General features: G+C 68.7%; 43 protein-coding genes and 2 pseudogenes. 15 read left to right on the forward strand and 30 right to left on the reverse strand.

The features are described from left to right. Positions 1 to 30: 30 nt before the first annotated feature. Positions 31 to 1,185, reverse strand: coding sequence for a glycerate kinase (locus ACFV6H_RS26095; protein ID WP_385546441.1), 1,155 nt, complete (start codon positions 1,183 to 1,185; stop codon positions 31 to 33). A gap of 166 nt (positions 1,186 to 1,351) precedes the next feature. Between ACFV6H_RS26095 and ACFV6H_RS26100 the strand changes: the two genes are divergently transcribed. Both ACFV6H_RS26100 and ACFV6H_RS26105 read left to right on the forward strand, forming a co-directional pair. Then, the gene (locus ACFV6H_RS26100; RefSeq protein WP_384786460.1) at positions 1,352 to 1,846 is read left to right on the forward strand and encodes an NUDIX domain-containing protein; all 495 of its coding nucleotides are present in this window, start codon (positions 1,352 to 1,354) and stop codon (positions 1,844 to 1,846) included. A 109-nt stretch (positions 1,847 to 1,955) separates the two neighbouring features. Further along, positions 1,956 to 2,678: an NAD-dependent deacetylase gene (locus tag ACFV6H_RS26105; RefSeq protein ID WP_385546445.1), complete on the forward strand. Its 723-nt coding sequence runs from the start codon at positions 1,956 to 1,958 to the stop codon at positions 2,676 to 2,678. A 34-nt stretch (positions 2,679 to 2,712) separates the two neighbouring features. Here the strand turns inward: ACFV6H_RS26105 and ACFV6H_RS26110 are convergent, their stop codons facing one another. Both ACFV6H_RS26110 and ACFV6H_RS26115 read right to left on the reverse strand, forming a co-directional pair. Continuing rightward, entirely contained in the window at positions 2,713 to 3,231 is a 519-nt protein-coding gene (locus ACFV6H_RS26110; RefSeq protein WP_384786466.1) for a methylated-DNA--[protein]-cysteine S-methyltransferase, read from the reverse strand. Between the two features lie 64 nt (positions 3,232 to 3,295). Further along, the gene (locus tag ACFV6H_RS26115; protein WP_385546448.1) at positions 3,296 to 4,819 is read right to left on the reverse strand and encodes an AlkA N-terminal domain-containing protein; all 1,524 of its coding nucleotides are present in this window, start codon (positions 4,817 to 4,819) and stop codon (positions 3,296 to 3,298) included. A gap of 225 nt (positions 4,820 to 5,044) precedes the next feature. Here ACFV6H_RS26115 and ACFV6H_RS26120 point away from each other — a divergent pair, with 225 nt between their 5' ends. The 7 genes and pseudogenes from ACFV6H_RS26120 to ACFV6H_RS26150 all read left to right on the forward strand — a co-directional run bounded on the left by ACFV6H_RS26120 (position 5,045) and on the right by ACFV6H_RS26150 (position 13,499). Then, a complete protein-coding gene (locus tag ACFV6H_RS26120; RefSeq protein WP_385546451.1) occupies positions 5,045 to 5,818 on the forward strand; it encodes an SDR family oxidoreductase in 774 nt (257 codons plus the stop codon). A 78-nt stretch (positions 5,819 to 5,896) separates the two neighbouring features. Next, positions 5,897 to 6,784 (forward strand): annotated as a pseudogene (locus ACFV6H_RS26125) (SDR family NAD(P)-dependent oxidoreductase); the annotation flags it as partial. 42 nt (positions 6,785 to 6,826) lie between these two features. Further along, on the forward strand, positions 6,827 to 7,564 hold the full coding sequence (locus tag ACFV6H_RS26130; RefSeq protein WP_385546715.1) for a TetR/AcrR family transcriptional regulator: 738 nt from the start codon (positions 6,827 to 6,829) through the stop codon (positions 7,562 to 7,564). A gap of 87 nt (positions 7,565 to 7,651) precedes the next feature. Then, a pseudogene (locus tag ACFV6H_RS26135) lies at positions 7,652 to 9,424 on the forward strand (NAD-dependent malic enzyme); the annotation flags it as partial. Beyond that, complete coding sequence (gene fumC, locus ACFV6H_RS26140; RefSeq protein WP_384981565.1) at positions 9,421 to 10,863, forward strand: class II fumarate hydratase; 1,443 nt, start codon at positions 9,421 to 9,423, stop codon at positions 10,861 to 10,863. The pseudogene ACFV6H_RS26135 and the gene fumC, both read left to right, overlap by 4 nt. 168 nt (positions 10,864 to 11,031) lie before the next feature. Beyond that, positions 11,032 to 12,483, forward strand: coding sequence for a cytochrome ubiquinol oxidase subunit I (locus ACFV6H_RS26145; protein ID WP_385546456.1), 1,452 nt, complete (start codon positions 11,032 to 11,034; stop codon positions 12,481 to 12,483). Further along, a complete protein-coding gene (locus ACFV6H_RS26150) occupies positions 12,480 to 13,499 on the forward strand; it encodes a cytochrome d ubiquinol oxidase subunit II (RefSeq protein ID WP_385546459.1) in 1,020 nt (339 codons plus the stop codon). The genes ACFV6H_RS26145 and ACFV6H_RS26150 overlap by 4 nt, the downstream gene beginning before the upstream one ends. A gap of 11 nt (positions 13,500 to 13,510) precedes the next feature. On the opposite strand, the gene ACFV6H_RS26155 is transcribed toward ACFV6H_RS26150, so the two are convergent. The 3 genes from ACFV6H_RS26155 to ACFV6H_RS26165 form a co-directional block, all read right to left on the reverse strand. After that, positions 13,511 to 14,629, reverse strand: coding sequence for a beta-propeller fold lactonase family protein (locus ACFV6H_RS26155; protein ID WP_385546462.1), 1,119 nt, complete (start codon positions 14,627 to 14,629; stop codon positions 13,511 to 13,513). Positions 14,630 to 14,672: 43 nt separating this feature from the next. After that, entirely contained in the window at positions 14,673 to 16,016 is a 1,344-nt protein-coding gene (locus ACFV6H_RS26160) for a Dyp-type peroxidase (protein WP_385546465.1), read from the reverse strand. A gap of 130 nt (positions 16,017 to 16,146) precedes the next feature. Continuing rightward, entirely contained in the window at positions 16,147 to 16,761 is a 615-nt protein-coding gene (locus ACFV6H_RS26165; protein WP_384981554.1) for a TetR/AcrR family transcriptional regulator, read from the reverse strand. A gap of 155 nt (positions 16,762 to 16,916) precedes the next feature. Between ACFV6H_RS26165 and ACFV6H_RS26170 the strand changes: the two genes are divergently transcribed. Continuing rightward, the gene (locus ACFV6H_RS26170; protein ID WP_385546468.1) at positions 16,917 to 17,747 is read left to right on the forward strand and encodes an SDR family oxidoreductase; all 831 of its coding nucleotides are present in this window, start codon (positions 16,917 to 16,919) and stop codon (positions 17,745 to 17,747) included. A gap of 103 nt (positions 17,748 to 17,850) precedes the next feature. Here ACFV6H_RS26170 and ACFV6H_RS26175 read toward each other — a convergent pair whose 3' ends face one another. Both ACFV6H_RS26175 and ACFV6H_RS26180 read right to left on the reverse strand, forming a co-directional pair. Beyond that, positions 17,851 to 18,366 carry an O-acetyl-ADP-ribose deacetylase gene (locus tag ACFV6H_RS26175; RefSeq protein ID WP_384981548.1) on the reverse strand — a complete coding sequence of 172 codons (516 nt, stop codon included), beginning with the start codon at positions 18,364 to 18,366 and terminating at the stop codon, positions 17,851 to 17,853. A 118-nt stretch (positions 18,367 to 18,484) separates the two neighbouring features. Continuing rightward, complete coding sequence (locus ACFV6H_RS26180; protein ID WP_385546471.1) at positions 18,485 to 19,900, reverse strand: phytoene desaturase family protein; 1,416 nt, start codon at positions 19,898 to 19,900, stop codon at positions 18,485 to 18,487. 85 nt (positions 19,901 to 19,985) lie between these two features. On the opposite strand from ACFV6H_RS26180, the gene ACFV6H_RS26185 reads away from it, so the two are divergent. Further along, a complete protein-coding gene (locus ACFV6H_RS26185) occupies positions 19,986 to 20,900 on the forward strand; it encodes a nucleotidyltransferase domain-containing protein (RefSeq protein ID WP_385546474.1) in 915 nt (304 codons plus the stop codon). A gap of 122 nt (positions 20,901 to 21,022) precedes the next feature. On the opposite strand, the gene ACFV6H_RS26190 is transcribed toward ACFV6H_RS26185, so the two are convergent. The 7 genes from ACFV6H_RS26190 to ACFV6H_RS26220 form a co-directional block, all read right to left on the reverse strand. Beyond that, positions 21,023 to 21,925 carry an inositol monophosphatase family protein gene (locus ACFV6H_RS26190; protein WP_385546477.1) on the reverse strand — a complete coding sequence of 301 codons (903 nt, stop codon included), beginning with the start codon at positions 21,923 to 21,925 and terminating at the stop codon, positions 21,023 to 21,025. Positions 21,926 to 22,176: 251 nt separating this feature from the next. After that, entirely contained in the window at positions 22,177 to 24,048 is a 1,872-nt protein-coding gene (locus tag ACFV6H_RS26195; RefSeq protein WP_385546480.1) for a gamma-glutamyltransferase family protein, read from the reverse strand. Between the two features lie 849 nt (positions 24,049 to 24,897). Then, positions 24,898 to 25,383: a hypothetical protein gene (locus ACFV6H_RS26200; RefSeq protein ID WP_385546483.1), complete on the reverse strand. Its 486-nt coding sequence runs from the start codon at positions 25,381 to 25,383 to the stop codon at positions 24,898 to 24,900. 48 nt (positions 25,384 to 25,431) lie between these two features. Then, the gene (locus ACFV6H_RS26205) at positions 25,432 to 31,932 is read right to left on the reverse strand and encodes an RHS repeat-associated core domain-containing protein (RefSeq protein WP_385546718.1); all 6,501 of its coding nucleotides are present in this window, start codon (positions 31,930 to 31,932) and stop codon (positions 25,432 to 25,434) included. A 194-nt stretch (positions 31,933 to 32,126) separates the two neighbouring features. After that, positions 32,127 to 35,678 (reverse strand): LamG-like jellyroll fold domain-containing protein, encoded by a 3,552-nt coding sequence (locus ACFV6H_RS26210; RefSeq protein ID WP_385546486.1) that lies wholly within the window; start codon positions 35,676 to 35,678, stop codon positions 32,127 to 32,129. Between the two features lie 439 nt (positions 35,679 to 36,117). Continuing rightward, positions 36,118 to 37,308, reverse strand: a complete 1,191-nt coding sequence (locus ACFV6H_RS26215; protein ID WP_385546489.1) for an MFS transporter — start codon at positions 37,306 to 37,308, stop codon at positions 36,118 to 36,120. Positions 37,309 to 37,537: 229 nt separating this feature from the next. Continuing rightward, positions 37,538 to 38,485: a helix-turn-helix domain-containing protein gene (locus tag ACFV6H_RS26220; protein ID WP_385546492.1), complete on the reverse strand. Its 948-nt coding sequence runs from the start codon at positions 38,483 to 38,485 to the stop codon at positions 37,538 to 37,540. A gap of 148 nt (positions 38,486 to 38,633) precedes the next feature. Here ACFV6H_RS26220 and ACFV6H_RS26225 point away from each other — a divergent pair, with 148 nt between their 5' ends. Together ACFV6H_RS26225 and ACFV6H_RS26230 are read left to right on the forward strand one after the other, a co-directional pair. Beyond that, entirely contained in the window at positions 38,634 to 39,689 is a 1,056-nt protein-coding gene (locus tag ACFV6H_RS26225; RefSeq protein ID WP_385546494.1) for a biotin/lipoate A/B protein ligase family protein, read from the forward strand. Beyond that, complete coding sequence (locus ACFV6H_RS26230; protein ID WP_385546497.1) at positions 39,668 to 39,994, forward strand: hypothetical protein; 327 nt, start codon at positions 39,668 to 39,670, stop codon at positions 39,992 to 39,994. Before ACFV6H_RS26225 ends, ACFV6H_RS26230 begins: the two co-directional genes overlap by 22 nt. Here ACFV6H_RS26230 and ACFV6H_RS26235 read toward each other — a convergent pair. The 8 genes from ACFV6H_RS26235 to ACFV6H_RS26270 form a co-directional block, all read right to left on the reverse strand. Further along, positions 39,910 to 41,457 carry an NCS1 family nucleobase:cation symporter-1 gene (locus ACFV6H_RS26235; RefSeq protein ID WP_385546500.1) on the reverse strand — a complete coding sequence of 516 codons (1,548 nt, stop codon included), beginning with the start codon at positions 41,455 to 41,457 and terminating at the stop codon, positions 39,910 to 39,912. The genes ACFV6H_RS26230 and ACFV6H_RS26235 overlap by 85 nt on opposite strands. A gap of 222 nt (positions 41,458 to 41,679) precedes the next feature. Further along, a complete protein-coding gene (locus tag ACFV6H_RS26240) occupies positions 41,680 to 42,681 on the reverse strand; it encodes a TIGR03842 family LLM class F420-dependent oxidoreductase (protein WP_385546503.1) in 1,002 nt (333 codons plus the stop codon). A gap of 79 nt (positions 42,682 to 42,760) precedes the next feature. Further along, the gene (gene hydA / locus ACFV6H_RS26245) at positions 42,761 to 44,167 is read right to left on the reverse strand and encodes a dihydropyrimidinase (RefSeq protein WP_385546506.1); all 1,407 of its coding nucleotides are present in this window, start codon (positions 44,165 to 44,167) and stop codon (positions 42,761 to 42,763) included. A gap of 123 nt (positions 44,168 to 44,290) precedes the next feature. Then, positions 44,291 to 45,586 (reverse strand): aspartate aminotransferase family protein, encoded by a 1,296-nt coding sequence (locus ACFV6H_RS26250; RefSeq protein ID WP_385546509.1) that lies wholly within the window; start codon positions 45,584 to 45,586, stop codon positions 44,291 to 44,293. Further along, entirely contained in the window at positions 45,583 to 46,425 is an 843-nt protein-coding gene (locus ACFV6H_RS26255) for a nitrilase-related carbon-nitrogen hydrolase (protein ID WP_093591504.1), read from the reverse strand. The genes ACFV6H_RS26250 and ACFV6H_RS26255 overlap by 4 nt, the downstream gene beginning before the upstream one ends. Positions 46,426 to 46,611: 186 nt before the next feature. Next, complete coding sequence (locus ACFV6H_RS26260; protein WP_385546512.1) at positions 46,612 to 48,117, reverse strand: hypothetical protein; 1,506 nt, start codon at positions 48,115 to 48,117, stop codon at positions 46,612 to 46,614. 182 nt (positions 48,118 to 48,299) lie between these two features. Next, on the reverse strand, positions 48,300 to 48,677 hold the full coding sequence (locus ACFV6H_RS26265; RefSeq protein WP_385546721.1) for a PPOX class F420-dependent oxidoreductase: 378 nt from the start codon (positions 48,675 to 48,677) through the stop codon (positions 48,300 to 48,302). 142 nt (positions 48,678 to 48,819) lie between these two features. Further along, complete coding sequence (locus tag ACFV6H_RS26270; RefSeq protein WP_093604633.1) at positions 48,820 to 49,071, reverse strand: helix-turn-helix domain-containing protein; 252 nt, start codon at positions 49,069 to 49,071, stop codon at positions 48,820 to 48,822. Positions 49,072 to 49,135: 64 nt separating this feature from the next. Between ACFV6H_RS26270 and map the strand changes: the two genes are divergently transcribed. Next, entirely contained in the window at positions 49,136 to 49,903 is a 768-nt protein-coding gene (gene map, locus ACFV6H_RS26275) for a type I methionyl aminopeptidase (protein ID WP_385546516.1), read from the forward strand. Positions 49,904 to 50,060: 157 nt separating this feature from the next. Here the strand turns inward: map and ggt are convergent, their stop codons facing one another. Next, positions 50,061 to 51,875 (reverse strand): gamma-glutamyltransferase, encoded by a 1,815-nt coding sequence (ggt, locus tag ACFV6H_RS26280; RefSeq protein WP_385546519.1) that lies wholly within the window; start codon positions 51,873 to 51,875, stop codon positions 50,061 to 50,063. Positions 51,876 to 51,980: 105 nt separating this feature from the next. Here ggt and ACFV6H_RS26285 point away from each other — a divergent pair, with 105 nt between their 5' ends. Next, positions 51,981 to 52,703 carry a hypothetical protein gene (locus tag ACFV6H_RS26285; protein ID WP_385546522.1) on the forward strand — a complete coding sequence of 241 codons (723 nt, stop codon included), beginning with the start codon at positions 51,981 to 51,983 and terminating at the stop codon, positions 52,701 to 52,703. A gap of 144 nt (positions 52,704 to 52,847) precedes the next feature. On the opposite strand, the gene ACFV6H_RS26290 is transcribed toward ACFV6H_RS26285, so the two are convergent. From ACFV6H_RS26290 to ACFV6H_RS26315, 6 genes are all read right to left on the reverse strand, one after another. Continuing rightward, complete coding sequence (locus ACFV6H_RS26290; protein WP_385546724.1) at positions 52,848 to 53,705, reverse strand: amino acid ABC transporter permease; 858 nt, start codon at positions 53,703 to 53,705, stop codon at positions 52,848 to 52,850. Between the two features lie 95 nt (positions 53,706 to 53,800). Continuing rightward, positions 53,801 to 54,445 carry an amino acid ABC transporter permease gene (locus ACFV6H_RS26295; RefSeq protein WP_385546525.1) on the reverse strand — a complete coding sequence of 215 codons (645 nt, stop codon included), beginning with the start codon at positions 54,443 to 54,445 and terminating at the stop codon, positions 53,801 to 53,803. 10 nt (positions 54,446 to 54,455) lie between these two features. Continuing rightward, positions 54,456 to 55,385, reverse strand: coding sequence for a glutamate ABC transporter substrate-binding protein (locus tag ACFV6H_RS26300; protein ID WP_385546727.1), 930 nt, complete (start codon positions 55,383 to 55,385; stop codon positions 54,456 to 54,458). 139 nt (positions 55,386 to 55,524) lie between these two features. Further along, positions 55,525 to 55,965: a DUF6278 family protein gene (locus ACFV6H_RS26305; protein WP_093596081.1), complete on the reverse strand. Its 441-nt coding sequence runs from the start codon at positions 55,963 to 55,965 to the stop codon at positions 55,525 to 55,527. A gap of 58 nt (positions 55,966 to 56,023) precedes the next feature. After that, the gene (locus tag ACFV6H_RS26310) at positions 56,024 to 56,803 is read right to left on the reverse strand and encodes an exodeoxyribonuclease III (RefSeq protein WP_384786557.1); all 780 of its coding nucleotides are present in this window, start codon (positions 56,801 to 56,803) and stop codon (positions 56,024 to 56,026) included. A gap of 109 nt (positions 56,804 to 56,912) precedes the next feature. Continuing rightward, positions 56,913 to 57,545 (reverse strand): MBL fold metallo-hydrolase, encoded by a 633-nt coding sequence (locus ACFV6H_RS26315; protein WP_385546529.1) that lies wholly within the window; start codon positions 57,543 to 57,545, stop codon positions 56,913 to 56,915. Positions 57,546 to 57,671: the final 126 nt, after the last annotated feature.

Below are 57,671 nucleotides of genomic sequence, written 5' to 3' on the forward strand. Positions count from 1 at the left end.
TGCTCCGGTGCTGTCTCCCTCCTCCTCGGGTCAGACCAGGAAGTCCCGCGCGATATTCGCCGCCAGGCGTTCCAGCAGCGGGCCCGCCTCCGCCATACAGACCGCGGGATCCGGCTCAAGTTCGGTCAGGGCGTACGCGCGCCGGATGCCCGCGCGGCCCAGGGCCTCCGGCGGGAGGGCCAGCCGGCCGCAGACCGCGATGACCTCGATGTTCCGCGCGCGGGCCGCCGCCGCGACACCCACCGGGGCCTTGCCGTGGAGTGTCTGTTCGTCCAGCGAGCCCTCACCGGTGATGACCAGCGTCGCCCGGGACAGGGCGGAGGCGAAGCCCAGCACATCGAGCATCACCTCGATACCGGGACGGAAGCTCGCGCCGAGGCCGACCAGCGCGCCGTAGCCGATACCGCCCGCCGCGCCCGCACCCGGCGAGAGCGCGAGCTCGGCGGCGCGGGAGCCGATGGCCGTCTCCAGGACGGCGGCGTAGTGGGCGAGTGCCGCGTCGAGCGTGGCCACGTCCTCCGGGCTCGCGCCCTTCTGCGGACCGTAGACGGCCGGCGCGCCCTTGGGTCCGGTCAGAGGATTGTCGACATCGCTGGCGAGGACGATCTCCGTCGCGCCGAGACGGCCGTCCAGACCGGACAGATCGGCGGTGGCGAGATCCCGCAGACCGCCGCCGCCCGGCCCGACCGGCTGCCCGTCCGCGTCCAGGAAACGCGCGCCGAGCGCGGCGAGCATTCCCGCGCCGCCGTCGGTGGTGGCGCTGCCGCCGACTCCGAAGACGATGCTCCGGGCGCCCGCGTCGAGCGCGGCGCGCAGCAGTTCACCGGATCCGTAGGTCGTCGCCGTGAGCGGTGCGAAGACTCCCGCCGGGAGATGCTGGAGGCCGGACGCCTCCGCCATCTCGATCACGGCCATGCCGTCCCGCAGGGCATAGGCGGCGGTCAGCTCCTCGCCGAGCGGCCCGGTGACCCGTACCTCGCACCGTTCGAAACCGGCCGCCACGGCCGCCGCGACCGTACCGTCGCCGCCGTCCGCGACGGGCAGGGTCTCGACCGCCACCTCGGGAGCGACCTGGTGCAGCCCGGCCGTCACCCGCTCCGCGACCTGCACCGCTGTGAGCGAGCCCTTGAACTTGTCCGCCGCGATCAGTACGCGGGCGACCTCGGTTACTGCTCCGTCCGTCACTTCGAATCCTCTGCTCTCGAACAGGCAGTCGCGCCGCCCCGACCTTATCCGCCCGCCGTCGGTCTGCCCATGCCCGCCGTCACAGGCCTTGCTCCGCACTCCGCAGGCGGACGGCGCCATTTGGCGGACGGCACCATTTGTCAGACAGGGCCCTTAGGCTTCCCGTGTGACGGATACCGATACCGAATACGCCGCGTACATCGCAGGCCTCCCCCGAGTCCTCGCCGGCGCCGCCATGTTGTTCAGGGACGGCGAGGGCCGTGTACTGATCGTCGAGCCCAACTATCGGGAGGGCTGGGCGCTCCCCGGCGGAACGGTCGAGTCCGACGACGGCGAGACGCCGCGCTCGGGCGCCCGGCGCGAGACGCTCGAAGAGATCGGGCTGGACATCGAGCCCGGACGGCTGCTGGCCGTGGACTGGGTGCCGGGCAAGGCCCGCCCGCCGATCGCGGCCTATCTCTACGACGGCGGAGTGCTGGACGAGGAGCAGCTCGCGGCGATCCGCCTCCAGGAGGAGGAGCTGCTGTCGTGGCGGCTGCTCGACCGCGAGGAGATCCCGGCGTATCTGCTGGGCTCGCTCGGACTGCGGGTGCAGGCGGCACTCGACGTGGTGGAGTCGGGCGCGGGCACGGTGGAGCTGGAGAACGGCCGCCGGCCGTAGAACGCCTCCGCCGGTCGCGGAGTTGACCGACGGTCCCGCCGACGAGGTGCGCAAGGCGGGGTGCGTAAACAGTTCGCCGCCCGCCGTCTCCGCTGCGTACGCTCGCACCATGACTCTCGTCGCGCTCCTCAGCGGCGCCGGTATCTCCACGGACTCCGGCATACCCGACTACCGCGGTCCGAACGGACTGTGGCGACGCGATCCCGGCGCCGAGAAGCTGGTCACGTACGACGTGTATATGACGGATCCGGAGATCCGGCGCCGGTCCTGGCGGATGCGGAGCGACAGTCCCACGCTGCGTGCCGAACCCAATGCCGCCCATCGCGCGGTGGCGGAGCTGAGCCGGTCGGGGACGGCGGTCCGGGTGATCACACAGAATGTCGACGGACTGCACCAGCTCGCCGGGCTGCCGGCCCGCAAGGTGCTCGAACTGCACGGCACCGCACGGGAGATCGTCTGCACCGGGTGCCGGGTCCGGTCCTCGATGAAGGAGGCGCTGGGCCGGGTCGCGGCGGGCGAGGAGGATCCGCGCTGCCTGGCGTGCGGCGGGATCCTCAAGTCGGCGACGGTGATGTTCGGCGAGCGGCTCGATCCGGAGATACTGGCGCAGGCGATGACGATCGCCAAGGTATGCCAGGTGTTCATCGCGGTCGGTACGACTCTCCAGGTACAGCCGGCCGCCTCGCTGGCGGGAATCGCCGCCGACCACGGCGCGCTGCTCATCGTGGTGAACGCGGAGCCGACGCCGTACGACGACCGCGCGGACGAGATCATCCGCGAGCCGATCGGCACGGCGCTGCCCGCGCTGCTGACGCGCTACCGCGCAGGCTGATACGCGGGCCAGGGCATCCGGCGCATCCGGCGCGTCAGAAGAGCGTGGCCGCGGCAGGCGCGTCGGCCGACGCACCCTCGAAGACCAGCAGTCGCTGCTTGCGGTCGAGCCCGCCGCCGTAGCCGGTGAGGCTGCCGGTGGAACCGATCACCCGGTGGCAGGGCACGATGATGCCGATCGGGTTCTTGCCGTTGGCCAGTCCCACCGCCCGCGAGGCGCCCGGCTTGCCGAGGTTCTCGGCCAGTTCGCCATACGAACGCGTCTCGCCGTACGGGATCTTCCGGAGCTGCTCCCAGACACTGCGCTGGAACGCGGTGCCGTCGAGCCGCAGCGGCAGATCGAACTCCGTCAGCTCTCCCTCGAAGTACGCGTCGAGCTGGCGCACCACCTCGGTGAAGGGCCGGGAATCCGGCTCGCCGAAGTTCTCCTCCGGCGGGCGATGGCGCTGCCCGACCATATAGAGGCCCTTCAGGACGTCGTCGGCCGCGACGAGTGTGAGTGGTCCGTAAGGACTGTCGATCACGGTGTGCACGGTGTGCTGCTGTCCGGTCATGAGGGAACTTCCTGGTGTGCTGGGTCGAACGTACTGAGGCGAACGTACTCAGAGGCGAACGTACTTATACGGGAAGGCGGTTGATGGCATGGTCGTCCGTCGCCCACAGATACTGCACGGCGTACGCGCGCCACGGTCGCCAGGCCGCGGCGCGCCTCGTGAGCGCGGCGGGAGTGGACGGCAGGCCGAGCCGTCCGGCGGCCCGGCGGACACCGAGATCGGTCGGCAGGAACGCGTCGGGATCACCGAGCGCGCGCATCGCGATCGCCTCGACCGTCCACGGCCCGAACCCGGGCAGGGCGGTGAGCCGCTCCCGCACCTGCTCCCAGTCGCTGTCGGTGCCGAGCCGGAGCGAGCCGTCGGCGAGCGCCGCGACAAGGCTGATCAGAGTGGTACGCCGGGTGCGCGGCAGCGCCAGCGCCTCCGGATCGAGCGCGGCCAGCGCCTCCGGAGCCGGGAAGAGATGTGTCAGCCCGCCCTCCGGATCCTCGACCGGCACGCCGTGCGCGGTGACCAGCCGGGCCGCGTGCGTCCGCGCGGCAGCGGTGGAGACCTGCTGGCCGAGCACGGCCCGTACGGCGAACTCGGCGGCGTCGACGGTACGCGGCACCCGCCGTCCCGGCGCCTTGTCGACCAGCGGCGCCAGCAGCGGATCGGCCCGCAGTTGCTCGTCCACGGCGACCGGATCGGCGTCCAGGTCGAGCATCCGGCGGCAGCTGCTGATGGCGAGTGTGAGATCGCGCGGATCGGTGAGGGAGAGCCGGCAGGCGATGTGGTCGGGGCGCGGCGAGAGGGCGACGATGCCATGTCCGTACGGCAGGGAGAGCGTGCGCCGGTAGGCGCCGTCGCGCCACTCCTCGACACCGGGAACGGCGGTCGCGACGAGGTGTCCGAAGAGGTTGTCCGGGTTGAGAGGCGTACGGAACGGCAGCCGCAGCGAGATCGCGCCGGGAGTGCCGGGCTGTTCGCGTGTGTCCCCCGCCCGTGTGTCCCTCGCCCGTGTACCGCGTGACGCGGACGATCCGCGCGAGGCGCGCGTACGCAGCTCGCTCGGCGAGAGCGCGAAGACCTCGCGGACGGTGTCGTTGAAGGCCCGGATGGAGGCGAAACCCGCCGCGAAGGCGACCTCGGCCATCGGCAGCGCGGTTGTCTCGATGAGCACACGCGCGGTCTGCGCCCGCTGTGCGCGAGCCAGCGCGAGAGGTCCCGCGCCCAGCTCGGCGAGGAGCTGCCGCTCGATCTGGCGGGCGGAGTAACCCAGCCGCCCGGCCAGACCTGGCACGCCCTCCCGGTCGACGACTCCGTCCTGGATGAGCCGCATGGCACGGGCGACGGTGTCGGCGCGCGCGTTCCACTCGGGCGAGCCGGGACTGGTATCGGGCCTGCACCGCTTGCAGGCCCGGAAACCGGCCTGCTGACAGGCGGCGGCGCTCGGATAGAACGTCATGTTCTCGGCCTTGGGCGGTACGGCCGGACAGCTCGGCCGGCAGTAGATCCGGGTGGTCAGCACCGCGGTGAAGAACCAGCCGTCGAAGCGTCCGTCCTTGGACCTGACGGCCCGTACACAGCGCTCGGTATCGGTGTACATGGGTTCAAGCATCCGCCACGGAAGAGCTCGGGGCTGGCAGGAATACGACATCAGCGTTCGCCGGCCGGGAGAGACGGAACGCCTCCCGTGGACGCCATCGTAACGTCGCTACCCATCAGAGGTAGCGTCGATACTCAAAGGGTGTTAACGTTGATCTCGTCGGATCGCGAACAGCGTTACCCGTCGAGACGTCAGAACGCCGGGCCAGAACAAGGAGCAGCAATCATGACCGAGCAGACCATTTCCTCGGACCGTGCGGACCGTACAGACCGCGCCGCGCGGGTGGCGATCGTCACCGGAGGATCCCGTGGGATCGGCCGGGAGAGCGCCGAGCGGCTGGCCGCCGACGGTTTCTCCGTGGTCGTCAACTATGCGGGCAACAGCGCAGAGGCCGAAGCGGCGGTCGCGGCCATCACCGCGGCCGGCGGACAGGCGATGGCCTTCCGTGCCGACGTGGCGGACGAGAAGGCCGTATCGGACCTCTTCGACGCCGCGGAGGCGACATACGGCGGGATCGACGTGGTCGTGCACGCGGCGGGAGTCATGACACTGGCACCGCTGGTCGAAACGGACCTGGACGCCCTGGACCGTATGCACCGCACGAACATCCGAGGGACGTTCGTGGTCGACCAGCAGGCGGCGCGCAGGCTGCGCTCCGGTGGGGCGATCATCAACTTCTCCAGCTCCGTCGTGTCACTGGCCCTTCCCGGCTACAGCGCCTACGCCGCCACCAAGGGCGCGGTCGAGGCCATGACACTGATCCTCGCCCGTGAGCTGCGCGGACGGGACATCACCGTCAATGCGGTCGCTCCCGGACCGACCGCCACCGCGCTGTTCCTGGACGGCAAGGACGAGCAGACCATCGCGAGGATGGCCGGCCAGGCACCGCTGGAGCGGCTCGGCACTCCGCAGGACATGGCCGAGGTCGTCGCCTTTCTCGCCGGTCCCGCTCGCTGGATCAACGGACAGGTCCTGCGCGCCAACGGCGGCATCGTCTGACATGCCGCCGTCTCTTCCGCCATCAACTGCCGTCCCTTCCATCACCTGCCTTCCGTCATCCAACTGAGGAGCTCTGTCATGGGTAAGACCATCCTGATCACGGGTGCCGGCTCCGGTTTCGGAGCACTGGCCGCTCGCGCCCTGGCCCAGGCCGGGCACACCGTCTACGCCGCGATGCGCAACACCACCGGCCGCAATGCCACACGTGTCGCCGAGGCCGAGTCCTACGCGGCCGAGCATCAGGTGGACCTGCGTACGGTGGAACTCGACGTGCTCTCCCAGGAGTCCGCCGACGCGGCGGTCAACACCGTTCTGGCCGAGGCCGGTTCGCTCGATGTGGTGATCCACAACGCCGGCCATATGGTGACAGGACCGACCGAGGCCTTCACTCCGGAGGAACTGGTCGCCGTCTACGACACGAATGTGCTGGGCACTCAGCGCGTCAACCGCGCCGCGCTGCCTCATCTCCGCGCCCAGCAGCACGGACTGGTCCTGTGGATCGGCTCCACGTCCACCCGAGGCGGCACTCCGCCTTATCTCGCACCGTACTTCGCCGCCAAGGCCGCGATGGACTCGCTGGCCGTCTCCTACGCCGCCGAGCTGGCCCGTTTCAATATCGAGACCTCCATCGTCGTGCCGGGCTCCTTCACCTCGGGCACCAACCACTTCGCCACCGGCGGACATCCCGCCGAGCAAACCGTCGTACCGGCGTACGAGGCGCGCTACGCCGGTCTGATGGACCAGGTCTCCCAGCGTCTGGCCGCCCTCGCGCCGGCCGACGCCGATGTGTCCCAGGTGGCCGAAGCCATCGTCAAGGTCGTGGACACGCCGCACGGCAGCCGTCCCTTCCGGGTCCATGTGGATCCCGCGAACGACGGCTCGGAGGAAGTGAGCGAGGTCGCGGACCGTATCCGTGCCGAGTTCCTCGCCCGTATAGGCCTGGACGATCTCCTCACTCCTCACTCCTCACGCCGTCGGCCAGTCGGTTCTGTGAGTACACGGGACTCCATGAGCACGCGGGACCGGATCCTGGAAGTGGCCGCCGACCTGGTGGCGCGGTCCGTGGACGGAGATGTCTCCGTACGGGCCGTGTGTGAGGCCGCGCAGGTCGGAGCCCCGGCGCTCTACCGGAACTTCGGGGACAAGGAGGGCCTGCTGTCGGCCGTCGTGGACCATGGCTTCGGCACCTACCTCGCGACGAAGAAGCACCACAGTCCGCACGCGGACCCGGTCGAGGATCTGCGCGACGGCTGGGACAGCCATGTGGACTTCGCCCTGCGGAATCCCAACCGCTACCGGCTGATGAACTCGCCCGCGATGCGTACACCACCGGGCGCGGCTCTGGAGTCCCACCGGATTCTTGAACGGGACCTGGGACGGGCGGCGGCCCGGGGCAGACTGCGCCTCACTCCCGAACTGGCCGCGCAGGTCGTCATGTCGGCCAATGTCGGTGTGGCCCTGATGCTTGTCTCCCGTCCCGCGACCTTCACCGATCCGAGCACTTCGCGCCGTGTACGGGACGCCGTGCACGCGGCGGTTCTGACACCGGAAACCTTGGAGACGCCGGAAACCTCGGAAACGACCGGCTCCGACCATGAGAACAACGGGACAGGAACACACATGTCGGTGGCCTCGGCAGCGGCCCGGTTGAACGCCCTGCTGCACCGGTCACCGGCTTCGGTGCTCAGCACCGCCGAGACGGCCCTGATGACCGACTGGCTGAACCGGCTCTCGGACACCTCCTGACATCGGCCGCCGACCCGCCGCGTCTGCGCGAGCGGAGCGCACCCGAGGGAGTGACGATGGAAGGACCGGACCTTCGAAAGGAGTGTTCCCGTGTCTCAGGCCCTGCCTCCCGTCCTGTCCGATCCGCTGACCAACCGCGGCACCGCGTTCACCGAGGAGGAACGCGAGAGACTCGATCTGGTGGGACGGCTGCCCGATGCCGTCCTGTCCCTGGACGAGCAGCTGCGGCGCGCGTACGAGCAGCTTCAGCGGCAGCCCGACGCGCTGGCCAAGAATGTGTATCTGGAGCAGCTGCACGACCGTAACGAGGTTCTGTACTACCGGGTACTGGCCGATCATCTCGCCGAGCTGCTGCCGATCGTCTACGACCCGACGGTGGGCGACGCGATCAAGCGGTACAGCCACGAGTTCCGCCGCCCGCGCGGCGTGTATCTCTCCATCGACCATCCGCAGGACATCCGGGCCGCCCTCGAACACCTGGGGCTGGGGCCCGACGATGTGGACATGCTGGTGGTCACCGACGCACAGGAGATCCTCGGTATCGGTGACTGGGGCGTCAACGGCGTACAGATCTCGGTCGGCAAGCTCGCCGTCTACACCGCGGCGGCCGGTCTGCATCCCGACCGCTGTATCCCCGTCGTACTGGACGTGGGCACCGACAACGAGACGCTTCTCAACGATCCTCTCTATCTCGGCGTACGGCGCAGCCGCACCCGTGGAAAGCCTTACGACAACTTCATCGCCGCCTATCTGGCGACGGCCGCCGATCTGTTCCCGCACGCGCTGCTGCACTTCGAGGACTTCGGTCCCGGCAACGCCCGGCGCATCCTGGAGCAGAACGCCGACCGCTACCGGATCTTCAACGACGATCTTCAGGGCACCGGCGCGATCACTCTCGCCGCTGTCGTCTCCGCTCTCAAGGTCACCGGGACGGCCTTCCGTGACCAGCGCGTGGTGGTCTTCGGGGCCGGCACCGCGGGTGTGGGAATCGCCGATCAGCTCGTGGCGGCGATGGTCCGGGACGGTCTGGAGCCGGCCGAGGCGGCACGCCGGGTGTGGCTGGTGGACAAGCAAGGGCTGCTCACCGATGACATGAACGATCTGCGGGACTACCAGCGCGACTACGCCCGCCCGGCCGCCGAGGTGCGCGGCTGGTCCGACCAGGGCGGAATCGACCGGGCCGGTACCGGCCGTACCGGCCGTATCGATCTGCTGACCACCGTGCGCCAGGCGCGGCCCACCATTCTGATCGGCACCTCCACCTCGCCGGGAACCTTCACCAAGGAGGTGGTGACCGCGATGGCCCGGCATGTCGAGCGGCCGATCATCTTTCCGCTCTCCAATCCCACCGAGCGGATCGAGGCCATGCCCTCCGCCATCCTCGCCTGGAGCGACAGCAAAGCGCTGACCGCCGCGGGCATCCCGGTCGAACCTGTCGAGCTGAACGGTGTCCGGCATGTCATCGGCCAGGCGAACAACGCCCTGCTCTACCCGGGACTGGGCCTGGGCACCATCGTCTCCCGGGCCCGCCGGGTCACCTCCGGCATGCTGCTGGCCGCGGCCGAGGCGGTCGCGGGCCAGGCGCGGGTCGGCGCTCCCGGCGCGTCCCTGCTGCCGCCGGTGTCGGATCTGCGCGCGTCCTCCGCCACCGTGGCCGTCGCCGTCGCGCGCGCCGCGATCGCGGAGGGCGTCGCCGAGAACGCTCCGGAGGATCTGGTGCAGGCCGTCCAGGACGCGATGTGGCAGCCGCGGTACGGGCCCATTCCCGATCTTCCAGGCCATTCCGACGGCCCCGGTCATTCCCATGGCCCCGGCCCTTCCCACGATCCCGGCCCTTCCCACGAAGGGAGCGCGCGATGAGCGAGGCCCCGCCGGTGGTACGGGATCTGCCGATCGGCATCGACGCCGAGGGCACCCGTACCGAGCGTGACTCACTGGGTACGGTCGAGGTGCCCGCCGACCGGTACTGGGGCGCGCAGACCCAGCGCTCGCTGATCCACTTCTCGATCGGCGACGACCGGATGCCCAAGGCCGTTTATCACGCCTACGGCCGTGTCAAGAAGGCCGCCGCCCTGGTCAACGGCCGCGACGGCCGGCTGCCGCGCTGGCAGAGCGAGCTGATCGCCAAGGTCGCCGACGAGGTGATCTCCGGTGCTCTCGACGCGCACTTCCCGCTCTATGTCTGGCAGACCGGCTCCGGCACACAGAGCAATATGAATGTCAACGAGGTGATCAGCAACCGCGCCATCCAGCTCGTCGGCGGCACCCTCGGCTCACGTACGCCGATCCATCCCAATGACCATGTCAACATGGGCCAGTCCTCCAACGACACCTTTCCCACCGCGATGCATCTGGCCACCGTGCGGGCCCTGCACCACGACGTACTGCCCTCCCTGGCCGCGCTCACGCAGGCCATCGAGAACAAGGCCGTCCTGTGGCGTGATGTCGTCAAGGTCGGCCGTACGCATCTCCAGGACGCGGTCCCGCTCACCGTCGGCCAGGAGTGGTCCGGTTACGCCGCGCAGCTCGCCGACGCCCATGAGCGTGTCCGCGCCACTCTGCCCGCGCTGTACGAGCTGGCGATCGGCGGGACGGCGGTCGGCACCGGCCTCAACGCACCCGAGAACTTCGGCACCGCGGTCGCCGCCGAACTGGCCCGCCAGACCGGTCATCCCTTCACGGTGGCCGCCAACCATTTCGCGGCTCAGGGCGGGCTGGACGCGATGGCCGCCGCCTCGGCGGGACTGCGCGCCGTCGCCGTACCGCTGATGAAGATCGCCAACGATCTGCGCTGGCTGGCCTCCGGTCCACGCTGCGGACTCGGTGAACTCGCCCTGCCCGCCAACGAGCCCGGCAGCTCGATCATGCCCGGCAAGATCAACCCGACCCAGTGCGAGGCCATGGTCATGGTCTGTATCCAGGTCCTCGGCGAGGACGGTGCCGTCGCGTTCGCCGCCAGTCAGGGCAACTTCGAGCTCAACGCCATGCGTCCGGTGATCATCAGCGATGTGCTCCACTGCGCCCGGATCCTCGCCGACGCGAGCGAGAAACTGCGGGTCTACTGCGTAGAAGGCGCCGAGCTGCACCGCGACCGTATCGACGAGGACGTCTCGCGCTCGCTGATGCTCGTCACCGCCCTCTCGCCCGAGATCGGCTACGACCGGGCCAGCGAGATCGCCCACCGGGCCGCCGAGGAGGGCAGCACCCTGCGCGAGACCGCGCTCGCCACCGGCTATCTCAGCGCGGAGGAGTACGACCGGATCATCGATCCTCGTGCGATGGCCGGACTCTCCAACTGAGCTCCCTGAACTCCCTACGCTCCTGAACTCCGGGACTGAGCTCCGGGACTCAGTTCCGGGACCTGACTTCGAGACTCAGCTTTGATCCCGGTCACCTGAACGGGTGTCACTCGCCGTGGGTCCGTGTCGCCGTACCAGCGCACCGACCGGCGCGTGGACGATGCAGGAATGCCATCCTCCACTTACGCCGCCGGGATTCTGCTGCGTGCCGCCGCTTCGGCCGGTGACCCGCCACAGCTTCTGCCCGCCCGGGAGCAGATGGCCTTCACTCTCGGCTTCCACATCATCCTGGTGCCGTTCGGAGTGGCGCTCACCGCCCTGATGCTCATCGCCAACTACCGCGGTCTGCGGTACGGAGACGAGCAGGCGCTGCTGCTCGCCCAGCGCTGGTCGAAGGTCGCCGCCGTACTGCTCGCCGTGGGAGCGATCACCGGTACGGTGCTGAGCTTCGAACTCGGCATCCTGTGGCCGGGACTGATGGGCAGATACGGCGCCGCCTTCGGTTTCCCGTTCGCGATCGAAGGCATCTTCTTCTTCCTGGAAGCGATCTTCGTCTCGATCTATATCTACGGCTGGAAGCGGCTCCCGCCCTGGACGCACTTCTGGACGGGCGTACCGGTGGTGCTGGCGAGCATGGGCGGCACCGCCTCCGTGGTGGCGGCGAACAGCTGGATGAACCAGCCGGGCGGTATCACCATGCGCGACGGCCATGTGGTGGAGGTCCGGCCGGCCGAGGTGTTCTTCAACGGCGCCTTCTGGTTCGAGACCGTACATATGCTGCTCGCCGCCTATATCGTCGCCGGTTTCACGGTGGCCGGCGTCTACGCGTTCGGCATGCTCAGAGGACGCCGCGACCACTACCACCGGACCGGCTTCCTCATCGGATTCGTCGTGGCCGCCGTCGTCCTGCCCGTACAGATCTATGTCGGTGATGTCGTCGCGCGCCAGGTCTTCCAGAGCGAGCCCGCGAAGTTCGCCGCGCTGGAACTGCTGCCCGACACCGGCACCCATGTTCCCGAGACACTGGGCGGTGTACTGATCGACGGCAAGGTGCGCTATGGCCTCAGGATTCCGGACGTGGCCTCACTGCTCGCGGGATTCAGTCCGTCCACACGGATCCGCGGACTCGACGCGATCGCGCCGGCGGTACGTCCCGACGACGCCACGGTGAGCGTCGTCCATCTCGCGTTCGACATCATGGTGGGCACGGCCACCGCTCTGCTCGCGCTGGTCGTCTGGTTCGCCTGGCTGTGGTGGCGCCGACGGCGGGTTCCGACCAACCGGTGGTTCCTGGGCTGCGCAGCCCTCAGCGGAGTCGTCGCCGTGGTGTGTCTGGAGAGCGGCTGGGTGGTCACCGAGGTGGGACGGCAGCCGTGGACCGTGGTCGGTCTGCTGCTCACCAGGGATGCCGTGGCGACGCAGGGCAATCTCTGGCCGTTCTTCTCCGCCGTACTGGCCATCTACTGCGCGGTGGGCACCGGCGCGGTGCTGATCCTGCGGTCCCTGACCCGACGATGGAGAGCCGGCGGAGGCGAGGGAGAGGACGAGGGACTGGACGTTCCCTACGGTCCCAACCGGCCGCTGACCGACGCGCACACGGAAGAAGGCCGGCAGACATGAGTGACACCGTCTCGGTCATGGGTGACACCGTCTCGGTCCTGCTGTTCATCGGCGTCATCGCCTACGCGCTCTTCGGCGGGGCCGACTTCGGCGCCGGCTTCTGGGATCTGACCGCCGGCGGAGCGGCGCGCGGCAGCAGGCCACGCCGTCTCATCGACGCGTCGATCGGCCCTGTCTGGGAGGCCAATCACATCTGGCTGATCTACTGCCTCGTCATGCTGTGGAGCGCTTTTCCCGCCGCGTTCACGGCCATCACCACGACGCTGTACATCCCGCTGGGCCTCGCCGCGCTGGGAATCGTGCTGCGAGGCGCGGGCTTCGCCTTCCGCAAGGCCTCGATGCGCACGCCCGAACAGCGCATCTACGGCGCGACGTTCGCGCTGTCCTCGGTGCTCACTCCGTACTGCTTCGGCAGTGTGGCCGGTGCCATCGCGTCCGGCCGGGTGCCCACCGCGGGCAAGGGCGACGCGCTGGGGAGCTGGAACAATCCGACATCCGTCCTCGGCGGAATTCTGGCCGTGTCGGTGTGCGCCTATCTCGCCGCGGTGTTTCTGACCGCCTCGGCACGGCAGAACCAGAGTCCGCCGCTCGAAAGGTGGTTCCGCCGCCGGGCGCTGCTCGCGGGAGTCGTCACCGGCCTGGTCGGCCTGGCCGGGATCTTCGTGCTCCAGGCCGACTCGCCGCGGCTGTTCCACCAGTTGAGCCACCGCGGACTGCCGTTGCTCATCGTCTCGGCGCTGAGCGGGCTGCTCAGTCTCTTTCTGCTCAGGCGCGAGAAGCCTCTGGCCCTGCGTATGCTGGCCGCCCTGGCCGTGGCGACGGTCGTGTGCGGCTGGGGCGTGGCTCAGTACCCGTATCTGCTGGGCACTCATCTCACCATCGCGGAGGCGGCGGCGCCGACGCCCACGCTCTGGGTGCTCACCGGTGTCGCCTGCGCCGCCGGGCTGCTTGTCGCGCCGTCGCTGGCCGTCCTCTACGTCCTCCAGAACCGAGGGAGGCTGGAGTCACGGACCTGAGGATGCGCTTGTCAGGGGCTCACGGCCACACCGTACGGGCTGTTGCCGACCGTGACCGTCGCGGTGACCTTCAGCGTCGTACGGTCGATGACCGAGAGGGTGCCCGCGCCCTGGTCCGTGACATAGACCGTGCCGGAGGTGACGGCGATATTGAACGGATCGGTTCCCGGCGGGCCCACATTGACCGTTCCCGTGACGCGACGGCTGCCGGTGTCGATCACCGAGACATTTCCGGGACCGAGAACGGCGACGTACATCTTCTTCCCGTCGGGTGCGGAGGTCACGTCGAAGACGCCTTCGCCGACCGGCACGGTGGCCGTGACCTTGCCGGTGCCGGTCGAGATGACCGAGACACGGGCCGTCACCTCGTTGGCCACATAGACCGATCCGCCGTCCGGAGTGACGGCGACGCCCACGGGCGAGCGGCCGGCCGGGAGCGTCCGGACGACCCGGTCGGTACCGGTGTCGATGACCGACACACTGTCCGAGCCCGAGTTGGCTACATAGGCGGACTTGCCGTCGTGGCTGACGGCCACGCTCACCGGTGAGACACCGACCGGGACGGTGGCGGTCACCCGGTTGGTACGGGTGTCGAGCACCGAGACATTGTTCGAACCGCCGTTGGTGACGTACAGAGATCCGCCGTCCGGGCTCAGCGCGACACCGCTCGGGTTCTTGCCGACGGCGACGGCCTTGACGATCTTGTCGGTCCGTGTGTCGAGGATCGAGACCTTGGCCGACTCGCTGTTGGCGATATAGGCGTGCTTGCCGTCCGGAGTGATGACGATGCCTTCGGGGCCGGTACCGGCCGGCACGGTGGCCACCACCTTGTGGGTGCCTGCGTCGATCACGGAGACCGTGTTGTCGAGCTGGTTGGTCACATAGACACGGCCGGCGGACCGCTGCGCGCTCGCGGAGGGCGCGGCGACCGGGTCCTGTCGCGCGGATCCGGCCGAGGTGCAGGACACCAGCAGCAGAACGATGACCACCGCGAGGACGGGCAGCAGTGGGAGCGCCGGGCGTACGGGCAGCGCCGGCCGGAGCGCCTTCCCTCGGAGCGCCTTCCTGCGGTGCCGGTCGGCCGTACCGGCACGGGCTCGGGTCTGTCCTGGGGAACGAAGGGAACGCATCGTGCCTCCTGCGCGCATCGAGGGAATCGAGGGATTCGTCCTGTCAGGACAGGAGTCCACGGGCGTAGTGGTCCTGGGTGTCGCGCACACCGGGGAGCGCGAAGAAGTAGCCGCCGCCGCGTGGGCTGATGTACGGCACCAGCGCCTCGCCCTCCAGCCGGGTCTGCATGGCGATATAGGTGTTGAGTTCACGCTGGAAGCAGCAGAACGCGTGTCCCAGGTCGAGTCCGCCGCGTACATCGGGGCTGCGGTCGTAGTCGTAGCTGCGGCGCAGAATGGCGCTGGTGGACGCGGTCTCCGGAGTCTGGGGATTGGCCAGCCGGACATGGCTGTTCAGCGGAGTGATCAGGCCCTGCGGATCGTTGGTGTAGATGGGGTCGAGCTGGTCGGAGGCGTCCGGGTCCTCTGCGTACATGGGCGCGCCGCTGACCTTGCGACGGCCGAAGATCCGCTCCTGTTCCTCAAGAGGCACCTCCTGCCACTTCTGAAGGCGGAAGTGGACGATGCGCAGCACCTGATAGGTCCCGCCCGCCGCCCAGGCCGGCTCGTCGGTGTGCGGCTGTACCCACACCTCCTGGTTGAGCTGTGCCGTATCGCTGAGGTCCGGGTTGGCGATGCCGTCCTTGAAGCCGAACCAGTCCCGGGGCACACCGACGGGCCGCGACGGATTGCGCGTACCGTTGATCCGCCAGCGCTGCTTCATCGCGCCGCTCGTGTGGAACAGGATGTCGAGCAGTGCGTACACCGTGGTGTCACGGTTCTTGGCACAGATCTGTACGAGCAGGTCGCCCTGGGACAGCGCGGGATCCAGATCGTCGTGGGCGAAGGCCTTCATGGTGACGAGCTGGACCGGCTTCTCCGGGCCCAGTCCGAAGCGGTCGTCGAAGAGGCTCGCGCCGAGGGCGACGGTGACGGTGAGCTCGCCCGGTAGGACCTTGGGGCCCAGGACGCCGGTGTCGGACGGCGGTTTGTCCGGCGGTGTCCGCGGAGGCGTGCCGCCGGCGGTGAGAAAGCGGGCCCGGGTGGTCAGCGTACGGAACAGATCGGTGAGCGCCTTCCGGTCGGACGCGGTCACGTCGAACGCGACGAAGGTCGCGTCCCGCTGCGGAAGTGTGACGATGCCGGCCTGGTGGTAGCCGTGGAAGGGAATCGCCTCGGTGTCCTCGGCGGCTCGGTCACCCGGCGCGGTGGCACGGGCCGTACCACCGCCGTCCAGCAGGCCGACGCCCGCCGCTCCGGCGAGTCCGGTGGCGACAGTGCCCTGGAGAAACGAACGCCGCGCGAAGAAGGCCGCCGGACAACCGTCGCCGTCCGAGCCGTCCGAGCTGTCCGCCCTGTCCTCGTCCTCGCCCTCGTCCTCCGGGCCGGGCGGTCTCTGCTCACTCATGCCGCGTATGCCCTCTTTCGTGACGCTCTCTGCGCCGAAAGTACCTGCACCACGCGCCACTCGCCATCGGTGGGCGGGCAAGGGCAGTTCAGCATGGCGATGGTGGTGCCGGCCGGATGATGCGGCCCTTCTACGTGATCGTCGTCGTGGCCGCCTCCGTGCCGGCGAGGAGTTGGGGCCAGAGCGTGGCGCCCATCTGTTCGGGGGTGCCGGGGCAGCCGTGGTGCAGCCAGTCGAGGACGGTGCCGAGCAGGGCGCCCGCCACGAACGCCGCCGCCGGGTCGTGAGGGATGGCCGTCGGATCGTCGGCGTGGGTGGGCGGGACGGCCTCGGCGGGTCCGCGGCTGACGTGCACGGCGATCGCGATCCGCTGCAACAGGTGGTTGATCACGCGGGCGCTGCCGTCGCGGCCGAGTACGGCGCGATAGAGGGCGGCGTGCTCGGCGACATGGGCGAACAGCATCGGCAGAGGGTTGTCCCGGGAACGGCCGTCGCGCGGGAGATCCCGTCCGGCGGCCGGGGTGGCGGCCACCAGTCCGTCGAACATGGAGGTGCACGCGGCGGCGGCCAGCTCGTGCACATCGCTGTAGTGCTCGTAGAACGTGGACCGCGTGACGCCCGCGCGTTTGGTGATGTCCGAGACCGAGAGCTGGGCCAGATCGCGCTCGGCGACGAGCTCGCGCAGGGCGGTCTCCAGGGCGCTGCGGGAGCGGCGGATGCGGGCGTCCACATGGTGCGCAGGCATGGCGAGAGCGTATCCTCTCCGACACCTGTAGGATAACGGACAGCTGTCTGATAGAGGGCGGCCTTCGACAGGGGGCGGCTGTCGGACGCGGGGCGTGTCCGACGTACGGCCTCGGCAGACGTACGTACGACTACGACCTCGGCAAGGAAGTGAACATGTCGCAGCACATCGCAGTGGTCATCGGCGTGGGCGGAATGGGACAGGCGATCGCGCGGCGCGTCGGACCGGGCGCCCGTCTGCTCCTCGCGGACTTCAACGAAGAGACTCTGGACACCGTGACCGGGCAGTTGCGCGGAGAGGGATACGAGGTCACCTCCCAGGCCGTCGACGTCTCCTCGCGCGCGTCGGTGGCGGCGCTCGCCAAGCGCGCCGCGTCCCTCGGCGAGGTCCGGTACGTGGTGCACACCGCCGGTCTCTCGCCCGTACAGGCGCCGGTGCCCGCGATCCTGGCGGTGGATCTGCTCGGTGTCGCCCTGGTGACCGAGGAGTTCGGCGAGGTCGTCGCGTCCGGCGGCGCCGGTGTCGTCATCGCCAGCATGGCCGCTCACAACTACCCGCCCTTCCCTCCGGAGCAGGCACGGGAACTGGCCACCACGCCCGCCGACCGGCTTCTCGACCTGCCGATCGCGGACCCGGCCAACTTCCCCCACGCCGGAGCCGCCTACGCCTTCGCCAAGCGGGCCAACCTCGTACGCGTCCAGGCCGCGAGTGTGACCTGGGGTGCCAAGGGCGCCAGAATCAACGCGATCAGCCCCGGCCATATCGCCACGCCCATGGGCCATACCGAACTCGGCGGCGAACACGGCGCCATCATCCAGGCCATGATCGACGGCTCCAACGCCAAGCACGAGGGCACGGCGGCCGACATCGCGAGGGCCGCCGAGTTCCTGCTCAGCCCCGGCGCCGGATTCATCTCCGGCAGCGACCTCCTGGTCGACGGCGGCGTCACCGCCGCGTTGCAGACAGGGCACATCACCCTGAGGTGAGGACAGCGTTCCTGACGTAAGGACAGCGTTTCCAGGACGGGGCCGTGATCGATCTCGCCGCCACGGGATCAGCCACGGGATCAGGAGGGCGCCACCGCGGCGGTCAGTGGAGTTGCCCGGCGAACGCCGCGTACGCCCGCTCGTCGAAGAGCACGAATCTGACCTCGGTGACCGCCGTCTCCGTGTTCCGCACGGTCTCTACGGCGATACGAGCAGCGTCCTCCATCGGCCACCTGTAGGCGCCGGTGGAGATGGCTGGGAACGCGACGGTCCGCGCACCGAGCTCATCGGCCACTCGGAGAGACTCCCGGTAGCAGGAAGCCAGAAGCGAGGGATCGCTGCCGGAAACCTGATACACCGGGCCCACCGTATGGATCACCCACCGGGCGTCGAGGCGGCCGGCCGTAGTGGCCACCGCCTGGCCGGTGGGCAGGCCACGGCCGTACCGCGCGGCGCGCAGGGCGCGGCACTCGGCCAGGATCTCCGGGCCGCCGCCGCGGTGGATCGCGCCGTCGACACCGCCTCCGCCGAGCAGCGAGGAGTTCGCGGCGTTGACGATGGCGTCCACGCTCTGGTCGGTGATGCTTCCTCGGACCAGTGTCAGGGTTGTGGTTGTCATATCGGTGGCCTCCTCAGACCTTGTCGCAAAACCTGTCGCACGGACTCCTCAGACCTCGTCGTACGACCTCCTCAGACCTCGTCGTACGACCTCCTCAGGCCTCCGTTGCACGACCTCCTCAGACCTCGCGCAGCCGCCGCCAGACCGCCTTCGCCGCGTTGTGCCCGGACATGCCGTGCACACCGGGGCCCGGCGGGGTCGCGGAGGAGCAGATGAAGACGGCGGGATGCGGAGTGGTGTACGGGGAGAGGGAGATCCTGGGACGCAGCAGCAGCTGGAGCCCCGAGGCGGCGCCGCAGGCGATGTCGCCGCCGACATAGTTGGGGTTACGGGCGGCCAGCTCGGGCGGGCCCGCGGTGGCCCGGGCCAGCACACGGTCGCGGAATCCGGGAGCGAAGCGCTCCAGCTGCCGCTCCACGGCGTCGGTGAGATCGCCCTGCCAGCCGCTGGGGACATGACCGTACGCCCAGAAGACATGCTTGCCCTCGGGCGCGCGGGACGGATCCACCAGACTCGGCTGGGCGGTGATCAGGAACGGTGTCGCGGGCGGCCGGCCGGCCGCGACCAGGCGCAGCGCCGTGCCGATCTCTCCGCTGGTGGGGCCGATCTGTACGGTCCCGGCCCGGCGCGGCTCCTCGGCCGTCCAGGGCACCGGACCGTCCAGCGCGTAGTCGATCTTGAATACGCTCGCTCCGTAGCGGTAGCCGTCGTACACGCGGCCGAGACCCGCGATACGGGCCAGGGCGGTCGGCGAGGTGTCGAAGACATAGGCGCGGGCGGGCGGCAGCTCGTCCAGCCGCTTGACCTCGTATCCGGTGTGGACCGAACCGCCCAGATCCCGGAGATACGCGGCGAGCGCGTCGGAGATCGACTGCGAGCCGCCACGCGGCAGCGGCCAGCCGCCCGCGTGCGCGGCGAGCGCGAAGATCAGCCCGACGGCGCCGGTGGCGAGCCCGTTCAGCGGGGCTATGACATGGCCGACGAGCCCGGCGAACAGGGCACGCGCCTTCTCGTCGTGGAAGCGGCGCGCCAGCCAGGTCGAGGGCGGCAGCCCGGCCAGTCCGAACCGGGCGAGGGTGACGGGATCGCGCGGCAGCGCCGTCAGCGGCAGGGACATGAAGTCCCGCGCGAGCGTGTCCCATTTGCCGAGGAAGGGCGCGACCAGACGGCGGTACGCGCCCGCGTCACGAGGGCCGAAGGACGCGGCCGTCTCGGCGACCGAACGGGACAGCACCGCCGCCGTGCCGTCGTCGAAGGGATGCGCCATCGGCAGTTCGGGATGCAGCCACTCCAGTCCGTACCGGCCGAGCGGCATCGTCCCGAAGACGGGCGAGCCGATGCCCAGCGGGTGCACGGCCGAACAGGGATCGTGCCGGAAGCCGGGCAGCGTCAGCTCTTCCGTCCTGGCGCCTCCGCCCACCGTGTCGGCGGCCTCGAACACGGCCACCGAGAAGCCCCGCCTGGCCAGCTCGACGGCGGCGGTCAGCCCGTTGGGTCCCGCCCCCACGACGACGGCATCGAGCATCGACGTCACCTTCGGACTCCTTCGTAGCCGATGGCAAGAAACCCCAGGATATTCCCGGGCACCGACAGCCCGAGGGCGGGTACTGTCCGCGACGATGAACACCGCACCGGACGCGGCCCTGCCGCGCTTCATCGACACCATGGCGACACGGCTCACGCACGTACGCGGAGTGCGTGCCGTGACACTCGGCGGCAGCCGAGCCCGTGGTACGCACCGCCCGGACTCGGACTGGGACCTGGGCGTCTACTACCGCGGCGGGCACGGCGGGATCGATGGCGGGCACGGCGGGCTCGACAGAGCGGCGCTGGCGGAGCTGGCCGCACTGGCCGCCGAGATGACGGGCTCACCGGTGGAGGTCGCGGGCCCTGGTGAGTGGGGTCCCTGGGTGAACGGCGGGGCCTGGCTGTCGGTGGACGGCGTCGCGGTGGACTGGATCCTGCGCGATCTGGACCGCGTGGAACGGGTCTGGGAGGAGTGCCGCGAGGGCCGCTTCGAGGTGGGTACGCAGCCTGGCCATCCGCTCGGGTTCTGGTCGCCCGCATACGCCGGTGAGGTCGCGCTCTGCCGCGTACTGGCCGATCCCACCGGGGAGTTGACGGCACTGCGGGAGGCGGCCCGGACCTATCCGGAGCCGCTGCGCAGGGCACTCACCGAAACGGCCTGGGAGGCGGACTTCTCGGTGGCGGCGGCCCGTAAGTCGGCGGGCGGAGTGACAGGCGGACCGGCTGGCGGTGTGACGGGCGGACCGGCCGGCACGGGCGATGTGCTGCATGTCTCGCTCTGTCTGTCCCGGGCCTTCGGCATCCTCGTACAGGCCCTGCTCGCCCACCACCGCGTCTGGTGCCTCAACGAAAAGGGCGCCACGGCAACGGCCGCCGCCCTCCCGGACACGCCACCGGACTTCGCCGCGCGTATCGCACGAGCGCTGAGGTCACTGGACGCGGAGGCGGTGGAGGCGGCCGGAGCGCTGGTGACGGAGGTACGGACCGTCCTGGACGCGGGCGCCTGACCGAGCTCCTGACCGAGAACGGCCCGGCCGCCCGTGGTCCGGCCGCCGGCGGTCCGGCTGCTGGTGGTACGACCGCCGCTGAGGCCTGATGGCCGCGCTTCCTCACGCGTCCTCACGCCTCCTCACGCGCCCGTCAGCAGCCGCTCCCGTATCCGCCGCGCCGTGGCCTCGTCGCGGGCCGCGGTGAAGGGCAGCGCGTTGCCGCCCGTGATACGGAACGGCTCGCCCGTGAGCGTCTGCTGCGCGCCGCCCGCCTCCGTCACCAGCAGCAGGCCCGCCGCATGGTCCCAGGCCAGCTCCCAGTTGAAGGCCACCGCGTCGAGCGCGCCTCGCGCCACGTCCAGATATTCGAGCCCGGCCGAGCCGCACGCGCGCGCGTCGATGTCCTCGGTGCGCAGTCCCAGGAGGGCGCGCTTCTGGGCGTCCGTCGTGTAGTCCGGATGGGACATCGCGACCGTCAGCACCGCGCCGGGCTTGGGCGCGCCGGAGCGCAGCGGGACGCCGTCGAGCCAGGCGCCGCGGCCCTGTACGGCGATCGCCATCTCGTCCAGCGCCGCCGCGTAGGTCCAGGACGCCAGCACCTCACCGCCCTGCGCGAGGGCGACGAGCGTGCAGAAACCGGGCTCGCCACGGACGAACTGGCGGGTGCCGTCGACCGGGTCGACGATCCATACGGGCGCTTCGCCGCGCAGCGCGTCGTACACCGCCGGATCCGCGTGGACCGCCTCCTCGCCGACCACCACCGAGCCGGGAAGCAGCGCGGTGAGAGCGGCGGTGAGATGTTCCTCCGCGCGCCGGTCGGCGACCGTCACCAGATCGTGCGGACCGCTCTTCTCAGCGATCTCGTGAGCGGCGAGCTGCCGGAAGCGCGGCATGATCTCGGCCGCGGCTGCCGCGCGTACCGCCTCTTCGATGGCGGACACACGGAGCCCATGAGGCATCTGCCGGGCCGTCCGCCCGTCCGCCGTCTCCCGCTCCCTCAGGGGAACCGTTCCGTACATTCCGTACACAGCGTCATCGATCATGCCCACCAGCCAATCACGCGCCTATGACACTCCGGAGGGCAGCCCCGTGACGGCTAGGGCCTCTCGTTTGGATCTTGCCGGGCTCGCGAGCCCTGGCACCGCGCCTCGCCGCGTTGTCGTCGGTCACCAGGGCTCCGCCATGGCTCCCTCCTCCGCCTTGCGATCCACGGCACCAACGCCGACATCAGCCGCTACCGCGGCGGGCGCTCCCTGATCCGGCCAGCCCCAAACGAAAGACCCTAGGGCGACTCTCAGCGTCCTACGGCATAACCCTGCATGCCACGAGGGTTCGCCGCGGCCGACAGGACACCGGTCTCAGGATCTCTGGCGACCGCGCACAGCCGCCCTTCGGACCAGGCCTCGCCGACGGTCACCTCATGGCCGCGCCGGCGCAGCGCCTCGATGACGTCCGGGTCCATGCCCTTCTCCACCGTCACACTGCCGGGCCGCATCCCGCGCGGGTAGAAGGAGCCGGGGAAGCTGTCGTTGTGCCAGTTGGGCGCGTCGATCGCGCCCTGGAGATCGAGCCCGCCCCGGACCGGTGCCCGCAGGGCGAGCGCCAGGAAGAAGTGGAACTGCCACTGGTCCTGCTGGTCGCCGCCGGGCGTGCCGAAGGCAAGCACCGGTACGCCCTCGCGCAGCGCGATCGACGGTGTGAGGGTGGTACGGGGCCGGCGGCCGGGCGTCAGTGAGTTCGGCAGTCCGGGGTCAAGCCAGGCCATCTGGAGCCGGGTGCCGAGCGGAAAGCCCAGTTCGGGGACGACCGGATTGGACTGGAGCCAGCCGCCGCTCGGCGTGGCGGCGATCATATTGCCCCAGCGGTCGACGATGTCGAGATGGCAGGTGTCGCCGCGAGTGGCACCGTCCTTGGCGACGACCGGCTCCCCGACGGACGGCTTGCCCACGGCTGACTCCCCGATGGTCGGTTTGCCCACGGTCGGCTCGCCCACGCCCGCGGTCGGAAGGCCCAGCGCGTCGAAGCCGGGCTCGCCCGTGGAGACGGCGGTGGCATGGGCGCTGAGGACCGGTTCGCGTCCCTCCGGGCTGCCTGGGCGGAGCTCGTACGAGGCACGCTCACCGATGAGCGCACGGCGGGCGGTGTTGTACGGCTCGGAGAGCAGGGCGGCCAGCGGCGCCTCGGTGGCGTCGCCGTACCAGGCCTCCCGGTCGGCCATGGCGAGTTTGCAGCCCTCGATGAGCTGATGAACGTACTGCGCCGAGCCGTACGTGGGCAGGTCGGCCGCGCGGGAGGGCAGCAGCGCCAACTGTTGGAGGAAGACGGGCCCTTGGCTCCAGGCGCCCGCCTTGCAGAGGGTCCAGCCGTCCCACTCGTAGGTGGCGGGCGCCTCGTACGCCGCCGACCAGCCGGCCAGATCCGCCTCGGTCAGGGTGCCGGTGTGGTGCGAACCGCTGGTGTCCATGGTGGGCGTGGCGGACTGACGCAGCAGCGCCTGCGCGATAAAGCCCTCACACCAGACGGTACGGGCGGCCTCGATCTGCGCCACCCGGTCCTCGCCGGCCGACTCGGCCTCGGAGATCAGCCGGCGCCAGGTCGCGGCGAGAACAGGGTTACGGAACAGCTCCCCGGGCGCCGGTGCCTTGCCGCCGGGAAGATAGACATCGGCGGAGGACGTCCACTCGGTCTCGAAGAGCTCGCGGACCGACTCGACGGTCTCACCGATCCGTTCGACCGGCGCATGGCCGTCCTCGGCGTATCCGATGGCATAACGCAGCACCTGAGCCAGGGACTTGGTGCCGTAATCGCGCAACAGCACCATCCACGCGTCAAAGGCACCGGGCACGGCGGCGGCCAACGGACCGGTACCGGGAACCAGTTCGAGCCCGAGGGAACGGTAGTGCCCAATACTCGCCCCCGCAGGCGCCGGCCCCTGACCACAGAGCACCCGAACCTCGCCGCCGGCGGGCGCAAGAATGATCGGCACCTCGCCACCGGGCCCGTTGAGATGCGGCTCGACAACATGCAGGACAAAGCCGGCGGCGACGGCGGCATCAAAGGCGTTGCCGCCGTCCTCCAACACGGCCATCGCGGACTGCGAGGCGAGCCAGTGAGTGGAGGACACCATCCCGAAGGTCCCCTGAAGGGTGGGCCGAGTCGTGAACATACGTATGCCACCTCACTGTTGAACCGAACCGCTCACACCGATCGGAGTCCACACCAGAACTCTCGCCCGCCCGATCACCACCAAGAAGCGTATCCCCCAACGCCCCTCCCAATGCCACGGCTTCGCCCCCATGGCAAACACCCGCCTCATGGAAGCGTCAAGCGCGCACGGCCGTTGAGTATCCACACCTGCCGCTTGACATGAACGACCTCATGCCCACGATCGACGTCGCCCGAACCGAGTCCGAAAAATGCCGCGCCCGTATTGAGGAGAACAAACAGCTTCGCGCCTGACACCGGCTCACCTGTACCACGCAGTAACACACTACCCAAGGGACCCAAGGACGTCTGTCCACTGGCACGGTCGCCGTGTCACATGTCATGTGCGGCAGATGATCCGCACCTTGGGAGCTGGGCAAGCCGCCGAAGTTAGCCCACCTCAAACTCTGGGAGTGAGCACACACGCTCGCCTTCCGGGAGGACTTCTCCACCGTCCCGCTGTTATTCGATCAGTCTCGGTGCTCCGCACCACGCCCGCCGCACGAACAGGCCCGCACCAGCGGCCCACCCGCGACCATAGTTTTCACGGCAGAAGGGGCTGCTAATGACCACGCACCAGCCCACCACGCTCGGCCGCTCCGCCGTCAGTGACCCTACTCCGCTCCGGTCTCGGGGCGACGACATGCTCATCGCCGAGGTCTAGAGCCTTACAGGCGCGAGCGAGGGTCAGTTGGGGATTGGCCAGGTCCTCGACTATGCCCACCCACTCCAACTTACCGTTGAGGTCTCATCAACCATGACTGATGCGACCTCAACGGTATGCGAAAAGCGACTCTCGATTCCAGGCCGCTTAGAAGGAGCCGAAGAATCGGTCCCACCAATCAGGAGGGTCAGAACCATGGAAACGTAGGCTTGCAGCTCCGTCATAATGTGTAGTAAGAAGCTCTTCCGGCACCATCACATACCCCAGGCTTACAAGAGCCCACTCCACCTTCTCAAGGTCACCGGAGTCGAGCTCACCTTCAGCGCGTGCGTCTTCCGTACCGAAGAAGGCGCCAGGGTTATCCGCCGCCACCATAGCCAAGGGTTTGAACTTGCTCACCAGGACAACAATTCTTGTCCCACAAACCGTGGATTCCGCCGGCACCTCAAGTCGCCCGTACTGGGCCGAGTCTTGAATATTCTGGTCGGTTTCACAATTCGTCGAGAAGTCAGAATTAATCCTGACAACTAGACGATTGAATGCGTTCGCGACTTCCGCCTTGCTGTAGTCGGCCGGAGATTCCAGCCCCTCGGGATCATCTAGCCGACGCAAAATTTCCAGCAGATTCTCCATGACCCTCCAATCGCATCGAACAGTCTACACACGAAGCGGAATGTCGTCTCACTCCGGAAAGGCCGTGAGCACCTTCCCAGTGAGAGGCTCGTAACGCACCAGAATCCTCACTTCCCCCACCGTTCCAACGACATTCAGCACAGCTGGTTTTCCTTTCTTAGTCTTCAGAGTTCTCTCAGCGTACTTAGCAGATCCTTGGTACCAGGTCCTCTGACTGTTCGGGCTTGTCACCACGTCAGCCACAGCATCGAGGATCTGGGGATCGGACCAACCCTTCGGGAAAGCATCCTTCCCTGGCGCCCCCGGGTACCTGTGGTTATCAAGAATGTGCTTCGACCTCTCAGCGCCGATCAGCTCACGGCCGACCCCGCGCACAGCCACCTCGCGTCCGGCATTTCCCAGTAGCCCGCCTGGACCAACTGCTACCGTTCCCGTCAGAGGAGGACACGCGGTCACCTGGCCAGGTTCACATGTGCCCTGCATCAGTTGATCCCAGGCATCACCGGGATTTCCCTTGATCAGGTCCACCAAGGGCCCGTCCGGAATTTGACTCCTCAAATAATTCCCTGCGCGCCGCTCAAAATCGCTTGGGCCGTTGACAAAAGCCAAACAGTGTCCCACAGCGCACGCGACGACTTGGCCGTCATTGTCGACCATTGTCTGCGCGGAGCTAGCTGCCGTAGCGGTGCCGCCTGTACGTGGGACGACGGCGTATCTGTTTGACACGTCTGGGTGTGTCGTGACGAAGCGGGTGGGGTCGCCCTTTACCTGACCGGTGCCGCCGATGGGGTAGCCGTCGCCGCAGAGGTCGGCGGGGCACAGGCCCGTGGGGTCGCTGGATGTGACCGGTGTGTTGTTGGCGTAGCTGTAGCCGTTGAGGGACTGGGGCTGGTTCAGGGCTAGGACCGGGTCGACGCTGATGAACTGGCCGATTGTTGGGTCGTATTCGCGGGCGCCTATGTGGGTCAGGCCGGTGGAGTCGTCGGCTGGTTTGCCCAGGAAGCGTTTGTCGTCGGGCCAGGTGGTGGGTTGGGTGCCTCGGGGGGCGCCGAAGGGTGTCGTGTAGCGCTTGGTGACGGCCCAGGTGGTGGCGTCGATGGCGAGGCTGGAGGTGCCGTGGTGGTCGCCGGCGAGGAAGTTGAGTTTGGTGCCGGTGACTCCCGCGGTGGCGGTGCGGACGGCGATGGTCTGGCCGGCCGCGGTGTAGTAGCGGGTGCCGCTGAGGGTCTTGGTCGTGCCCTTGACCGTGAGGCGGACTTCCATGTCGCCGAGGTAGAGGACGGTATCGCCGTCGCCGGTGGCGCGGCGGATGAGGAGGCTGCCGTCGGCGTCGTAGAGGTAGCCGGTCTGTTTGGTGCCCTCGGTGAGGCTGGAGAGCTGGTCTTCGCTGTTCCAGGCGAGCGTCTGGGTGGCGCTGGTGCCAGGGCGGTGGGTGGTGTTGCCGGTGTCGTCGTAGACGTAGGTGGCGTTCTTGGCGCCGGTGGTGTGGTCCAGCGGATGGGGCTGGCCGGTGCTGGTCCCGTAGGCGTAGGTGGTGGTCTGGTCACCGGTGGCCAGGTTCTGCTTCTCGGTGGAGCGCTGGCCGGCGGCGGTGTAGCTGTAGGACGTCCAGTAGGGCGCCGCACCGCCGAGGTTGCCCGTGGTGCGTCCCGTGTCGGAGCAGTCGGCCGTCTTCGGGGTCCAGGCTTCGGTCAGACGGCGGTAGCCGTCGTAGAGGAAGCACTGGTTGTCGGCCTGGCCTGTGCCGCCGAGGCTGATGGCGTCGCTGATGGACTTGACGTTGCCCGCGTCGTCCTGGACGTAGGTGAGGTCCTGCGCCTTGTTGCCGTTGTGGTCGGTGACATAGGACCGGGTCAGACGGCGAGTGCCGTTCTCGTACTCGTAGTTGAGGGAGCCCTTCCTCGCGGAACCGACGGAGCTGATGCCCAGACTCAGGGTGGTGAGGTCGCCGAGTTCGGAGTAGCCGGCGTCCAGCAGGTAGCCGGTGGTGCCGTTGACGTTCTTCAAGTTGCCGAGGCCGTCGTAGGTGTTGGTGATGCCTTCCTGGGCGAGGCCGGCGACGGCTGGGTCAGTGATGGTGGAGAGCTGGTTGGCCGCGTTGTAGTTGGCGGCGAAGGTCAGCGTCTGCGGGACGCCGGCGGTTACGAGTGGGTCATTGGCCGGGAGAGTCAGCTGGCTGTTCGTGACGTTGTAGAGAGCGTCGAACTTTGTGATCTTCTGGACATACGCCTGCCCGCCGGTTCCGCCGACGTAGCGTGTGGCGGTGTCCTGCCGGCCCTTGGCCGCCAGGTCGTAGTCCCAGTGGGCGAGCTTGTTGGCGGCGACGGTCTTGTCGGTCTGCCACAGGTCGGTCTTACGGCCGAGGACGTCGTACTGGTAGAAGAGCTTGCGGTCTTCCGCGTCCTCGGTCGAGTCGACTTGGTCGAGGCTGGTGTAGCGGGTGTCCGTGGTGCCCTTGTCCGGGTCCGTGGCGCTGGTCTGGCGGCCGAAGAGGTCGTAGGTGTAGGACCAGACGCTGTTGTCGTGGGCGGTGACGGTCTTCTGCTGCCCGCCGGGCGTGTAGGTGTAGCGGGTGTGGTTGTACGAGCCGGTGTCCTCGGGGTTGGCGAATTCGCGGGTCTCGGTGGTCTGGCCCAGAGCGTTGGTCAGAGTCGCCGTGGCCTGGCCGCCGGTGGGAGCCGTCTGGAGGACACGGTCGCCCTGGTACTTGGTAACGGTGGTCCAGCGGTGGACTCCCTGCACCTTGGTCTCGCTGGCGACGGAACGGGCCGCGCCGTCGTAGGTGGTGTCCACCTGTAGTGGGGCCTGGCCGCCCTCGACGGTGGCCGCGTTACCGGAGGGTGGGGCGCTCTTGTCATAGATGTCCGACAGAGTGGAGCTGACCAGGCCGCGGGTGTCGTACTGGGTCAGGCTGACCACGCGTCCGCCGGCCGGAGACGGGGACTGGGTTTCCCTGGCGCGCAGCAAGGAGTCGTAGATGGTGTAGCTGGTGATGTAGCCCGAGGCTGTCGGTGTGAGTGCGCCCGTGGAGACCCAGGACGCCGTGTCCTTCGAGAGGTGATATTCGTACTTATAGTTTGGAATGCCACCCAGGAGACGCGGCCGGTTCGGCAGCCAGACCTGAGTGACGCGTCCGAGGCTGTCGTAAGTGCTCTCGGTTATCTTCGAGTTGGGGTCCGTGATCTTGGTGGCCGCGCCGGTGGCGAAGTCGACGACGGTGCTGGTGGTGTAGTCCTTGCCGTCGGCGACCGTCGAGGCGGTCAGAGGACCGGCGGCAACCGGCATGTAGGTGCTCTTGCTGGTCTGGTTGTCGTTGGTGTCCTTGACGAGCAGAGGCCTGCCCAGCGCGTCGAACGTCGTCGTGCTGAGCTTTTGCCAGCTGGGCTGGTCGCCGCTGTCGTAACCACTCGCGCGACCGGTCCACCGTGGCTCGCCCAGAGTGGGACTCTGGCCGGCCGTCCAGGCGGCGGTCGCGTCGTATGTCACGGCGGTGTCGGAGATGATGTCGCCGGGCTTGGTGGAGTCGGCCGGCAGGTCGAGTGCGCTCTCGGCGGTGGCGCAGGGCTTCGCGGTGACGCGGGTGCGGGAGACCAGTGAGGTCAGGCCCGCGGACGGGTTGCGGGCGTACCAGGTGCGCGCGCAGGTCTCGTCACCGGTGACGGCGTCGTCGCCCTTGTCCTCCACGGTCAGCGGCATGCCGTAGTCGTCATAGGTGGTGACGGTCGTACGGACGCGGTCGACCGGGCTGATGACGGTGACGTTGGTCCGGTTGTGGGTGGCGCCGGTGCGGACGAAGTACGCCTCGGTGTCGGCGTAGGACTTGTGCTGGGTGGCGGTCCTGCGGGACCAGGGATCATTGACGGTGCCGGCCACTTCGCTGTCGCCGTCGTAGGTGACCGTCTCCCGGGTGAAGCCCGCGTACTGGTCTGCGTCGGTGATGGCGGCGGCCTTGATGCCCGTGGCCTGGGCGCTTCTGCGGGCGTCCGGGTCGAGCGTCTTGCCGTCGGCCTTCAGCAGCCGGTCGCCGTCCATACCGCGCATATAGACGCTGACGGTCTTGCTCCGGGTGCCGTTGGCCGGGCCGGTCTGATGAGTGACCTTGGCGAAGCCACGCCAGATGGACCAAGTGCGGTCCTTCTCGGGCGTCATGGGGTCGTCGTTGTAGTGCCAGGCACCGCCACCGGAGTACTGGTAGGTGTCGGTGATGGTGCCGGAGGCGCCCGTCTGGTCGCTGGTCGAGACGGCGGTCACCGGATACTTCTGGAACCAGTCCAGAATGGCGTCCCCGCCACCGTTCGGCTTCCAGCGGACGGGATAGCACGTGCTGGTGTTCTGGTCGGGACGCGGTCTGGTCTCGCCGGCGACACACTCGGCCGCGGCGTAGGTGACGGCGGTCTTGGCACCGGTCTCGCTCGTCAGGCCGGTCAGGCGAGGCTTCGCCAGAGGCAGGATGTCATCGGCCTGGCCGTCGACGCGGTTGGTGAGGAATTCGCTGGTGAAGGTGACCGGATCCGTCGAGAGCGGCATGCCGTGCTCGCCGGTGTGCTGGATGGAACGCAGCCACAGGGACTGGTCGTTGGAGTCACCCGTCTCACCCGGATCCTGGTACTGCTGCGTGAGTTTCCAGGAATCGACGGACTCGAAATCGGCGGTCGGAGTACGGGCGGCGTTCCACGCGTAGGCGGTGATGCCCGTCAGCCGCTTGCGGGTGAAGAAGGCGGGGCCGACGTTGCCGGTGCACTTGTCGCCGTCCTTGCAGATGGCGTCGAACGGCACGTCCGGCCACTGAGGGCTGGTGCTCTCGGTCAGGGAGTCGCAGCCGGTGTCACGGATGCACCGCTCGTCGTAGGTGAAGGCGACCTTGTTGGAGGCCGCGGGCGCGCCCGTGAACAGGACGCCGGCCCGCTGACCGTAGAGAATCTTGGTGAGGTATCCGCCACGGGTGTACGAGGTGCCGGTGGTGTCTTCGCCGAGCGTGTCGTAGTTGTTGGTCTCGGCGGTGTACCAGTAGCTCATGGCGTTGCCGTGGGTGTCCTCGACGTAGTCGAGGTTCCAGCGCCATCCCTGGGTCTTGGCGCGTCCGCTGAGCGAGGTGCCGCTGCTGTAGCCGGGCTCACCGGCGTCGTCGCCGAAGACCGGGACGGTCCAGACGCTGTTGGTGCGTTCGCTGCCGGCGCCTTCCAGCTTGTTGAGGCCGAAGACATACTTCGTGCCGCCGCCGGTGATGACCGTCCAGTACTCCCCCTTGCCGTCTCCCTTGCCACCGGAGATGTCGTCGCCGTCATCGCCGTTGTCGGCGCCGGTGGAGTGGGTGACGACCGAGGCGTCGTCGTTCTTCAGGCGCCAGGTTCCGCTGGTGTCGTCCTTCACCAGTTCGGTGGCCCTGCCGTTGAGGACGAGGGAGGCGTTGTCGTACTTCCAGCACAGGTCGAACTTGTCCGTCTGGCCGTCGTCGTCGCAGGAGCCGTACTTGCGCTCGACGTACGACGAGGTCAGGTCGAAGCCCTCACCGATCTGGCTGCCCTGGTTGTTCGTGTTCGCGGTGCGTCCGTCCACGCTGCCCGAGTCGTACGAGATGGCCAGGTCCGGAGTGGGACCGGCGGCGGCCGGCGGTGTCTTGAGCGGGTAGTTCCAGGTGAAGGTGCCTGATGAGCCGCCCGCCTCCCAGGTGGAAGAGGCCGAGAGCGGGGTCGCCTTGTAGTCACCGCCACCGGACTTGGTTCCGGCCGCGAGCGCGAGCACCATGGACTGCCCGCCGGCAGTCGCCGACTTGGCGGAAAGCTTGGCGCTGGGATCCGCGATGGGCTCCGCAGTGGGCGCGTCACCGGCGGCGGTTCCGGCGGCGCTGAAGTCGAGACGGGTACGGAGCTGTCGCTCGCCGCGCTCGTTGGTGTACGCCAGCGGTGTCGTGTTACGGCACGACGCCTTGCCGGGCTGGTCGAGGGCACAGTCGGGCAGGCGCAGGACCTGCAAGCGGCCGGCCCAGTCGCCACCGTACGCTCCGGCGAACGCGGAATAGTCGATGGCGAGATCAGCCGTCCCACCGCCGCGCGGGCCCGTGACAGTCAGGGCAACGCCCTTGATACCGAGCGCGGTTGTCTGCTTCCGGCTCAGCACAGACACCTTGACGGACTGCGCCGACTTCTTCGCCCGGGCCGCCTTGGTGGTCGGCGCGGACAAGGAGACGGGCAGAGTTCCCGCGGTGGCCTTCGCCGTTCCGGTGGCGGGAGTGGTGAGAGTGGTGGTCGCGGCCGTCGGCCAGACCACCGTCGCGGCCTGGTCGCGCAGCGCCCGGTCCGCCGCCTTCTTGTTGGCGGTCTCCTGACGGGCGATCAGACGAGACGTCGCCGTCTGTATCGGCTTCAGCGGCACCATCTTCACCGAGACCGGCTTGGGTGCGTCGGGACGGCCCTGCGGCTGTATGCCCTGGGCCACCGCGGTCAGCGGGCTGAGCAGGCCGGGCAGGAGGACGAACGCGGTGGTCACGGCTACCCGACCACGCAAGCGGGTTCTCACCCTGGTGGCGGTGCGACGGCGGAACGGCGGCATGAGTCTCACGTCCAAGTTCCATCAAAGGCCCCCGAGGAGGCACGAGGTGAGTGGAGATGGGAGGCCGTGCCCATGCACGGCGGGCGAGATGAGGGGACGCAGTCGGCCCGGCGGGCTGCTGGTCGTACGGAGTACGGGGTACGGAGCCGGCCCGGTGGACGAAGAAGCGGTTCTCTTCGCCCACCGGGACCGGATCAGTCGCCGGCGATGATGCGTGAAAGGACCTGCTCGAAGGTCATCGCTCCGGCCCAGATACGCAGTCGGCCCAGCCGTCCCGCGAAGCGGCTGCTGTCCAAGGTGCCGCCCATAGACAGGGTGCCGGTGCCCTGCTGGGGCGCGGTGACCGCATTGTTGAGGCCGTCGTCCACCGGCTTGGTACCCACATACAGATGCATGCGACCGCCCTGGTCCTGCGCGTCGTACACGCCGGTCAACGTCACCGAGGAACTGGTATCGGCAAGTTCGGACACATCCGTCACATCAGCCGTGGCCACACTGGTCCCGGAAGAGGTGGTGCGCACGAACTTCCACACATATACGTCCGGCCCCAACTTCTGCACCGCCAGGGCCCACGAGGCGCCCCCGCTTCCGGCCTGGCCCGCAATCTGGGCCTGATACCCATCGGGTTTGGTGTTGAGTACGTCCGGATTGATCTGGGCCTGGGCGGAGACTGTGAACGAGCCCGTCTCGTCGATCGCCGGACCGGTCACCGATGCATAGCCGTTGCTCCCGTCCAGAACCAGGGTGCTGGATTCCTCGTCCAGGCTCGCCCCGCCGGACAGCGCCATGGCACCGATCGGGTAGGGCGAGAACTCACCCACCGTTGTCCCCGAAGAGCCCTCCGCGTTCCAGTCGGCGACCAGCTCCGTGGTTGGTGCGTTGTCCTCCCTCGCCCCAGCTTCCTTGGCGACCTCGTCGGCGGACAGCGCGCTCTGCCAGACCGCGACCTCGTCGATACGGCCACGGAAGTACTGCCCGGCCGCGCCACGTACGATCGACCGTCCCACCTGCAAGCCCTGCCCGGCCTCCCAGGGAACGTAACTGGGCGCCGTAGCACGCAGGTTGACCGGTTCGCCCTGGGCTCGGCCGTTGACGAACAACTGGATCGTGTCACCCTGCGGAGTCCGGTTGCCGCTCGCATCGGTGGCGGCGGTGTAGACACCGGCCAGATGCGTCCACACCCGCAGCGGCGGGTCGGTGGCGGACGCGTCCGACCTGATGAACACCGGAGTGGCCGAGTCCGTGGCCGTGTAGTGGAACACGTACGACCTCGATGACGACGAGTAGTACAGCGCGAACGCCTGGGCCTGCGCGCCGGGCGCGGTCACGATCATCCGGCTGGACGAGGCATCCGTGAGGTTCACCCAGGCCGACACGGTGAACGAGTGCGCGGTACTCACCACCGGCGTCGACGCATCCGCGTACGCCTGCTGCAGAGCGGGGTTGCTGCTGTCCAGCCACATCGAAGTGTCGTCGTCGCCTCGCCGCGCCATGGTCGAGAAGCCGGCGCCGCCCCGGAGCGTCAAGTCGTGCGTGGCCGCGGAAGGATCGTGCTGCGGATCGTCGCCGGCGCTGTCCTTGGCCTTGGGATCTCCGGAATCGGGAGCGCCGTCGTTGAAGTGCCACCGCCCGATGGGGCCCGGCGGAAGACTGACCTGGAAGTCGAAGGTCTCGGGCGTACCCGTTCGTGCCCGGACGTCGATTGCCCACACCTTCAGGTGGTGCGTGCCGCCCATGCTCGGTATGGCGTCGGTGATCTCAGCCGTGTGATCGGCCTTTGCCGTAACCGTATGCGTCTTCCCGACCTGCCCGCTCGGACCGTTCAGCGTCCACTGGTACTTACTGATGTCCGTATCGGCACTGTTGGGCTTGAAGACGAAGGTGCCGGCGATACCCGGACCACCCTTGGGAGAGCACACGTCTGTCCCGCACTCCACATAGGGCGAACCATTGACCGGATCCTTGGGCTCGATCCGCGGGGCCTTGGGCGCGGAGGAATCGATGGTGAAGTAGCACCACGGCGAGAACGAGGAGTACAGCTCGCCGCTGTCACCGTTGTACGACCAATGGGACTGCGTGCGAGCGCGGTAGCGATACTGGGTGCCGTCCGTGCGCTTGGTCGTCTGCTTGTCCAGCAGCGTGCCGTCCGCAGCATAGCTTTTGGCGGGCTCGCCCTCCACGTCGTCGGGGCTCTCCGCCGCCCAGATCTCCTCCCATGCACCGGTGTCGAGCTTGCGCGCGATACGGTAGTTGATCTTCAACTGGCCCTTGCTGTCATTGACTCCCGGCGAGACCTCCGTCTCCACCCGGCCGCGGACCGTGGGCTGATCCACCGTGACGGCCAGCGGCGCGCTCTCCGGCTCGCAGTACCCGGCCGCCTTCACCCCGGGCACACCCGGAATGACACCGACATTGATCGGAACACCGGGATTCGGCACGTAATCCACGGTGAGCTCGGCGTTGTCGTCGAAACGCTTCCAGGCGCGCGGTTCGCTCTCGTCGAGGGCACGCAGCATCAGCGTGAGACGGGAGAACTTCCCGTCGGCGAAGTCCCGCACGTTCTGGGTAAGACCGCCGTTGAACTCAACCCAGGAATCGGGCTGGGAAGGACTGCAATTGTCGCCTCGGCCGGCTGACACCTTCTTGGAATCCATGAGATTCCCGATGGCCGGTCCGGGCCACCGCGTCCCTTCGGAGATGTTCCCGGTGCGCTCCAGATTGACCGTATAGGGATTGCAGTTGAACGACCACGTCTCATGCGCCCGGAACGTGGCGTGCAGAACGTGCTTTCCCGCCAGACCACTCGGGCTGAACTCGAAGTACATCCGGTTCACGTAATTTTCGCCGCAGTAGTAGCCGTCCGCGCTCGAACAGCGTCCCACGCCGTATTCGCCTGAGAACTGGTAGAACTTGTCGCCGTCGGAGGACAACACCGTACGCTCCGGGCGCGAGAGACCCACCGACGGATCGATACGAACCGGGTAGACCGTGTCGTCGCCTCGCAGCAGGCTCAGGTCGGGGGCAACAGCGATGCTGTCGGCGTCGACCTGTACGGGCAGAGTGGCCGTCACGTCACCATCACGCGGCTGGACGGAACCAGGGTCATCCGCACCGGCCGCCCCCGAGGCCGTCCCCGAATCGCCGACCGTCTCGGCACCGGCCGCCCGGAGCGTCTGAGGCCGGATACCGGTACCGGTGCCGTCCCCGGAGGAGTCCCACATCTTTCCCGCCGGCCCCGTGAACACCGCGTTGCCATCCGCATCGACCGCGCGCAGCCCACCGCCGGCTCCTGAGACCACGGACACGCCCTCGCCCGCGACGGCGAACCGCACCTCTTCCAAAGCCTCGTTCTGCGCGGCCTCCGCCGACTTGACCAGCAGAACCTCCCGATACCCGTCCGGCATCGCGGTCAACTGCAGATCCACGCCGGGCAGCACCTCTGAGTACGTGGCGGTCGCGCCGTCCAGCGAGGGCTGAGGAAGATCACCGGGCCACCGCACGGACAGCGCACCCTGCTCATGCTCCAGACGGACCATGTCCTGGGCACCACCGGCCGAGAACGACACATCCACCGCGGCATACCGCGGTCCGATCGTGCCGTCGGCCCCACGCACGAGCGTCGTGTCCATGTCATGCCATGCACCCGAGGCATCCTTCGCCCGCTGCGGCGACGTCGCCTGCTTCAGGGTGTACGAACCATCCGGATTCGCGAAGGTCTGCGCGTACTCCGTACGCTCTGCCGTCACCTCGACCGGCTCACCCGAGGCCGCGGCCCGCTCGGACGGCGTTTGAGGCGCCGGCGCGTCAGCCTGAACAGCCGGAGCATTCACGACAACTATTCCGCCGACAAGCAATGCCCACGCCAGGGATCTTGCAACGACACGACGCATCCGCGGGCTACGCACAGGAAACCCGACCCCACACACTTGAATTCACAGCCCCACCCCATGTAGCGCACAAGCTTCACGAATAACGCAGGGATCATAACCACGGCAGCACACAGGAAACCAACGGTGATCAAGGTCACAGAGCGAAGCTTTATGCCTTTAATCGCAGATAAAGAGCGATTCGAGAAATCAACCGGCCGGAGAGTGAGGCAAACACCCGCATCACCATAGATAGATAACAGGTGAACAGAAAGAATGCGCCCAACGGGCGCGAGAGCGCGGAGTTGGTCTCCGGGATTTATCGCCGACCGGAAACCGTCGCGGATTGTGTGCGCAGGGCGCTGTGGCGGGTTGTGAGCCAGATCAGGAGTGCGAAAGCGGACAGGGCGGCTCCGGTGGTGCAGACGGCCGGCCAGCCGCCTGTCGACCAGAGCAGGGCGGCGGCGAAGGAGCCGATGGAGCCTCCGACGAAGTTGCCCGCGATGTACGCCGTGTTGAGGCGGCTGCGCGCGGCGGCGGAGATCTGGAAGATCCTCGACTGGTTCAGGATGTTCTGGCCCTGGACCCCGATGTCGAGCAGCACGATGCCGACCACCACGAAGACGAGCACATGGCCGCCGAATCCCGCGATGGCCCAGGCGATGGCCACGAGCAGCCACGCCAGCCCCGTGCCGGTGACCGACCAGCCGCGGTCGTGTACCCGTCCCGCGCCCTGCGCCGCGACGGCGCCGACCAGGCCCGCGACGCCGAAGAGACCGATCGCCCAGATGGGATAGCGGTAGGGAGGATCGCTCAGCAGAAAGGTGAGCGCCGTCCAGAACATCGTGAACAGGCCGAAGCCGGTCGCGCCGAGCACCATCGTGACTTGCAGTTTCCGCTCATGTGCGATCAGCGAGAAGACCGAGCGCAGCACCGCGCCATAGGAGATCACCGCCGTCTTGGGCTTCAGTCGAGGGATCGAGCGGTGCAGCAGGAACGCGAGGACGAGCACGACGCCGGCGGCGATGAGAAACACCACGCGCCAACTGGTGGCGTCGGCGATCAGTCCGCTGAAGATCCGGGCGACCAGGATTCCGGAGAGCAGACCGCTGACGACGATGCCCACGGTTCTTCCCCGGGACGCGTCGTCGGCGAGATCGCCCGCGAGCGGAGTGAGGATCTGTCCCGACACCGTCGTCACACCCACCGCGACCATCGCCAGGGCCAGTGTGATGATCTCCGGCGCGACCGCACAGGCCACCAGGGCACCGGCCGAGAGGACCATCATCAAGGGAATCAGCCGGCGACGGTCACGGAAGTCGCCGAGCGGAACGATGAACAGAATGCCGAGCGCGTAGCCGATCTGTGTCGCCGTGATCAGCAGGCCGACGACGCTCTCGCCGACCCGTAGATCTCCCGCGATGACATCCAGCAACGGCTGCGCGTAGTAGAGGTTGGCCACGGCACCGCCCGCCGCGACGGCGAAGAGCAAGGTCAGAGCACGTGTCATACGGGGCGTGGGCGCCAGGGCCTCGGATGTCGCAACGTCACGCGCGGTCACTGAGGCCTCCCATCGGTGGCGCCTTCCGTCGGCGGCGCGGGTCCTTCCCCATCACATGCCGTCACACACCACGCTAGGAGAAGGCGCTCCGGACGGGGAGGGCGAGTTACACCCACCCCGGGCAGGTGTAAACGGCCGCCGTGCGGTTATCGGCCCGTCGCCCGCCGCCCGGTACCTCTCAGCGCCTCGCCCTGGACGTCTCGGCCGTCTCCTCTTCCGCGGCTTCCTCGGGTCGCTCGGCTTCCTCGGCGGTGAGGCTTCCCAGTACGGCCAGGGCTTCCTTGGTGGCCGTACCGGGCTCCGGGCGGTACACCTTGACGAGATGGTCACTGTCACCGTTCGGGCGGAAGGTCTCGAAAATCAGGTCGAGATCGCCGACGATCGGATGCCGTACACGGAAATGCTCGGATTTCTTGTCCCGGACCTCCGCCTTGGTCCAGAGTCGGGCGAATTCCTCGCTGCCCGATATCAACTCGTCGATGAGAGCCGTCAGTCCCGCGTCATCGGGCGCCCGAATCGCGGCGGCGCGAAGTGCGGCGGCGCCGGACGCGGCGACTTTCTCCCGTTCACGGAAAAAGGGCCGGGCCTCCTCGTCCAGGAATACCAGGCGCATCAGATTTCCGCTGTACCGGTGTCCGGCGAACAGGGCCCGTCCGAGATGGTTCGCTGCGACCACGTCGTGGCTGATGTCCAGCACAATCGCAGGGTGATGGACCCATTCGTCCAGGAGAGACAGCAGATTCTCGCCGATCGGCCGGGAAGACACACCAGTGGAAGACGTACCGGTAGAAGATGTACCAGTAGCCGTATCGATCGCGACGGGACTCGGGTGGCCGTCGGTGACGGCGAAGAGATAGCGCTGGGCCTCCGGCTCCAGCCGTAGTGTCCGCGCGAGGGCGAAAAGCACACTGGCCGAGGGATGCGTCTCACGTCCCTGTTCGAGACGTGCCAGATAGTCGGTGCTCAGGCCCGCGAGTTCCGCGACTTCCTCCCGGCGCAGCCCCGGCACCTGGCGCACTCCTCCGCGAGGAAACCCGACGTCTTCCGGCGAAAGCCGGGCTCGGCGTGCCCTGAGGAATTCGCCCAAGCGGTTCCGGTTCTCCGGATCTCTCTTCCGGTTCTCCATAACTCTCAGGGTATGCCCGGCCGCCGGCCCGTAAAGGCGGAGGCAGAGGCGGAGGCGACGACGGACGCAGCCGGGACGTCACTGTCGCGGGAGTGTCTTCGTCCAGCAGTACGATTTGCACTGTTCACGCCCAGTGGTGGAGGTTCCGGTGCACGGTGAGTACAAGGTCCCCGGCGGCAAGCTCGTTGTGGTCGATCTCGACACGGAGGACGGAGCGCTGCGCCATGTCCGGGTCGCCGGCGACTTCTTCCTGGAGCCCGACGAGGCGATCGACGCGATCGACCGCGCCCTGGAGGGCGCTCCCGCCGACACCGACGCCGCCGGTCTCGCCGCCCGTATCGAGGCCGCGCTGCCCGCGGGAACGGTGATGTACGGGCTCACCGCCGAGGGCATCGCCGTCGCCGTACGCCGCGCGCTCGCGCACGCCACCGACTGGACCGACTACGACTGGCAGCTCATCCACGACGCACCGCAGTCGCCGGCCCTCCATATGGCGCTCGACGAGGTGATCACCACCGAGGTCGCGGCCGGTCTCCGGCCGCCGACGTTGCGGGTCTGGGAGTGGGCGGCGCCCGCGGTGGTGATCGGCAGCTTCCAGTCCCTGCGCAACGAGGTCGACGCCGAGGGCGCCGAACGCCATGGCGTCACGGTGGTCCGCCGTATCTCGGGCGGCGGCGCCATGTTCATCGAGCCCGGCAACACCATCACGTACTCGCTCTCCGTCCCGGACTCGCTGGTCAAGGGGCTCACCTTCGCGGACAGTTACGCCTATCTGGACGACTGGGTGCTGGGAGCGCTCGGTGACATGGGCATCAAGGCGTGGTACCAGCCGCTCAACGACATCGCGACCGAGAGCGGCAAGGTCGCGGGAGCCGCCCAGAAGCGCGTTGTGAACGGCACGGGCGCCGTACTGCACCATGTGACGATGGCGTACGACATCGACGCCGACAAGATGGTCGAGGTCCTCCGCATCGGCCGCGAGAAGCTCTCCGACAAGGGCACGCGCAGCGCCAACAAGCGAGTCGACCCACTGCGGCGCCAGACGGGCCTGCCGCGCGAGGCGGTCATCGAACGGATGATCGACTCCTTCCGTGGCCGCTACGGGCTCACGGCCGGCAAGGTCACGGACGAGGAGATGGCACGGGCGCGCGAGCTGGCGAAGACAAAGTTCAGCACACCGGAGTGGACAGCCCGGGTGCCGTAGCAGCCCAGAGCGAGGGACTGCGGTGGGTGGATGCCCAGGAGTACGAGCATCCGCCCGGTCCGTACGAGGATCTGATGGCGGCGCTGCGGGAGCGCCCGGCCGCCCGTCCTCCCTCGCCGCACAACGCCGAGGAGTGGCGCGAGCGCCTGGCCCGTGCGCTCACGCCGCTCCTCGAAGCCCCGCCCGGACAAGCCCTGTTCGGGCAAGCCCCGTCGAGTCCTCAGGCCGTCGCGGTCCGTCGGCCCGGCGCCATCAGAGCCACGTACAGCACCAGCGAGGCCGCGAGCCCCACCGCCCAGCCGTAGTCCGCGAGCGGCTTCAGGAACGGGATCAGACCGTCCTCCGGGAACGGGCCCTTGCCAGGCGCCGAGTGGGAGCCGCCCACGGCCAGCACACCACCGACGGCGAAGGCCACCACCGCCCTGACGTTCCAGCCGTTGGCGTACCAGTAGCGGCCACCCGGGCGGTAGAGATCGGCGAGGTCCAGGACCGTACGCCGGACGATCCAGTAGTCGGCGATCAGGATGCCCGCGACCGTACCGAGCAGCCCGCCCACCAGTCCCAGCCAGGTGAAGATGTACAGCTCGGGCGTGGCCGTCAGCTTCCACGGCATGATCACGACACCGACCACACCCGTGATCAGCGCGCCCGTACGGAAGTTGATCAGCTTCGGTACGAGATTGGCGAGGTCGTACGCGGGCGAGACGACATTGGCCGCGATGTTCACGGAGATCGTCGCGATCAGTACGGTCACCAGCGCGAAGAGCAGTCCGAAGACATTGTCGGTCTTGGCGGCCAGTTCGACCGGATCCCAGACGGCCGCTCCGTACACCGCCTGTGAGCCCGAGGTGACAAAGACGGACAGCAGGGCGAAGAGAGTCATCGTCGTGGGCAGACCGAGCGACTGGCCCCAGATCTGGGCCCGTTGGCCCGCGCCGAAGCGGGTGAAGTCCGGGATGTTCAGCGAGAGGGTGGACCAGAAGGCGATCATTCCCATCAGCGACGGGAAGAAGACCGGCCAGAAGTCCGCGCCCCAGCCCAGCTGGGACGGCTGGTCGAGCAGCGGACCGAGGCCGCCCGCCTTGACGGTGATCCAGACGAGCAGCACCAGCGCGCCGACGATCACGAACGGCGCCGCCCAGTTCTCGAAGCGCCGCAGGGTGTCCATCCCCCGGTAGATGATGGCGAGTTCGAGCGCCCAGAAGAGGACAAAACAGAGCCAGAGCGTCCAGGGCTGACCGCCGATCCTCGACGCGTCGGCCCAGCCGCCGAAGATCTTGCCGAGCAGTACGAAGATGCCCTGGCCGCCGATCCAGGTCTGGATGCCGAACCAGGCGCAGGCGACGGCCGCCCTGATCAGCGCGGGCAGATTGGCGCCGCGCAGCCCGAACGAGGCACGGGCGAGGACGGGAAAGGGAATGCCGTACTTGGGTCCCGCGTGCCCGGTCAGCAGCATCGGGAACAGCACGATCAGATTGGCCAGCGCGATCGTGAAGACCGCCTGCTTCCAGTCCATGCCCAGGGTGACCAGCCCGGAGGCCAGCAGCCACGACGGGATGTTGTGCGCCATACCGACCCAGAGCGCGGCGAAGTTGTAGGTGGTCCAGCGGCGGCGGGCGACCGGGACGGGCAGCAGATCGTCGTTGACGAAGCGGCCGTCGTCGGGAAGCGCGCCGGGCGGCAGCTCGACACGGCCTTGAGGATCGGTCGAAGCATCGGCACTGGCTATTGGTTCTCCGGAGGACGGTGGCGGAGCGGTCGCGGTCATGGCGGCGGGACCCTTCGTTCGAGAGCGGGTGTCGGGGATGTCGAACGAGGCCGTGCGGGAGATCGGGGAGGGGAGCCTGTCCGGCCCCGGGCCGGCCGGGGGCCGGTTCAGGCCGGGGACAGTTAAGCCTGGAAACGGTTCAGGCCGGGGACGGGGCCGGTCCCGCCTCGGTCCCAGGACCGAGGCGGGAGGAGCCGGTTCAGCTCTGGAACCGAGGCCGGTTCAGTCCTGGAACGCCGGGATGATCTCCGCGCCGTACGCGTCGATCGTCGCTTCCTTGGCGTCATGCATGTCGTAGACGGCGAACTGGTCGACGCCCAGGTCGCGCAGCACCTGGAGCTTCTCGACATGCGCCTCGACGGGACCCAGCAGACAGAACCGGTCCACGATCTCGTCGGGCACGAAGTCCGTCGAGGGATTCCCGGCCCGGCCGTGGTGGCTGTAGTCGTATCCCTCGCGCTGCTTGATGTACGTGGTCAGCGCGTCCGGCACCAGGCCCGAGCCCTCGCCGTACCGCGCCACCAGATCGGCCACATGGTTGCCGACCATCCCGCCGAACCAGCGGCACTGCTCACGCGCATGCGCGAGATCGTCGCCGACATAGGCGGGCGCCGCGACACAGATCGTGATGGAGTCGGGATCGCGTCCCGCGTCGGAGGCCGCCGTACGGACCGCCTTGACCATCCACTCGGTCAGAAACGGATCGGCGAGCTGGAGGATGAAGCCGTCGGCCTTCCGCCCGGCCAGGGCCAGCGCCTTGGGCCCGTACGCCGCCATCCACACCGGCAGCTTGCCGTCCCGTACCCAGGGCAGCCGTAGTGTCTGCCCGTCGACGGTGGCCTCACGGCCCTCCGCCAGATCGCGGATGACCTCGATCGCGTCGCCCAGCCGGGCCAGTGTGTTGGGCTTACGGCCGGCCACCCGCATCGCCGAGTCGCCGCGCCCGATACCGCAGACGGTCCGGTTGCCGTACATCTCGTTGAGCGTGGCGAAGGTGGAGGCGGTCACCTCCCAGGTTCTGGTGCCCGGGTTGGTGACCATGGGTCCCACGGTCAGTGTGGTGGTGTGCTCCAGAATGCGGCTGTAGATGACAAAAGGTTCCTGCCAGAGCACGGCGGAGTCGAAGGTCCAGCCGTAGCGGAAACCGTTGCGCTCCGCGCGCCGCATGAGCCCGACGACCGCCGAGGACGGCGGGTCGGTCTGGAGGACAAGTCCGAAGTCCATGGCCTGGTCACTCCTCGGTATGGATGAAAAGGGGATATCGGTGTCAGCTATCAGAAATCAGGGTCGGAGGAGATCGGTGTCAGAGGAGGTACTGGCAGGTGGCGCGCGGCGTGTACTGCCCGTGTCCCGCCCGGCCGGTGAACTCCCGCCGGTCGATGACGAGTTCACCGCGCGAGAGCACCGTCTCCACCTGTCCGGTGAGCCGCTTGCCCTCGTACGCCGAGTAGTCGACGTTCATATGATGTGTCTCGGCGGAGATGGTCTGCTCGGTGTGCGGATCGTAGATGACCACATCGGCGTCGGCGCCCGGCGCGATGGTGCCCTTGCGCGGATAGAGACCGAACATCCTGGCCGGAGAGGCACAGGCGATCTCGATCCAGCGGCGGCGGCTCAGCTTTCCCTCGACCACGGCCTGATGGAGCAGATCCATCCGGTTCTCCACGCCCGGCAGCCCGTTGGGAATCTTCGAGAAGTCGCCGCGTCCCAGCTCCTTCTGTCCTGTGAAGCAGAACGGGCAGTGGTCCGTGGAGACCACCTGGAGGTCATTGGTGCGCAGCCCGCGCCAGAGCGCGTCCTGGTGTTCCTTGGGCCGCAGCGGTGTGGAGCAGACGTATTTCGCGCCCTCGAAGTCCGGTTCCGCCAGATTGTCGGTGGAGAGGAAGAGATACTGCGGACAGGTCTCGCCGAAGACGGGAAGTCCCTGGTCACGGGCGGCGGCCAGTTCGGCGACGGCCTCCTCCGCCGAGACATGGACGACATAGAGCGGAGCCTCGGCGACCTGCGCGAGCTTGATCGCCCGGTGTGTGGCCTCGGCCTCCAGCAGAGCCTTGCGTACCTCTCCGTGGTAGCGCGGATCGGTACGGCCAGCGGCCAGGGCCTGTTCGACGAGGACGTCGATGGCGATGCCGTTCTCGGCGTGCATCATGATCAGTCCGCCGTTGTGCGCGCTGCGCTGCATGGCGCGCAGGATGCGGCCGTCGTCGCTGTAGAAAACACCGGGATAGGCCATGAAGAGCTTGAAGGACGTGATGCCCTCCTGGACCAGCAGGTCCATCTCCTTGAGCGAGCTCTCATTGACGTCGGCCATGATCATATGGAAGGCGTAGTCGATCGCGCACTGGCCGTCGGCCTTGGCGTACCAGGCGTCCAGCCCTTCGCGCAGCGCCTGGCCCGGCGACTGGACGGCGAAGTCCACGATGGTGGTGGTGCCTCCCCAGGCGGCGGCCCGGGTGCCGGTCTCGAAGGTGTCGGACGCGAAGGTGCCGCCGAACGGCAGCTCCATATGCGTGTGGGCGTCGACTCCGCCCGGGATGACGTACTTGCCGGTGGCGTCGATCGTACGGTCGGCGGTCCAGCCCGTCGCCACGTCCGTGCCGTGCGCGGCGAGGGCGACGATCCGGCCGTCCTCGATGAGGACATCGGCATGGGTCTCGTCGGCGGCGGTGATGACGAGTCCGCCACGGATCAGGGTGCGGGTACTGCTCATGGTGGTGGCGCTCCCTTTCAGAACGATCGGGCCTTCGGAACGATCGGCCGGCCCAGGACCGGATCGCTCGCTCGCTCGCTACGAGCGATCCGGCCGTACGGCGAACCAGGCGAACTACGCGAACTACGCGCCGCGCAAGGCCTGTTCGAGGATCGCGGCGCCCTCTTCCGCCTCCGCGACGGTCAGGGTGAGCGGCGGCGCGATCCGCAGCACGCTGGTGTTGTGTCCGCCGCCCTTGCCGAGCAGCAGTCCGCCCTCGCGCGCCGCCTCGATCACGGCCGAGGCCGTCTCGGGCGCCGCTTCTCCCGTGCTGGGCCTGACCAGTTCGATACCGATCATCAGCCCGCGGCCTCGTACCTCGCGTACGGAGTCGACTCCGGCGCCGATCGCCCGCAGCCGCTCGATCAGCAGTCCGCCGACGCGGCGGGCATTGCCCTGGAGGTCGTGCTCCAGTACGTACGAGAGATTGGCGAGGCCGGCCGCCATGGTGACGGGACTGCCGCCGAAGGTCGAAATGGAGTTGGCGTCGAGGCAGTTCATGATCTCGGCGCGGGCGACGACTCCGCCGATGGACATGCCGTTGCCGATGCCCTTGGCGAAGGTGAGCATGTCCGGCGGGCCGTTCTCGGCGTGTGCCTGCCAGCCCCAGAAGTGTTCGCCGGTCCGGCCCCAGCCGGTCTGCACCTCGTCGCTGATCCACAGGATGCCGTGCCGGTCGAGGACTTGGCGGAACGCCGCGTACAGCCCGTCCGGCGGCGCGGTGAAGCCGCCGACGCCCTGGATCGGCTCGGCGATCAGCGCGGCGGGCGCGCGGGTGTGGCCGAGCAGATCCTCCAGATCGGCGACGCACGCCTCGATGAAGCGCTCGTCGGTGAGTCCCGCGTAGGGACCGCGGCTGCGGACGCCGCCGTGTACGTACAGCGTCTGGAGTGGCGACAGACTCGTCGGCGACCAGCCGCGGTTCCCGGTGATAGAGACCGTGGAGAAGGACCGGCCGTGGTAGCTGTTGCGCATCGCCAGGATCTGGTTCGAGGCGCGGTACGCGGTCGCCAGCAGCAGCGCCGTGTCATTGGCCTCGGTGCCCGAGGTGGTGAAGAAGACACGGGCGTCCGGGATGCCGGACAGGGCGGCGATCCGCTCGGCGAGCTCGACCATCGGACGGTTGAGATAGAGCGTGGAGGAGTGGATGATCCGCCCTGCCTGCTCGCTCACCGCCTTGGTGACCTCGGGCAGCGCGTGGGCGGTCATCGTGGTGAGGATGCCGCCGAAGAAGTCGAGATAGCGGTTGCCCTCGGAGTCCCAGACATGGCGGCCCTCGCCATGGGTGATCTCGATGGGCCGGTCGTAGTAGAGCGCCAGCCAGTCGGGGAGTACGGCGCGGTGGCGGTCGTACAGATCGTTCGTGAACGGCTGCGTCATGGCTGCACCAGTCCTTCGTACGCGTCGGGGCGGCGGTCCCGGTAGAACGCCCACTGCTGGCGTACCTCGTCGATCACCCCGAAGTCCAGGTCCCGTACGAGGAGTTCCTCCGCCTTGTCGCTCGCGGTGTCACCGACGAACTGGCCGCGCGGGTCGACGAAGTAGCTCGTGCCGTAGAAGTCGTTGTCGCCGTACTCCTCCTGGCCGACGCGGTTGATCGCCGCGATGAAGTACTCGTTGGCGACGGCGGCGGCCGGCTGCTCCAGCTGCCAGAGATAGGCGGACAGGCCGCGGGAGGTGGCGGACGGGTTGTAGACGAGCTGCGCGCCGTTCAGCCCGAGCTGGCGCCAGCCCTCGGGGAAGTGGCGGTCGTAGCAGATATAGACGCCGATCCGGCCGACGGCGGTCTCGAAGACGGGCCAGCCCGCATTGCCCGGCTTGAAGTAGTACTTCTCCCAGAAGCCCTTGACCTGCGGGATGTGGTGCTTGCGGTACTTGCCGAGATACGAGCCGTCGGCGTCGATCACGGCAGCGGTGTTGTAGTAGAAGCCGGACTGCTCCAGCTCGAAGACCGGGACGACGACGACCATTCCGGTCTCGCGGGCCAGCTCCTTCATCCTGGTGACGGTAGGACCGTCCGGGACGGGCTCGGCCCAGCGGTAGTGCTCGGGCTCCTGCACCTGGCAGAAGTAGGGCGCGTTGAACACTTCCTGGAACCCGATGATCTGCGCGCCCTGCCGGGCCGCCTCGCGGGCGTGCTCCTCATGTTTGGCGATCATCGATTCGGTGTCGCCGGTCCAGGTCGCCTGGACGAGTGCGGCGCGTACGACTCTGGCCACGAGCTGCTCCTTCGGCGGGGGCGGCGATAGCTCTACGCCCGTAGATGGGATGCGTAGGAGGAGAACGTAAGCCCCGTCCCACACTGGGGCAAGACCATCGTCGTTAACCCGCAGAGTCGATCAAGTTTCACACCCGAGCGGTCGACATCAGGCGATTCGGGTCTGACCAGGCACTTGACCGGCCGGTCAGGCGTCCGCGATCCCCGCCACTCTGAGGGCGTGGACGACATCGCGCTCACGGGACGCGGAGACCGCGCGGGCGGCGTCGATGAGCTGCGGGACGAGCCGGTGCGGATCGGGCGCGGCGACCAGCACGGCGTCCTCGGGAGCACGGGCCTGTACGAAGGCGCTGAGCAGCGCTCTCGCCTCGTGCGGGCGGCCCGCTCCGCCCAGGGCGAGCACGGCGTCGGTGATCTCCTCGGCCGGGCGGGAGACGCCCTGGAGGAGCAGCTGGCGGCAGTCGTCGTCCCGGCCTGCCGAGGAGAGCGCGCCGGCCGCGGCGGCGAGCTGTGCGGGCGGCAGGAAGGCCGCTTCCCAGAGCAGCTCGGCCCAGTCGGCGCCGAGCCCGGCGCGGTGCAGTTCGGCGGCGAGCAGAGGGAGCTGCTCGGGAGGCCGGCCTGCGGCCTCGCAGAGCACGACATGCGCCTCTCCGGTGCGGCCGTCGGCTCGCAGTCCGGTCAGTGTGGCGACCAGCTCGGCGGCGGCGCGCAGATCCTCGGCGGAGTGCGCGGGCGCGGGCGCCGCCGGAGCGGGCGCGGCGGGCACACCGCCGAAGCGGGCGCCGCGCGGAGTGGCGGGCGCGGCGGGCGGCGGCGCGGGCACCACGGGCGCGGGCGCGGCCTCGGTCTCCTCTTCGACATCGAGACCGGCGAAGCGTGCGCCGCGCGGCTTGCGCCGGGCCGCGGACGCGCGCTTCTTCTCCTTCGCGTCCTTCGCGCTCTCCTTCGCGGTGGCGGGCGGCGCGGTTCGCGCAGCGGCTCCGTCCCGTTCGCCGCCGTCGTCGGCCCACTGCGGAACGTCCTTGGCACGGGGCTCATTTGACGGGCCATCAGTAACCGAAGCGACAGGGCCGCCGTCCGCGCTCCGCGAGTCCTGCGCGGCCGGGCGGTCGAAGACCGAGGGCTCCTCGGCACGGAACCAGCCCTCCGGAGCCAGCGGGCGCCCGGTCGGAGTGGCGCGTCCAGGAGTGGTCAGGGCCGCCAGCCGGGCGCGCAGTTCGGCGCAGCGCGCAGTCGCGCGCGCGTGATCGTCGCGGGTCCAGGCCAGCTCATGGCTGAGCTCCTGGGTGCGAGGCGTGCCCTGCGGCGCCGTACGGACCAGCCGCGCCAGCTCCTCGGCCCGGCTCGCGGAGTACGACTGCTCGCGCAGCATCAGCTGGAGCCGCTCCGAGAGCGCCTCGCCGCCTCCGGGCAGCCGGTCGTACGCGGCGGCCGAGGCCGCGTGCAGCCGTCGCGCCCGTACGCCCTCGCGCGCCGCCTCCTCCCGGTCACGGCCCGCCGCGAAGTCCTGGAGCAGTGAGTCCACCACATCCCAGGGCGGGATCTCCGTACCGTCGAAGCAGGCGCGCAGGCCTTCCGGATCACGCCGGCGGAAGACTCCGTACCAGCCGTCACCCGGATCCAGGAGCGACGTGAGATCCCTTAAGTACCTCGCGAACGCCCCGATCTCCGCCGGGAGTTGATGCACCGCCATCGCTGCCCCGTCCCTGCCGTGCCGAAGGGAGCCCTTCAGTCCGCTGGCATTCGACCTCAGTCGTGTTACAGGACGGCTACAGACTGTTTTCCGGCACGGTGCAGGCCCTTAACCGGACCCTTCCCCAGGGTCCTTACCCGGAGCTCTTCCGGGCGGCGGTTCAGGCGATTTCGGGCGGCGGTTCAGACGGTGACGGCTATGCCGATCTGGGGACGCTTGCTGCCCCGTACCAGCCTGGCCGGCCAGTCGACCACCCAGAAACGCCAGGTGTACTTGCGTGAGAGCATCTTCCGGATCCGGTCCGTGGCCGCCTCGTCGAGCAGCCGCGCCGTGGCCTCGACGGTCGGCGAGCCCTCGGCGATCCGCCCGCGGAGGTCGCACTCCGCGACGACCACACGGCCGTTGTTACGGATCCGCTTCACCTTCCAGGAATCCGTCCTGGTCCAGATGAACATCTCGCCGCCCTCCACCGCGTGCCAGACGGGCGTGGCGACGCCCGTTCCGTCCTTGCGGTAGGTGGTGAGGCTGACATAGCGGCAGTTGGCTAGCTCGTCCAGGATCGTCACGGACGGGAGACTACGCGCCACGGGATTGTCCCGGTAGTCCCTTCAACCACTCCTCCACCGCTGTTCGCGCGCCCGCCGCCGCGCCGACGCGCGAAGGCCCGCTGCGGGGTACCGGTCGGATCGGGCCGGGCCGGAATCAGACCGGTACGAGGACACAGCTCGCGGCGATCTCGTCCATCGAGAGGCCCAGCGCGGACGCCAGCGCGGCCACCGTGAAGAACGCCGGCGTCGGGGCGCGGCCGGTCTCGATCTTGCGCAGTGTCTCGGCGGAGAGCCCGGCGACCGCCGCGACCTCCACCATGCTGCGCGCGCCGCGCGCCTCGCGGAGCAGCCGGCCGAGCTGCTCGCCGCGCTCGCGCTCCTGTGGGGTGAGAGGACTCCGTACCATCCCGTCATTCTAATACCGCCGCACAAGCGTGCCTCCACCGATGTCGACCGGTATAGTTATTGGAATGGTGGAGATCAAAACCGATGCGTCCCTGGACGCCATGCGCGCCGCGGGCCGGGTCGTCGCACAAGCACTGACGGCGGTACGTGAGGCCGCGGCCGTGGGCGTCACACTGCGCGCCCTCGACGAGACCGCGCGCGCCGTGCTGCGCGAGGCCGGCGCCGGCTCGCCCTTCCTCGACTATCACCCCGGCTGGGCGCCCACGCCCTTCCCGGCCGTCATCTGCACGTCCGTCAACGACGCGATCGTGCACGGCATCCCCGACGCGTACCGGCTGCACGACGGCGATCTCGTCAGCGTCGACTGCGGTGCGGTGCTCGACGGCTGGGTGGGTGACGCGGCGGTCAGCTTCACGGTCGGGCGCGCGCGTCCCGACGACCTGCGGCTGATCGACAAGGCGAACGAAGCGCTGGAGGCGGGAATCGCGGCGGCCGTCGTCGGCAACCGCATCGGCGACATCGCCCATGCGATCGGCCGTGTCTGCCGCTCGGCCGGCTACGGCATCCCGGACGGCTTCGGCGGTCATGGCGTGGGCCGGACGATGCACGAGGATCCGGGCGTGCCCAACGAGGGGCGCGCGGGACGCGGTCTTCCGCTGCGCCATGGAATGGTGCTGGCGATCGAGCCGATGCTCATCGGCAGCGGTACGGACCGGCACTTCACGGCCCGTGACGGCTGGACGGTCCGCACGCTGGACTCCAGCCGGGCCTCGCACGCGGAACACACGGTCGCGATCACGGACGACGGCCCGCGGATTCTCACGGCGCTCTGAGCGAGACCGCCGCCAGTGACGCCGGACCGCAACCCCGCCGTGCGACGCCGGACTGCGACCCCGCCGTGCGACGCCGGACTGCGACACCGCCTTCCCGGTCGCCGTACGGTCAAGTCAGGACCGTACGGCGACCGGGAACGCACCGGACCGGCTCCGGCTACCGCTTGCCGTCCGGGTGCACCACCATCGCGGAGCCGCCGCCTCTGCGGACCTTCTCCGCCGCGGCCAGCCAACGGCCGTCGGGCAGCCGCTGCACGCCGGTCGCCGCGCCGATCTCCGGGTTCTGCGTGAACACGTGCCCGATCGCCTCCAGTTCCGCGCGCACCGGGCTGTTCCACAGCCCGGGCTCCAGCTCCGTCGCCGCGCCGTTGCGCTGGCTGGCACGCGGCGCCGCGATCGCCTCGACCAGCGGCAGACCGCGGTCGAGATGGCCCGTCAGAGTCTGGAGCACCGTGGTGATGATGGTCGCGCCGCCCGGTGAACCGAGCGCGAGCACCGGACGGTCGTGCCCGTCGAGCACGATGGTCGGCGAGATGGACGACCTGGGCCGCTTGCCGGGACCGGGCAGGTTCGGGTCATGGACCGCCGGATTCGCCGGCGCGAAGGAGAAGTCGGTCAGCTCGTTGTTGAGCAGGAAGCCACGGCCGGGCACGGTGATCGCGCTGCCGCCCGTCGACTCGATCGTCAGCGTGTACGCGACGACATTGCCCCACTTGTCCGCCGCCGTGAGATGCGTGGTGTTCTCGCCCTCGTAGGTCGTCGGCGCGGCGGTCCCGCCGGTCGCGCACGGTGTGGGATCGCTCGGATCGCCGGGCGCGAGCGGGCTCTTGAGGACCGCGTCGTCCTTGATCAGGCACGCGCGCGCGTCGGCGAAGCGCTGCGACAGCAGTCCCTTCGTCGGTACGTTCTCGAAGGCCGGATCGCCGAGCCAGCGGCCCCGGTCCGCGAACGCGATCCGGCTCGCCTCGATGTAGCGGTGCAGATATCCCGCCTGGCTCGCCCGCGAAAGGTCCGTGCCCTCCAGGATGTTGAGCGCCTCGCCGACGCTCGTACCGCCGGAGGACGACGGCGCGATGCCGTACACATCGAGACCGCGGTAGGAGACCTTCGTCGGCGCCTGCCGCTTCGTCCGGTACGCGGCCAGGTCGCGCGCGGTCAGATCGCCGGACCGCACGACCCGGGTCGCGGCCGGGTCGACGGGAGGCTTACGTACGGTACGGACGATGTCGTCGGCGAGGTCGCCACGGTAGAGCGCGTCCGTGCCCTTGCGTCCCAACTCCGCGTACGTACGGGCGAGATCGGGATTCTTGAAGACCGATCCGACCACCGGAAGCTGTCCGCCCGGCAGGAAGAGCTCGGCCGAGGCCGGGAAGTCCGCGAACCGCGCCTGGTTGGACTGGGTCTGGGAGCGGAAGGTGGCGTCGACGGTGAAACCGTTCTTCGCCAGCCGCTCCGCGGGCTTGAGAAGGTTTTTGAGCGACTTGCTGCCCCACGCGTCGAGCGCGGTGTCCCAGGTGGCCGGCGTCCCGGGCGTGCCGACGCTCCGGCCGCTGGTGACGGCGTCGGCGAACGGGATCGGCTTGCCGTCCTCCAGAAAGAGCGAGCTGTCGGCGGACCTCGGCGCGGTCTCCCGGCCGTCGATGGTGTGCACCGTACGGGACTTGGCGTCGTAGTAGACGAAGTAGCCGCCACCGCCGATGCCCGCGGAGTACGGCTCGGTGACGCCGAGGGCGGCGGCGGTGGCCACGGCCGCGTCCACGGCGTTGCCGCCCTGTCCGAGCACCTCGATCCCGGCGGCCGAGGCATCCGCGTCGACGCTTGCGACCGCTCCTCCGTATCCCGCCGCCACCGGCGTTTTCTCCGGTGGACGAGGTGTGGTCGCCACTGATGACGGCAGTGCCTGGGCACAGGCCGAGAGCAGGGCGACGGCAACGGCCACAACCGAAACATTCCGCGCGGCGGAGCGACGCATCCGTACCTCCAGTCAAGGACAGTCCGGGCAGCGTAACTTCAGCGTGCCCGTGCCGTCAGGACCGTCTCGAACAATGTTCGCGCCGTGCCTATACGATGCGCGCCCATGACTGACGACATACGCAACATCGTGCTCGGTGTGGTCGCCGCGGGCGTCAGCGCCTCCCTGGGCTGGCTCGCCCGTACCTATCTCTGGCGCCGCAGACTCCGCCGTAAGCAGGCGTTCTTCGGGCTGCCCGGAAACTCGGAGTGTCTGCTCGTCGTCAATCGCGAGGCGGGCGGTGACGGTGCGGTCCACCGCCATGACGTCTTCGCGCTGCTGGAGCTGTCCGCCCTGATCAAGGACTGCGGCGCACACGCCGAGATCGTCCAGCACGACACCGCGCGCCAGGGCTTCGGTGAGCGTACGGAGTTCTGCGTGGGCGGTCCCGCGTCGAACCGCCGGATGGCCGCGCATCTCAGTTCGTTGCTGCCCGGTGTCAAGGTCAACACCGAGCCCGAGCCCAAGGCCGAGCGCGGCGCGTTCCGGATCGGCCCGGAGCGCTATCTCGCGGAGCCGGGTGTCGCGGAGTATGTCCTGCTGGCGCGGCTGACCGCCGGGGAGGGAGAGCGGCCGGTCTTTCTCTTCTGCGGCCAGCGCGCCATCACCAATCAGGCCGCCTCACGCTATCTGGCCCGCCATCACGAGAAGCTGGCCCGCAAGTACGGCGGCAACGCGTTCTGTCTGCTGCTGAAGGTGGTCAACTCACAGGCGTACGGCCCCGATGTGGTGGAGCTGGTCGCCGATGTGACCAGGGCGGCCCAGCAGCCCGTACCCGTCGCCGACTGAGCGGCACGGACCGAGCGGCACGGACCAAGCGTCCTGGGCGCCGCCGCCGAGCGTCGTGGGCGCCACCCGACCGGCACGCAGCTGACCTTCTTCCCGTCCGAGAAGTGATCTCCGGCTGCTGCCGGACGGGCCACTGCCCTTGAGCTACCGCCCGTCCGGCAGCAGCGTCCCCGGTGCGGCCGGGACCGCGCCCATGGTCTGCGCTCCCGGTCCGCGCCGCCGGCGGGCGGCGAGCCGGTGGGCGAACCACGAGAGCAGCATGCACATCCCGATGTAGATCGGTGAAATCACCATCACCACGGGGATGAACGGCAAATCGTAGTCGAGATTCGACGCGATGAGCTTTCCGGCATGGAGGAACTCCTCATAGGTGATGAGATAACCGAGTGATGTGTCCTTGAGAGCGACCACCAACTGGCTGATGATCGTGGGCAGCATGGCGCGGACCGCCTGTGGCACCAGCACGTACGTCATGACCTGCGTCTTGCGCATGCCGAGCGCGTACGCCGCCTCCCGCTGACCGCGCTCGACCGAGTTGACTCCGGTACGGAACACCTCGGCGAGCACGGAGCCGTTGTAGAGCGTCAGACCCGCCACCAGCGCGGGCAGGGCCCGCACCTGGAGCGCCACGAAGATGAAGAAGATCATCACCAGTACGGGCATGGCGCGGAAGAACTCGACCGGCGCGGTGGCGAGCCACCGTACCGGGCGGTGCTCGGAGAGCCGGCCGCAGGCGAGCACACCGCCGAGCGCGACCGAGAGCACCGCCGCGCAGACGAACGCCGCCAGCGTGTTGCCGAGACCGCGCAGCAACAGTTCCTGAATGCCGCGGTACTCGAAGGGCCGCCATTTCGTGGCGCTGAACTGGCCGGTGGCGAAGAGCAGTTGGACCACCCAGCCGAGCAGCAGGACGATCGCCGCCGTCGAGACGACACCGTAGAGCCGGTGGCGTCTGCGGGTCCTGGGCCCGGGGATGTCGTAGAGGGCCGTCGACTCGGCCACCGGTCGCGCCGAACTCACCAGGCCCACCGGCTCCCTCCCGCCTGTGGGCCGCAGCGGGCTCATCGGGCCGACCGGGCTTGTCGGCCTCACCGGCCTCACCGGGCGATCTCCCAGCGCTTCTCCAGCACATTGAACAGCGCGCTGATGGAGAGCGTGATGATCAGATAGCCGACGGCGATCCACACAAAGGTCCAGATGATGCTGAAGCCCAGTTCGTTGAGCGTCTTGTAGGTGCCGAGCAGTTCGGTGACGCTGAACGCGCCCGCGATCGCCGAGTTCTTGGCGAGGGCGATCAGCGTGGAGCCGATGGGCGGGATGACGGAACGGAACGCCTGGGGCAGGATCACGGCGCCGAGCGTCTGGCCGAAGGTCATCCCGAGACCGCGGGCCGCCTCGCCCTGCCCTTTGGGTACGGTGTTGATGCCCGAGCGCAGCACCTCGCAGATGAACGCGGAGGTGTAGCAGCCGAGGGCGAGTACGGCGAAGAGCTGGAACGGCAGCACGAGCCCGAAGCGCGGCAGGCCCAGCAGGACCGCGAAGAAGAGCAGCGTCAGCGGAGTGTTGCGGAGCACGGTGACCCATACGGTGCCGAGGGCCCGCAGGGATCGTACGGGCGCCACCCGGCAGGAGGCCATCACGAAGCCGAGCGCCAGGGCGAGCAGTGAGGCGTAGACCGTCAGCTCGACCGTGCCGAGGAAGCCTTCGCCGTACAGGGAGAAGTTCTCGGTGAGTACGTCCATGGCGGCTCCCTCAGTTCGCCGGATAGCGGTCGACGGCCGGAGCGGGCGCGGGCTTACGGCCGGAGAGGCCGAGAGTCGCGTCGTAGGCCTTGCGCCAGTCGCCGTTCTTCTCGTGCGCCACGATCGCGTCGTCGAGCGCGAACCTCAGGGCGTTGTCGTCACGCGGGACGCCGATGCCGTACGGCTCCTTCGAGAAGGGCCTGCCGACCACCTTCAGCGCGTCGGGCGCCTTGGCCGCGTAGCCCATCAGAATGGTGTCGTCGGTGGTGACGGCGTCGACCTGGTAGGTCAGCAGATTGTCCACACAGACCGAGTAGGTGTCGTACGCGACGAGTTCGGCGCGCGGATAGTCGTCCTTGATCCGCTGGTACGGAGTGGAGCCCGCGGCCGAGCAGACGCGCTTGCCGTCGAGATCGCGCGGCCCGTCGATGCCGTGCTCATCGGTCCGCACGAGGAGCGATTGGCCGGCCATGTAGTAAGGACCGGCGAAGCCGACGAGCCTCTTGCGCTTGGCGTTGATGGTGTAGGTGCCGACGTAGTAGTCGATCTGCCCGTTCTGGAGCGCGGTTTCGCGGTTCGCGGAGGCGATCGTACGGAAGCGGACCGCCGCCGGGCCGAAGCCGAGGGACGCCGCCGTCATCTTGGCGATCTCGATGTCGAAGCCGGAGTAGACACCGTTGGCGGGATCCTTCTCGCCCATGTACGGCTGGTCCTCCTTGGCGCCGACGACGAGATGCCCGCGCTTGCGCGCCGCTGTCCAGGTGGCGGAGCCGGGAAGCCGGAAGGTGTGGTCGACCTGGTAGCGAGGCAGTGCGTCGGGCTCCGGGCCCTTGACGGGCGGGCTGCCCGGCTTGCCGCACCCGGCGCCGGAAGCGACGGCGAGGAGCACGAGCGGAGCTGACACGAGGGCGGTGCGGATTCTTCTCGTACCGACGGCCATACGCTGCCCCACCCCACTCCCGGCTGTGTCGAGGTCAGCGCAAACTATCCAGCCGGACAAGGGACTTCGCACACGACACGCACAGGTGGGACATAAGCGATATTTAACGCAAGAGGCGCCCGCTGATCGGACGCCGAGGTCAGGCCTCGGCCGCCTCCGCGTATGTCTGGGACAGTTCGGGCGCTCCGGTGACCGCCCAGTCGAGCCCTGCCTCGACCACCTGGATCTCCCGCCCGGACGCCAGACGCACCACGGGATGCCCGCCGGGCCAGATGTGCCAGACCGCGCCGGGGACCGTACGGACGATCACCGTGCCGAGATACAGGCCCGCGTCATTGCCCAGCCAGGGCAGCTCTTCCGGATCGTCCCGCCAGCGCGGCGGAAGCTGGTCGAGCGCTTCCAACGAGGCCGGTGAGTCGTCCAGTTGGAGACCTTCCCGCCCCGCCCGGACACGGAGCAGCTCGCACTCGGAGAGCAGCTCGGCCACGCCCTCCGGCTCACCGCGGACGGCGGCGGCCAGCGAGGTGCTGCGATCACCACCATGCCGCTTGCGCCAGTTGTCCAGAAAAGGAATGTTCATACCGCTCAGAGTGCCACTCCCCCGCCCGCTCCACCATGGGGCACGCGGAACGGCGGATCTAGATGTCCAGCTCCACCACCACCGGGGCGTGGTCGGAAGCGCCCTTGCCCTTGCGCTCCTCGCGGTCGACATAGCTGTCCTTGACCGCCGCCGCGAACGGTGCGTTGCCGTACACCAGGTCGATACGCATTCCCCGGTTCTTGGGGAAGCCGAGCTCACGGTAGTCCCAGTAGGTGTACGGACGGTCGTACTTGAGTGGACGGGGCACCACATCCGTGAGCCCCTCCTCGCGCAGCGCGGCGAGTGCCGCGCGCTCGGCCGGAGTGACATGCGTGGCGCCCTCGAAGCGCGAGATGTCCCAGACGTCCTCGTCGGCCGGCGCGACATTGAAGTCACCGAGGACGGCGAACGGGCGCGCGCCCGCCGCGTCGTCCGCCACCGCCTTCCGCAGCGCCTCGAACCAGCGCAGCTTGTACGCGTAGTGGTCATGGCCGACCTCGCGGCCGTTGGGCACGTACACCGACCACAGACGGACCGGGCCGCAGACCGCGGAGATCGCGCGCGGCTCCTCCACGCCCTCGTACTCGGGCCCTTCTGGCAGGCCCTTGACGATGTCCGACAGGCCGGCACGGGAGATCAGCGCGACGCCGTTCCATCTCCCGTTCGCGTTGACCGCCGACTCGTATCCCAGCTCACGGAGCTGCTCGGCGGGAAACTGCTCGGCGGTGCACTTGGTCTCCTGCACGCACAGCACATCCGTGCCGCTGCTCTCCAGCCAGGCCAGCAGCCTGGGCAGGCGAGCGGTGATCGAATTGACGTTCCAGGTCGCGATGCGCATGCGGACAGCCTATCGGCGGGGTCCGACAGTCGGCGTCCCAGCAGGTCGGCGCGGTGCGCGCGTACGGCGAGGTGCGTACGTACCGCGCGCCCGGCGCCGGACCTCGGCGTCAGACCTCCATGGAGTCGCCCGGCGTGAGCCTGACATGGTCGGCGCCGCTCAGATTGCCGAGATGCGTGTCGTAGACAGGCCTGGCCAGCTCGGTCAGCAGCGCGTCATGGACATCGAGCGTACGGCGCGGCTTGACCTCCCGTACGTACTCGATCACCTCGGAGATCTTGTTCCAGGGCGCCATCACGGGCAGCATCAGCGTCTCGACCGGCTCGTCGGGGACGGTCAGCGCGTCGCCCGGGTGGAAGACCGAGCCGTCCACCAGAAAGCCGACATTGGTGATCCGCGGAATCTCCGGATGGATCACCGCGTGGAGTTCGCCGTGCACCCGTACGTCGAAGCCGGCCGCGGAGAAGGCGTCGCCGTGGCCGACGGTGTGGACCCGGCCCGGGAAGGCCGCGGAGACCTGCTCGGCGACGCTGCGCAGCGTCCACAGCTCGGCCGCCGGACTGGCCTCCAGGCCCGCCCGCAGCCGGCCCTCGTGGAAGTGGTCGGGATGCTCGTGCGTGATGAGGATGACGTCCGCGCCGACGGCGGCGTCCTCCTCGGTGAAGATGCCGGGATCGATGACCAGCGTCCGTCCGTCCTTCTCCAGCCGGACGCAGGCGTGCGTCTTCTTGGTGAGCCTCACCGGTGACCGCCTCTTCTCTCGTCTCGCCTGGTCGTTCTCTCGCCCAGTCGCTCCCCGCGCTGCCTGATCCCGCGCGGTCGGACTCCTCGGGTCGGACTCCTCAGGGATCGCTTCGGTCCCTTCTGC

Source organism: Streptomyces sp. NPDC059743 (genome assembly GCF_042732975.1).
Lineage (GTDB): Bacteria > Actinomycetota > Actinomycetes > Streptomycetales > Streptomycetaceae > Streptomyces.

Bases quoted from the DNA above. Each gene is read 5' to 3' on its own strand.
- ACFV6H_RS26105 (WP_385546445.1), top strand. From the start codon at position 1,956: ATGACTCTCGTCGCGCTCCTCAGCGGCGCCGGTATCTCCACGGACTCC.
- ACFV6H_RS26110 (WP_384786466.1), bottom strand. From the start codon at position 3,231: ATGACCGGACAGCAGCACACCGTGCACACCGTGATCGACAGTCCTTAC.
- ACFV6H_RS26115 (WP_385546448.1), bottom strand. From the start codon at position 4,819: ATGTACACCGATACCGAGCGCTGTGTACGGGCCGTCAGGTCCAAGGAC.
- ACFV6H_RS26120 (WP_385546451.1), top strand. From the start codon at position 5,045: ATGACCGAGCAGACCATTTCCTCGGACCGTGCGGACCGTACAGACCGC.
- ACFV6H_RS26130 (WP_385546715.1), top strand. From the start codon at position 6,827: ATGAGCACGCGGGACCGGATCCTGGAAGTGGCCGCCGACCTGGTGGCG.
- fumC (WP_384981565.1), top strand. From the start codon at position 9,421: ATGAGCGAGGCCCCGCCGGTGGTACGGGATCTGCCGATCGGCATCGAC.
- ACFV6H_RS26145 (WP_385546456.1), top strand. From the start codon at position 11,032: ATGCCATCCTCCACTTACGCCGCCGGGATTCTGCTGCGTGCCGCCGCT.
- ACFV6H_RS26150 (WP_385546459.1), top strand. From the start codon at position 12,480: ATGAGTGACACCGTCTCGGTCATGGGTGACACCGTCTCGGTCCTGCTG.
- ACFV6H_RS26155 (WP_385546462.1), bottom strand. From the start codon at position 14,629: ATGCGTTCCCTTCGTTCCCCAGGACAGACCCGAGCCCGTGCCGGTACG.
- ACFV6H_RS26160 (WP_385546465.1), bottom strand. From the start codon at position 16,016: ATGAGTGAGCAGAGACCGCCCGGCCCGGAGGACGAGGGCGAGGACGAG.
- ACFV6H_RS26165 (WP_384981554.1), bottom strand. From the start codon at position 16,761: ATGCCTGCGCACCATGTGGACGCCCGCATCCGCCGCTCCCGCAGCGCC.
- ACFV6H_RS26170 (WP_385546468.1), top strand. From the start codon at position 16,917: ATGTCGCAGCACATCGCAGTGGTCATCGGCGTGGGCGGAATGGGACAG.
- ACFV6H_RS26175 (WP_384981548.1), bottom strand. From the start codon at position 18,366: ATGACAACCACAACCCTGACACTGGTCCGAGGAAGCATCACCGACCAG.
- ACFV6H_RS26185 (WP_385546474.1), top strand. From the start codon at position 19,986: ATGAACACCGCACCGGACGCGGCCCTGCCGCGCTTCATCGACACCATG.
- ACFV6H_RS26190 (WP_385546477.1), bottom strand. From the start codon at position 21,925: ATGATCGATGACGCTGTGTACGGAATGTACGGAACGGTTCCCCTGAGG.
- ACFV6H_RS26195 (WP_385546480.1), bottom strand. From the start codon at position 24,048: ATGTTCACGACTCGGCCCACCCTTCAGGGGACCTTCGGGATGGTGTCC.
- ACFV6H_RS26200 (WP_385546483.1), bottom strand. From the start codon at position 25,383: ATGGAGAATCTGCTGGAAATTTTGCGTCGGCTAGATGATCCCGAGGGG.
- ACFV6H_RS26205 (WP_385546718.1), bottom strand. From the start codon at position 31,932: ATGCCGCCGTTCCGCCGTCGCACCGCCACCAGGGTGAGAACCCGCTTG.
- ACFV6H_RS26215 (WP_385546489.1), bottom strand. From the start codon at position 37,308: ATGACACGTGCTCTGACCTTGCTCTTCGCCGTCGCGGCGGGCGGTGCC.
- ACFV6H_RS26220 (WP_385546492.1), bottom strand. From the start codon at position 38,485: ATGGAGAACCGGAAGAGAGATCCGGAGAACCGGAACCGCTTGGGCGAA.
- ACFV6H_RS26235 (WP_385546500.1), bottom strand. From the start codon at position 41,457: ATGACCGCGACCGCTCCGCCACCGTCCTCCGGAGAACCAATAGCCAGT.
- ACFV6H_RS26240 (WP_385546503.1), bottom strand. From the start codon at position 42,681: ATGGACTTCGGACTTGTCCTCCAGACCGACCCGCCGTCCTCGGCGGTC.
- hydA (WP_385546506.1), bottom strand. From the start codon at position 44,167: ATGAGCAGTACCCGCACCCTGATCCGTGGCGGACTCGTCATCACCGCC.
- ACFV6H_RS26250 (WP_385546509.1), bottom strand. From the start codon at position 45,586: ATGACGCAGCCGTTCACGAACGATCTGTACGACCGCCACCGCGCCGTA.
- ACFV6H_RS26260 (WP_385546512.1), bottom strand. From the start codon at position 48,117: ATGGCGGTGCATCAACTCCCGGCGGAGATCGGGGCGTTCGCGAGGTAC.
- ACFV6H_RS26270 (WP_093604633.1), bottom strand. From the start codon at position 49,071: ATGGTACGGAGTCCTCTCACCCCACAGGAGCGCGAGCGCGGCGAGCAG.
- map (WP_385546516.1), top strand. From the start codon at position 49,136: ATGGTGGAGATCAAAACCGATGCGTCCCTGGACGCCATGCGCGCCGCG.
- ggt (WP_385546519.1), bottom strand. From the start codon at position 51,875: ATGCGTCGCTCCGCCGCGCGGAATGTTTCGGTTGTGGCCGTTGCCGTC.
- ACFV6H_RS26285 (WP_385546522.1), top strand. From the start codon at position 51,981: ATGACTGACGACATACGCAACATCGTGCTCGGTGTGGTCGCCGCGGGC.
- ACFV6H_RS26295 (WP_385546525.1), bottom strand. From the start codon at position 54,445: ATGGACGTACTCACCGAGAACTTCTCCCTGTACGGCGAAGGCTTCCTC.
- ACFV6H_RS26300 (WP_385546727.1), bottom strand. From the start codon at position 55,385: ATGGCCGTCGGTACGAGAAGAATCCGCACCGCCCTCGTGTCAGCTCCG.
- ACFV6H_RS26305 (WP_093596081.1), bottom strand. From the start codon at position 55,965: ATGAACATTCCTTTTCTGGACAACTGGCGCAAGCGGCATGGTGGTGAT.
- ACFV6H_RS26310 (WP_384786557.1), bottom strand. From the start codon at position 56,803: ATGCGCATCGCGACCTGGAACGTCAATTCGATCACCGCTCGCCTGCCC.